This is a genomic window from Mesorhizobium sp. B2-5-3 (assembly GCF_006441005.1).
Lineage (GTDB): Bacteria > Pseudomonadota > Alphaproteobacteria > Rhizobiales > Rhizobiaceae > Mesorhizobium.
In genome coordinates this window covers 473,580-528,338 of sequence record NZ_VFUS01000002.1, presented here as the reverse complement: position 1 = coordinate 528,338, position 54,759 = coordinate 473,580, and the positions used below count along the sequence as shown (strand labels likewise).

Sequence of the window (54,759 nt, the reverse complement as noted above, 5' to 3'; positions counted from 1 at the left end):
GTCATTGTCGCGACCTCGATCGGCCAGGTTCTGCTCAACCGCTGGAACCAGCCTTTCTACGATGCGCTTGCACGCCGCGACATGCAGGCCTTCCTGCACCAGCTCGCCGTTTTTGCCGCGATTGCCGGTGGGCTTCTTGTGCTCAATGTCGGCCAGACCTGGCTCAATCAGATGATCCGGCTGAAGCTGCGCGAGGCGCTGACGCTCGATCTGATCGATGGATGGATGCGGCCGGCGCGCGCTTTTCGCCTGGCGCATGCAGGCGCCATCGGGGTCAATCCCGACCAGCGCATGCAGCAGGACGCGAGCCATCTTTCCGACCTGTCGACGGATCTTGGCGTTGGCCTGCTGCAATCCCTAATCCTGCTCGCCTCCTTCGTCGGCGTGTTGTGGGAGCTGTCCTCGGGCTTCGTCTTCCATGTCGGCGGGACATCGCTCGCCATACCGGGCTACATGGTGTGGGCGGCCATCCTCTATGCCGGAACGGCTTCCTGGCTGAGCTGGCTGGTCGGACGGCCACTGATCCACCTCAACAGCGACCGCTACACACGCGAGGCGGAGCTGCGTTCCTCGATGGTGCGCGTCAACGAGAACATCGATGCCATCGCGCTCGCCCGAAGCGAGCCCGATGCCAGGCGGCGGCTGGAAACCGACCTGGGCACCGTGCTCGGCGCCATGCGACGCATCTATAACGCCCAGATCAATCTCGCCTGGGTGACGGACACCTATGGCTGGATCACCGTGGTGGCTCCCATCCTGGTCGCTTCGCCGGTCTATTTCGCGGGCGATATCAGCTTCGGCGGACTGATGATGGCAGTCGGCGCCTTCAATCAGGTCCATTCTTCATTGCGTTGGTTCATCAACAATATCGGCAGCATCGCCGATTGGCGCGCGACGCTGATGCGCGTCGCCGATTTCCGCATTGCGCTGGATGAGACCGATGTGCTGCACGGCCAGGAAAGGCGCATCGAATTCGGCGAGAATGCAAACGGCAAGCTGACCTTCGAGAAACTCGAAGTGGCCTCGCCGGAGGGCTGCACGAGGCTCGCCGACCAGCATGTCGAGATCCACGCCGGCGAACGCGTCATGCTCACCGGCGAGCCTGGCGCGGGCAAGACGCTGTTCTTTCGCGCCATTGCCGGCCTATGGCCGTGGGGGAGCGGGCGCATCGGCATGCCGGCGGGAGAGACGCCCATCTTCGTGCCGCGCACGCCTTACTTCCCAACCGCCACGCTGCGCGAAGTGCTCGACCGCGTGGACGGGGTTGCGCCGGCAAGCGATGCCGATATCTCAGCCGTGCTGGCCGAGATCGGCCTGGAACACCTGTCGTCGTCGCTCGGCCGCAGCGCGCGTTGGGAGCATGAACTGGCCGACGACGAACTGCGCCTGCTGGCCTTTGCCCGCCTCGTGCTGCGGCAGCCGAAATGGGTGATCATCGATGAGGCTCTCGATGCCTTCGACGGACCGACACTGCGGCGGGTGTTGTCGATGCTGGAGAAGCGGCTGGCCGGGGCGACGATCCTCAATATAGGCCGCGGCCAGCACAACAATCAATTCTTCCCGCGCGCACTGACCATCGTGAAGGCGTCCGGCGTGCCGGCTCTGAAGCCCGCGCGCATAAGGGCAGGCGCAATCGAGCCGCCGCCGGCCGCTCCTCGCCGCAAGGCATAGCGCTTCCGGCATCTATTCGGACCAGCCCGCGCCACGCCACGCGGCAGCTTTATTTCGCCGTGATCGCGAGGGAAGATCGCACCGGAAACATAGCTTGAGCCGGCCATGCTTGATGCTCTCAGCCTGCTTGCCTGCCTGGCCTGCACCGAGGCCGCCGTGACTGCGCCTGCGCCGGATAGCCTGGCCGTTGACGTCGAATTGGTGCTGGCGGTCGATATCTCATTGTCGATGGACGAGAAGGAGTTCGCCCTGCAGCGCGCCGGCTATGTGGAGGCGCTGCGTCATCCCGACTTCATCAAGGCGGTCCGCGCCGGGAACGCCGGTCGCATCGCGCTCACCTATTTCGAATGGGCCGGCACCGTGCGCGACGACGCGCTCATCGGCTGGCAGATCATCGACGGCGCCGAGAGCGCCAACGCTTTTGCCGACAAGATTGCAGCCCGCCCGTTCCGCAGCTTCCGCGGCACGTCGATCTCCGGCGCGCTCGCCTTCGGCGCAGGGCTTTTCGACCGCACTACTTTCGAAAGCGAACGCAGCGTCATCGATATTTCCGGTGACGGACCAAACAATATCGGGCTGCCCGTCACCGCCACGCGGGATGCGGCAAACGCCAGAGGCATCGTCATCAACGGCCTGCCGATCCTGATCAATCCATCGCCCACCTTCAGCCATCTCGACCGGTATTACGCCCAGTGCGTAACCGGCGGGCCGGGCTCCTTCGTGCTGCCGATTTATACAGCCGCCGAATTCTCGACGGCGATCCGGCGCAAGTTGATCCTCGAAGTGAGCGGCGTTCAGAACGAGACCAGGATCATTCCCGCCGAAGCCGAGGCTCCGATCGACTGCCTGCAAGGCGAACGCGACAGACGGTTCTTGTCGGATCCGTATTTCCCGGAGCTCGATCGCTGAGCCTTCGCCGGGCTATGCGTCCCAACCTGCTGATGACCTTCGTCGCAGAGATCAGCCTGCAGCTCGACTTCGCCCGAAAAGGGGGTGTCATAGCCACCTCCGGGATGGCCCTTATCGCTTCAACAAGAACACCGCTTGCTGGCCGAAGAAGTTCCAGAACCACCATGGCATCGACAGGCCGATCTTCTGGCCGTTGGCGTCGAGCGCGGTCGCCCTTTCCACGGTCGCGCCAAGCTCCTCGCACAGATTGACGAAGTCGCGGATGGTGCAGAAGTGGATGTTCGGCGTGTCGTACCAGGAATAGGGCAGGTCCTTGGTCACCGGCATGCGGCCCTTGACGAACAGCGACAGGCGCACCCGCCAGTGGCCGAAATTGGGGAAGGAAACGATGGCGTGTTCGCCGATCCTGAGCAGTTCGTCGAGAACGAGCTTCGGGTTGCGGGTCGCCTGCAAGGTCTGCGACAGGACGACGAAATCAAAACCCTTGTCGGGATAGAATTCAAGATCCTTGTCGGCGTCGCCCTGGACGACAGAAAGGCCGCGCGCCACGCATTCGTTGACACCGCGCTGCGACAGCTCCAGTCCGCGGCCGTCGATCTGCTTGGTTTCCTGCAAAAGCTCGAGCAGCGAGCCGTCGCCGGAGCCGACGTCCAGCACCCGCGATTGCGGCGGGATCAGACCGGCGATCACCTCGAGATCGACGCGCTGGGCGCGGTTGACGCTCATGGCTTGCCCCTTGTCGTGGTGCGTGACCCTTGATGGACAGGTCTGCAATTTTGCGGGGTCATGCGCCGAGCCCTCTCGCTCGCGCGGCCGAGCCGATGAAGCCATTGATGGCGGCGAACAGTTCCGGCTCGTCGAGCAGGAAGGCGTCGTGCCCGCGATCGGTCTCGATCTCGACGAAGGACACCGACGCGCCGGCGGCATTCAGCGCATGGACGATCGAGCGGCTCTCCTCGGTCGGGAACAGCCAATCCGAGGTGAACGACACCAGGCAGAAGCGGGTCTTGGTGCCGGCAAAAGCATCGGCCAGCCTGCCGCCGTGGTCGGCGGCGAGGTCGAAATAGTCCATGGACCGCGTCATATAGAGATAGGAATTGGCGTCGAAGCGGTCGACGAAAGTCATGCCCTGGTGACGCAGATAGCTCTCGATCTGGAAATCGGCGTCGAAGCCGAAGGTCAGCGCTTCGCGGTCCTGCAGGTTGCGGCCGAACTTCCGGTGCAAGGCTGCTTCCGACAGGTAGGTGATGTGGGCGGCCATGCGCGCCACGGCGAGCCCCTTTTCCGGGCGTTTGCCGTGGTCGAAATACTTGCCGCCATGCCATTCGGGGTCGGCCATCACGGCCTGCCGGCCGACCTCGTGGAAAGCGATGTTCTGCGAGGAATGCCGCGCGCCGGTGGCGATCGGCAGCGCCGAGAAAACACGCTCCGGATAGCTCGACGCCCATTGCAGCACCTGCATGCCGCCCATCGACCCGCCGAGCACGCAAAACAGTTTTTCGATGCCGAAATGATCGATCAGCATCTGCTGGGCACGCACCATGTCGCGGATGGTGATGACCGGAAGGTCGAGCCCATAAGGCTTGCCGGTGGCGGGATTGGTGGATGCCGGGCCGGTGGAACCGAGGCAGCCGCCGATGACGTTTGAGCAGATGACGAAGAAACGGTTGGTGTCGATGATCTTGCCGGGGCCGATCAGCACTTCCCACCAACCCGGCTTGCCGGTCACTGGATTGGTGCTAGCCACATGCTGGTCGCCGGTCAAAGCGTGGCATACGAGAATGGCGTTTGAACGGGCGTCGTTCAGCGTGCCGTAGGTCTGGTAGGCGATCTGGAACGGCGACAGCAGCGTGCCGGCGTCGAGCTTGAGCGGCTTGTCGGCGCCGAAGCGCACGACCGGGCTCGACGGTTGGTCTGCCTCGTTGTTGGTTCTGCCAGCGCGCTGAGCGGCCATCTCGTCTCTCTTGCTGCACCTTGCCTTTGCGGAAATCGCTGCCGATCTCCGCGCGCCGGCGCGTTCGTCCGGCCGGCCGCGGACAATAAAAAACCGGCAATGCCTTCGCAAAGCCGGTTACGTCGCGCAAACGGCCCTTTAGCGAATTGTTTAACGTGGCTGCAAGCCGACCGGCCAAATCACCACGGAACTGTCGCTGCCCTTCTAGAACTCACCTGCTTCGCCGTCAATGCCGCCTGCTGGCACCACTGCCACCTCTCGACATTGCCGGCCATGGCTTGTATTTCCGCAGCGGCTTCCAGGACGGAAGCGTTCTCGACGGATTTTGCGATATGAGCCAGACCCCGGACAAGGCACGTCCAACCCCGCGCGCGGGCATCATGGACATCCAGGCCTATGTGCCGGGCAAGAGCTCGGCCCCCGCCGGGGTGGACAAGGTCCACAAGCTGTCGTCGAACGAGAACCCGCTCGGCCCCTCGCCGAAGGCAATCGAGGCCGCGCGCGAAGTCGCCGCCAAGCTCGACGTCTATCCCGACGGCACCGCCCGGCGCCTGCGCGAAGCAATCGCCGAGGTGCATGGTCTGAACGCACAGAACATCATCTGTTCCAACGGCTCCGACGAGATCCTCGGCCTGCTGGCGCAGACTTATCTGGCGCCCGGCGACGAGGCCATATTCACCGAACACGCCTTCATGGTCTACAAGATCTACGTCCAGTCGGCGGGTGCGACGCCTGTCGCGGTCAAGGAGACCCAGGAGCGCGCCGACATCGATGCGATCCTGGCGGCCGTCACGCCACGTACGAAGATCGTGTTCCTCGCCAATCCCAACAATCCAACCGGCACTTACGTGCCGTTCGAGGAGGTGCGCCGCCTGCATGCCGGCCTGCCGAAGAACGTGCTTCTGGTGCTCGATGCCGCCTATGCCGAATATGTCAGGCGCAACGACTATGAGGCCGGCATCGAGCTCGCGGGCAGCTCTCAGAACGTGGTCATGACCCGCACCTTCTCCAAGATCGGACTTGGCGGGGCGCGGATCGGATGGATGTATGGGCCGATGCACATCGTCGACGCGATCAACCGCATACGCGGTCCCTTCAACGTCAATGCGACGGCGATCGAGGCCGGCATCGCCGCCGTCCGCGACCGCGCCCATATCGAGCGCAGCGTCGCGCATAACGAGACCTGGCTGGCCTGGCTGAGCGAACAGATGACCGGGCTCGGGTTGCGGGTGACGCCGAGCGTCGGCAATTTCCTCCTCATTCATTTTCCCGACGACGGCAAGCATTCGGCCGCGGCGGCGGACGATTATCTCACCCAGCGCGGCTACATACTGCGGCGTGTTTCGAGCTATGGCTTTCCCAACGCACTGCGTATGACGGTCGGCACCGAAGAGGCCAATCGCGGCGTTGTCGCGGCACTCACGACATTCCTGAAAAGCTAAAACGCCATGGCATCACCGATGTTCGAAAAGATCGCGCTGGTCGGCATCGGCCTGATCGGCTCGTCGCTGGCCCGCGTCATCCGCCGCGAGGGCCTGGCCGGCCATGTCGCCATCTCGACGCGCAGCGCCGCGACGCTGGCGCGGGCGCAAGAGCTTGGGCTGGGCTCCTCCTACGCCATAGATGCCAAGGAAGCGGTCCGCGATGCCGACCTGGTTATCGTCTCGGTGCCGGTCGGCTCGTCCGGCGCGGTGGCGCAAGAGATCGCGCCGGCGCTGAAGAGGGGCGCCATCGTCACCGATGTCGGCTCGACCAAGGCTTCCGTGATCGCACAGATGCAGCCGCATATACCCGGTGGGGTGCATTTCATTCCCGGCCATCCGCTGGCCGGCACGGAGAAATCTGGGCCCGATGCCGGTTTCGCCGATCTGTTCGACAACCGCTGGTGCATTTTCACCCCGCTGCCGGACACGGATCCGGACGCGCTGGAAAGGCTTTCCGAATTCTGGCGCCGTTGTGGCGCCAACATCGACACGATGGATCCGCAGCATCACGACATGACGCTGGCCATCGTCTCGCATTTGCCGCACATCATCGCCTACAACATCGTCGGCACCGCCGATGATCTGGAATCGGTGACCAAGATGGAAGTCATCAAATATTCCGCTTCCGGTTTCCGCGACTTCACGCGCCTCGCCGCCTCCGATCCGACCATGTGGCGGGACGTGTGCCTGCACAACAAGGACGCGATCCTGGAAATGCTGGCGCGGTTCTCGGAGGATCTGGCTTTTCTGCAGCGGGCGATCCGCTGGGGCGACGGCGACAAGCTGTTCGACCTGTTCACCCGCACCCGCGCCGTGCGACGCTCGATCATCGAGGCCGGCCAGGACATCGACGTGCCGGATTTCGGTCGCCAGGCGGTCGAGCATCCGGCGAAAAACTAGGCTCCTTCAGGCCAGGTCGCCGCCATCATCGCCAGTGTCTCGGCACGATCGGGCGCGCCCAGCCTGCCGCCGAAGCGCTGGCATTTGAGCGCTGCGGCCGCGCTGGCAAAGCGTAGCGCCTGCTCGATCGGCATGGCTTGCGCCAATCCGGCTGCGAATGCGCCATGAAAGACGTCGCCGGCTGCCAGCGTATCCACCACCTTGACCTTTGGCGCAGCGACGTGGCGTACGCAACCGGCCTGCCTGTCATGCCACCAGGTTCCAGCCCCGCCGGCGGTTACCGCGACGAAAGCGTCGGTGCGCGACGCAAGGTCGGCGCATGCGGCCTGCGGGTCCAGCGCCTGGCCGCAGACGATGCGCGCCGCCGGTTCGGAGGCGACGATGTGCGAGGCGAGCGGCAACAGCCGCTCCAGCACTGCCAATGGCGCGGTGTCGGCATCGAGGATCCCAGGGCGGCGGGCAGCGCGCGCAGCGCTGAGCGCCAGCGCCGCCGCACCCGGCCAGCGCACATCGACCAGCACGGCATCGAAAGCCGTGAGATCGGCGACCGGCAAGCCGTCGGGATCGGCCTGAGCGCGCTGATCGTAGAAAGGCACGATGATGCGCTCGCCATGGCCGTCGACAAGGATCGCGGCCAGCGCCGAGGACGCTCCGGGGACGCGACGGACGAGGCTGCAATCGACGCCCTCCGCCTCGATGCCCGATATCAGCTGGTCGCCGACCTGATCATCGCCGGCGCTCGCCCAAAGCCACACTTCGGCGCCCAGCCGGCGTGCGGCGCAGGCGGCACTCGTGGCCATGCCGGAAGCGATCTGGACGCCATCGGCGGCCATGAACTTGCCCTGATGGATGGGAAGCGCTTCGACGCGAAGAATGGTGTCGAGCGTCAGCGCGCCGACGCTCAGGAGTTTTGCCGGTCTGTCCATTGGGGATGCTTAGTCGACCGGCTTGATCTTGCCCAGCGGGATAAAGCCGAGCGAGGCCTTGCCCTTGACCACCTTGAGCGGCATCGACGGTTCGTTGCCGAGCAGCGCCAGGGCGGCAAAGCCTTGTTCGATCTGGTTCTTCTGTTCGGGTATGGCGGCCCCGAGAATGGCGGCCACGGCTTTCGGGTCTTTCAGTCTGATCATCAGATCGGCATCGACCAGGCCCTCGGCGTCGACCGACAGCGGCCCGGAAACGGTGACGTGCGCCGTGCCCGACGACAAATCGAGCCTGCGGATCTCGACGGCCTGGCCGCGCAGGCTTTTCAGTTGCGTGCCGATCAGGGCCAGGCCGTTCTTCAGCGTCGCCTCGCCACTGGCGTCGAGCGGCGGCAGGACGCGGCCCCCGATCGCATCGGGGTCGATCTCCAGATCGCCGAAGCTGCCGATATAGTCGATATCCCTGCCGTTCAGCTGCAGCTGGCCCGCCGCCTTGCCGGCGCTGAACAGTTGCACCGGATCGGTGTCGTCGGCCGGATCGGTCTGGCCGGACAGGCCCTCGGCCGTGAGCGAAATGCGTCGCGGCAGCGGCCATGAGAGCTTGACGTTGGCCTTAAGATCATCCCAGTCGATCCACAGCGGCACCATGCCCGGAACCGAGGTCCTGAGCGGACCGCGCAGGTCCGCGACCGGCGACAGCGGCTGGATGATCTGGGCGACGGCGTTGAAGGAGCCGGCAGAGGCGGCAAGGTTCTTGGCGTCGTCCTCATAAGCAAGATTGTCGCAGGAGACGGCGAAGCTCAGGGGATAACCGCTGACCTGGAGATTGGCGCAGCCGGCCTCGATGCCACTCTTGTTGAGCGTGGCGATCGCCTTGTCGGCTTCGCTCCGGACCCTGTCGGCGAGATAGAACCAGCCGCCGCTGTAGATGGCGAACAGCGCGATGACAAACGCTGCAAGCCAGAACAGGCGGCGGCGATGCTTCGGCTGGCGTTCGTCAGTGGACGTCATGCTGCGGTTCTCGTTCACGCATGGGGGCTGTGGGCGGGCTGTCGATTCTGGCAACGACAATAGGTAGACAGAGATGGACGGAAAAAACACCGATTCCGGTGTGGTGTTGCCATTCTTACGCAATCAGGCACGGCGATATGGGCGATTTTTGGGTGTTTGGCTATGGTTCGTTGATATGGCGGCCGGGGTTCGCGCATGTCGAGACAAGGCGGGCGCGCCTGCATGGCTATCGTCGCGCGCTGTGCGTCTATTCCTTCGTGCATCGCGGCACGCGGGAACGTCCGGGGCTGGTGCTCGGCCTTGACCGCGGGGGTTCCTGCGTCGGGCTGGCTTTCCGGGTGCCGGGCGAGTTGCGGGACGAGGTCATCGCCTATCTGCGTGAGCGCGAGCTGGTCACCAATGTCTATCTCGAGCGCATGCTCAATGTCCGCCTTGACGGCGGCGGCACGGTCGAGGCCGTGGCCTATATCGTCGACCGCAATCATGAGCAGTATGCCGGTGCGCTCGATGCGGCCCACGCCGCTGATGTGGTGCGCGGCGCTGTCGGCCAATCCGGCAACAATGAGGACTATGTGTCGAGCACGCTGGACCATCTCCGGGCGCTCGGCATCCGCGATCACTGGTTGGAAGACGTGGCCAGGCGGATCGCGCCTTTGTGAAGCGCTGGCTTGCGGAAAAATCCGGCGAGGTCTTTGACCTCGATGCGGCGAGACCTAGGTTAGGCTCCGACTCTCGACGGGCGATAGCCGCCCAATCCCACCAACACGGAGATCAGCCTTGCAGAAACGCCGTCTCGGTCGCACCGACCTTTCCATCGCGCCGCTGGTTCTGGGCGGCAATGTCTTCGGCTGGACCGCCGACGAGAAGACGTCGTTCGACCTGCTCGACCGCTTCGTCGGCGCCGGCCTGAACGCGGTCGACACAGCGGACGCCTATTCGCGCTGGGTGCCCGGCCACGAGGGCGGTGAATCGGAAACCATCATCGGCAAATGGATGAAGGACCGCGGCAACCGCGATAAGGTCGTGGTGATCACCAAAGTGGGCTCAGACATGGGGCAGGGCCACAAGGACCTGTCCGCCGCTTACATCGAAAAGGCCGTCGATGCATCGCTGAAGCGGCTTCAGACCGAGTTCATCGATCTTTATCTGTCGCACTGGCCGGATCCAACCACGCCCTATGAGGAAACCCTCGGCGCCTATGAAAAGCTCCTCGCCAAGGGCAAGATCCGTTATGCCGGCTGCTCGAATCTCGACGCCGGCCAGTTGCGCGCCGCGCTCGACGTGGCAAGCCTGCGCAGCCTGCCGCGCTATGAAGTGCTGCAGCCGGAATACAATCTCTACGACCGCTCGTCGTTCGATGGCCCGCTGCGCGATCTCTGCATGGCGGAGGACATCGGCGTGATCACCTATTTCAGCCTGGCCAAGGGTTTCTTGAGCGGCAAATACCGCAGCGAGGCCGATCTCGGTCAAAGCCCGCGCGGCGGCGGCGTGAAAGATTACCTCAATGCGCGCGGTATGCGCATCCTCGCGGCACTCGACGCGGTGTCCGCCAGGCATTCGGCCAAACAGGCGGAAGTGGCGCTTGCCTGGGTCATTGCCCGGCCGGGCGTCACCGCGCCTATCGCCAGCGCCACCAAGCCTGAACAGATGGACAGCCTGATCAAGGCGGTGTCGCTGGAGCTGAGCGCCGACGACATGGCCGAGCTCGACAAGGCGAGCGGCTGAGCCGTCAGCAGCGCGCACGATCGTCCAAGACGGTCGCCCCGACCTTGCCATACCGTCATTGACGCTTGGCAAGACAGGAGGCGCGGATGGCAGGCCCGCTTTTTTCGCAGCCGGATATGTGGCGTCAGCTCGTTGCGCTGATGCTTGCCGCCACGGCCGCCATGGGCAGCCCGGGACCGGCGACGATAAGCGTCACCGCCGTCGGCGCGGCGTTCGGCCTGCGCCGTTCCCTGAGCTACGCCTTGGGGGTCATCCTGGGCACGATCGCCGTGCTTCTGCTCGTGGCAAGCGGGGTGAGCGCCATGCTTGCCGCGATGCCGCGGCTCGCGCCGCTGCTTGTCGCGGCGTCGGCTGCCTATATCCTCTATCTCGCGTTCAAGATTGCCAGCGCGCCGCCCCTGGCGGCGGATGCCGGCGAGGCCGCGCGACCGACATTCACCGGCGGGTTCCTGCTGGCGGTGGGCAACCCGAAGGCTTATGTGGCCATCGCCGCGGTGTTCGCCGGCGCGTCCGCGGATTCGGGCGCCGGCGCCATCGGCACCGGGCCGAAGCTGACCGCTCTCGCATTCATGATCGTCGCCATCCATGCCGTGTGGCTGCTTGCGGGCGCTGCTTTCGCGCGCTTTCTTCGCAGGCCGGTGGCTTCGCGCATCATCAATCTGGTCTTTGCCGCGACGCTGGTGCTGACGACCGCACTGGCTGTGTTCGCTTGAACGTTGCGCGAGCCGCCATCGGCGCGCCGAAGGCCGCACTTCAGGCTTTGGCGCCGAGTTCCCGCAGCCGCTTGACCGCCGTCGGCGGCAAGGCGGGCGGATTGGGTGCACGGGACGCGTCGATGAGGAACTGGTCGCAGGCGGTTTCGGTTTCGCCGATCAGCCGCCGCATGAATTCCTCCTTGTCCAGGCCCGGCGGGATCGGCGGCAGGAAGCGCGCCTTGATGGTGCCGGGATAGCGCAGGAACTTGCGGCGCGGCCAATAGAGGCCGGCAACATGGGCGACCGGCACCACGGGAATGCCGAGCTGCGCATAGATTTCGACGATGCCGTATTTGTAGGCGGGTTCGTCGCCGGGCGCGCGGCGGGTGCCTTCGGGATAGATGATGAGCTGCCGCGGGTTGCGCGCGATTTCTTCCTTGGTCGCCGCAACCACCGCCTTCAGCGCCTTGGAGCGGCTGCCGCGGTCGACCGGGATCATGCGCATTTTCAGGATGTACCAGCCGAAGAACGGAATCCAGGTCAGCTCGCGCTTCAGGATGTAGAGTGGATCCTGGAGATAGGGGAAGAAGGCGATCGCGTCCCAGAAGGACTGGTGCTTGGGCGCCAGGATGAAGGAACCTTCGGGCAGATTTTCCACCCCGATGATGTCGCTCTTGGTCCCGGCGATCTTGTCGTAGAGCCACATCGAGGTGCGCGACCAGAACTTCGGCACGAACCAGGCGCGATGGCGCGGCGACAGGAAATAATAGGGAGTCCAGAGGATCATCTGGACGATCAGATTGATGTAGAAGACGAAGTTGAACGCCAGCGATCGGACTTGGAGCATTGGGGGAGGCCCGGTAAGGAGGTGTGCGTTGGTTACACCAAGCGGGCGCAAAAAGGAAATGGCCGAAGATGCCCCCGAACGGCGCCGAAAGACATTTCGGCTTCGCCCACGGCCCAGCCGCGCTACATCAGCCGCGCCAGTCTTTCTTTCAGGCGCGGGGCGGCGAAGTCAAGAAATGCGCGCAGCTTGACCGGCAGCAAGCCGTGGCCTGCGTGCACCAGGCTTACCGGCCAGGGTTCCGGTTCGAACTCCCGCAGCAGCACGCGCAGCGCGCCTGACCGCACCGCCGCGTCGACCTGGTAGGACAGCACCCTCGTCAGCCCGACGCCGGCGAGCGCGGCATCGATCGCAGCTTCGGCGGTGTTGACCTGAAGCCGCGAGCGGACCCGAATCGGCATCTCGGCCTTCCCGACGGTGAAGCTCCATGTCGAGAGCGCGCCCGGCCCTTCGAAGGTAATGCAGCTGTGGGACTCGAGGTCCGCAAGCGCCGTCGGGGCGCCGCGTTCGGCCAGATAGCCGGGGCTCGCGCAAACGACACGGCGGATCGTACCGATCCGCATGGCGACAAAACTGGAGTCGGGAAGCCGGCCGATGCGGATGGCGAGGTCGAAATGGTCCTCGACCAACCGGGTTATGCGGTCGGCCAGCGTCAGGCGGATGTCTACGTCGGGATAGGCGGCGAGGAAGCCGGTCACGACCGGCAGCACATGCAGGCGGCCGAAGACGACCGGCGCGGTGATGGCCAGTTCGCCCGTCGGGGCGCTGTATTCGCCGGCCGCCATGCGCTCGGCCTCGCCGACCTCGCCCAGGATGCGGCGGCAGGCGGCAAGATACGCCTGGCCCGCATCGGTCAGCGTCAGCCGGCGTGTCGAGCGGTTCAGAAGGCGGGTCTTGAGATGTCGTTCCAGGTCGGAAACCTTGCGGCTGACCGTCGCCAGCGGAATGCGAAAACGGCGCGCGGCGGCAGACAGGCTGCCAGCCTCCGCCGCGGCGACAAAAAGCGACATGGCTTCGAGCCGGTCCATCGATTCTTCCGGAAATTGGAAGGATAGATTACAAATATGGCATCTACATCTGTCTGATGGAAGCCTCCATATTGGCCGTGACGCAGACGACCCGGGTCAAGAAAGGAATTGTCATGTCGCAAGAGCGTCCGCCGCTGCCGCCATTCACCGCGGAAACCGCCGCGCAGAAGGCGCGCATGGCCGAGGATGCCTGGAACTCGCGCGATCCAGCCCGTGTCGCGCTTGCCTATACGGTAGACAGCCGCTGGCGCAATCGCGCCGAGTTCCTGCAAGGCCGCGATGCCATCCAGGCTTTCCTGACGCGCAAATGGAGCCGGGAACTCGACTACCGGCTGATCAAGGAGGTCTGGGCTTTCCATGGCAACCGTATCGCGGTGCGTTTCGCCTATGAGTGGCATGACGACAGCGGCTCGTGGTTCCGCAGCTATGGCAATGAGAACTGGGAATTCGACGAATATGGGCTGATGCGGCTGCGCATCGCCAGCATCAACGACCTGCCGATCGGCGCTGCCGACCGTAAATATCACTGGCCGCTCGGCCGACGGCCGGACGACCATCCGTCGCTGTCTGAACTCGGGCTTTAACCTCTCCGGGTAAGAAAGGCTATCGATGGACGCGCATGCTTTTACCAGCGACGTCGCTTTCACGCCGACCGTCAAGGCGATCCAGGCCCGCAAGGGCTCTCGCCAGGCCTATTCCCGGGTCGAGGAGCGCGGTGGCTGGCAGTCGGTGATTACATCGGACCTTGCGGCCTTCATCGAGATGCAGACCAGCGTCTTCCTGTCGACGGCCAACGGTGTTGGCCAGCCCTATATCCAGCATCGCGGCGGGCCGGCCGGCTTCCTCAAGGTGCTCGATGAAAAGACGGTCGGCTTCGCCGATTTCGCCGGCAACAGACAGTTCATCACCCAGGGCAATCTCGCCGACAATCCGCAGGCCTTCCTGTTCCTCATCGACTATGCCCATCGCCGGCGTGTCAAGATCTGGGGCACGGCGCGTGTGGTGGAAGGCGACGCCGAGCTGATGGCGAGGCTGATGCCGCGGGATTATGCGGCACGGCCCGAACAGGTCATTCTGTTCACCGTGGCGACCTGGGATGCGAATTGTCCGCAGCACATTCCGCAGCGCTTCGAGGCCGCTGACGTGGCGGCGGCGCTGGCCGAACGCGACAGGCGGATCGAACGGCTCGAACAGGAAGTCGCTCGCCTGCGGCAGGCGCCGGGATCCGTCGTCACCAAATGACGAGCAGGTTCAGCTGCCGGCGGCGATCTCGGCCAACGCGATGCCGTCCGGCGTCGGCTTCACCGGAACGATGCCGCGCGCCAATGCCAGCAGATATTTATTGTATTCGGTGAACAGCACGCGCAATGCCCGCGGCTTGGTCAGCCAGCCGCCATTGTCGAGATTGCTGTTGACCACCGGATAGGGTTCGAGCTTGGCCTTGTGCAGCAGCCGGCCCATTTCCAGCAGGCTGCGCGGCATGTGGTAATTGTTGGTGACGAGGATCACCGTGCCATAGGCATGGCTCTCGACCCATTTGGCGCTTTCCTCGGCATTGCCGATCGTGTCGAGCGCGGCGCGGTCGATGTCGACGCAGCAGGAAAACAGCCTGATGTCACCGCCGGTCGCGGCCTGAAGCTGACGCCGGCTGGCGGAGGGATGCACACCGCTGATCAAAAGCCGCGCGCCCTTGCCGGACGCCAGCAGTTCCATCGCCGCATCGAGGCGCGATTGGCCGCCCGTCAACACGATGATTGCGTCGGCCCTGGCAGGGTTGGCAGGGGTGGTCAGATGGCTGACGGTGTTGGCGAACCAGCCGAAGCCGCCGGCAAACAGGGCGACCAGGGCAAGCAAGGCGAAAGAAGAAACGCGCAGCACGGCCGAAACCCGGCCGCGTCCATGCGGACGCGCCGCCAACGCCGGCATCGGTCCAACGGTACTGGTCGAGTCCCGCACCTCCATCATGGCATGGTTAATCCCGAAATGCGGCCTTTGGTAGGTAAAAATCGCAATTTGCGTTACGGCGGTTCTTCATGCGTGATCGATCCTGGTTATTCGACGTCGTCATGCTTCAGGCTGGCGCACGTCGATGTCGCTGAGATAGGCGACGACGGTGGCGTGCGAGGTTGCAGCCGTCAGCGCGCCGATGACCAGCACCATCAGCACGACACCGAGATAGCCGGCCGAGCCGATGGCGAAGTTGCCGAATAGCGCAGTCGCCTGGTCGGCCTGCGGGGTCGCCATGTTGCGCGAGGACCACCAGGAAAAGACGATGAAGACGGCGACCGCGGCGGCTCCGCCGGCGGCCGCGCCCTTCATGCCGGTGATCAGGAAATGGCGACGGAACTCGCGGGCGATGAAACGCGCTTCGGCGCCGACGAAATGCAGCACCTCGATGATGTGGCCGTTGCCGGCCATGGCGCCGCGCGTGGCGAACACCACGGTCAGCACCGTCGCCGAGAGCATCAGCGCCAGCACCGCGATACCGATGGTCACCGTGGTGCGGGCCATGGCCACCAGCCGGTCCACCCAGGTGCGGTGATCGTCAAGCGATGCGCTCGGCAGCTTCGGCGTGATCGCGGCGCGCATGGCGGCGAAATCGGGCGGGTTGCTCTCGTCGATGGTGACGATGATCAGCCGCGGCACCGGCAGTTCGTCGATGTTGAGGCCCGAACCCAGCCACGGCTCCAGCAATCTGGCGGTGGCGTCGCGGTCGATGATCCTGGTCGCCTTCACGCCGGGGAATTCGCCGGCGATCTGCGAGGCCTGGGCAAGGGCTGCCTCCATGTCGAGGCCGTCGACCGGCTTGATCTGGATCGTCGCCTCGCGCGAGATCTGGTTTTCCCAGACCGAGGCGGTGTCGCGCACCAGGGTAACCGCGCCGAAGGTCAGGCAGGACAGGAAGGTCATGATGGCGATGACCAGCACCAGGGCGCGGCCGGCGATGTTCTGCGCCGGCACGATGGGCGCCATCTTGCGCTGGACGCGCGGCCTTGGCGCGGCCGCTTCGTCGGCCTGTGCGTCGAGGTGTTCGGCGGAAAGCTCAGTCATAGACATCAAGCCTCCCGCCGGCCAGGATCATGCGGCGCGCATCGACCTGCTCCATCAGGCCGAGATCGTGGGTCGCGATCACCACGGCGGTGCCCAGGCGGTTGAGTTCGATGAAGAGCCTGAGCAGGCGTCGCGCCAGCGGCGGATCGACATTGCCGGTCGGCTCGTCGGCCAGCAGCATCTCCGGCTGCTCGATCAGGGCGCGGGCGATCGCGGCCCGCTGCTTCTCGCCGCCCGACAGGACCGGCGGCAGCACATGCATGCGTTCGCCGAGCCCGACCCATTTCAACAGCTCGGTGACGTCGGTGCGGTAGCTCGCTTCCTCGCGCCCGCGCACGCGCAAGGGCAACGCGACATTCTCATAGGTGGTCATGTGGTCGAGCAGGCGGAAATCCTGGAACACCACGCCGATGCGACGCCTGAGATGCGGCAGTTCGGCGCGCGAGATGCGCGAGCGGTCCTTGCCGAAGATGGTGATCAGCCCACGCGTCGGCTTCAGCGACATGAAGAGAAGCCGCAGCAACGTCGTCTTGCCGGCGCCCGAAGGCCCGCTCAGGAACTGGAACGAGCGCTCCGGTATGTGCAGGGAAATGTCGCGGAGGATTTCCGGACCCATGCCATAGCGGAGGCCGACATTTTCGAAGCGAATCACTTTCGGCGACCTGAAATTCTTAGAGCGTGATGCCGAAAAGTGTGAGGCGGTTTTCGGGCGACATCATTCTCTATCACTCTAGTTCGGAGGCGGATTCAGATTTCAGGTCGATTTGACCTGAAATCGGAATCCGTCGGCGGCAAGCCGGCCTGTTCTGGGAAAAGACCATCGGCCGGCATGGTTAACCGGCGGTTAATTAGCGGGTTGTTTCGGCTCGTCACAAGGGCTCCGGTGGGGAAGCGTTAACCATTTGCCTTTACGCAAAAGAAACGAAAAGCGAACGTGCTGCAATGCTGGGGCCATGATGGCTGAGGATCGAACCGCGCGCCCGGTTTCCGGCGAAATCATGACCGATCCGCCGGCAAATGCCGCGCCGGAGCGTATCCTGCGCGCTGGCGCGGCGGATATCGTCGATGCCGACTATGTGGTGGTGCCGCGGGCCGCGCCCCATGCCGAAGCCATTTCACCGCGGCGCGTGATGTCCATGCCATCCCTCGAAGGCATGGACATGCTGCGCAAGCCCGAGCCGCCGCCAGTGCGGCCGCCGGCGCCGCGCGGCGGTCCGATCTTCTGGATCGCCGGTGTCGGCGCCGCCTTTGCCGCCTTCTGGGTCTCCGGCGGGCATGCACTGGTGCGCCAGGCGCCGCCCGCCGCGGGCGGACCGGGCTCGGCGTTGAGCATTTCAGGGGTGACGTCCCGCGTGGACGCGTCTGGGGCGAACCCCGTGCTGTTCGTCGACGGCGAGGCCGCCAATGACGGTGCAAGTCCGGCGACGCTGCCGCCGCTCGAGATCCGCGTCACCGGCAATGACGGGCGCACAACGCGCTATACTTTGGGGACATCCAGCCGCTCATTGGCGCCAAGTGAAAGATTCGGCTTTGCCAGCCGGCTCGACGTGCCTAGAAACGGCGTAAGGACGGTGTCGGTCACCTTCGCGGAATAGCATGTGCGACAGGTGAGGCCGGCCCGCAAACGGCTGATGTCAGCGCTTCCGGTGCGCGAAGGCCTTTGAAAATCTTGAAGGGACGGAGAATGCCAGTTGTGCGCGGCAAGGACATCGAGGTCCTGTTTTCGGCGTCGGCCATCGCCCGACGCAATCTCGAACTCGCCAAGGAGATCGCCGGGCACGACTATCACGATCTTCTGGTGATCTCGGTGCTGAAGGGCTCGTTCATCTTCGCCGCAGACCTTATCCGCGCCATGCATGATGTCGGCCTGTCGCCGGAGGTCGAGTTCATCTTCATCTCCAGCTACGGCGCTGGCACCACAAGCGGCGAGGTGAGGGTGCTGCGCGACATCGACAACGAGGTTGCCGGCCGCGACGTGCTTCTGATCGACGACATTCTGGAGTCGGGCAAGACGCTGAGCTTCACCCGCGACCTGATGCTGTCACGCGGCGCCAGAAGCTGCGCCATCGCGGTGCTGCTCGACAAGCGCATGCGTCGCCAGACCACCCTCAATGCCGATTATGTCGGCTTCGACTGCCCCGACTATTTCGTCGTCGGCTACGGCATGGATGTCGCGCACGCCTTTCGCGAACTGCCGTTCGTCGGCGTCGTCAAAGGCGATGCGTGAGGCAGCGGCAAATACTGAAAAAGGCCTTAACGGCCTGAAGAAAATAACCCATGCCGAAGCGCCGGGCCTTTCAGAAAAAGTCAACGTTTGCTCGCCAAACATGCCGGCCATGGCAAAGCTTCTGATCGTTGAGGACGATGAGTCCGTCCGCACCCTCGCAGCCCGGGCGCTCGAACGCGCCGGACACGCAATCGACATCGCCGCCGACGGCGCGCAAGGACTGGCGCTGATACGCGCCGCGAAGGGCGCCTATGATCTCGTCGTCTCCGACATCCGCATGCCCGAGATGGACGGCATCGAGATGGCGATTGCAGCTTCGGCATTTTTCCCGTCGATGAAGATCCTGCTGATGACCGGCTATGCCGATCAGCGCGAGCGCGCCGAGGAACTGAACGGCATCATCCTCGACGTCGTGCAGAAGCCGTTCACGCTGGCCGAAATCCGTTCACGCGTCGAACGGGCGCTGAGCATTTTCGCCTGATCAGGCGGGATCGGCAGCGACGAGTACGGGGAGCTTGCGCCGTCCGGTGTTGAGCGCAAGCAGGCCGGCGCCGATGATAAGGGCGGCGCCGATCACGGTCGTCGACCGCGGCACTTCGGCGAAGAACAGAAAACCCCACAGCGGCGACCACAGGATGCCGGTGTATTCGAAGGTGGCGACGCGGTTTGCCGGCGCCATCCGGTAGGCCTGCGACAGCAAGATCATGCCGGCGGAGGCGACGAAGCCGCAGGCGGCCATCTTGAGGAAATCCGGCAGCGTCGGCCACAGCCAGGGCCGCACCAGGAATTCCAGGCTGGGATGGGCGGCATGATTGATGCCGGCAAGCCAGAACAGGCTTGCGACCAGTGCGGCGCCGGCGAGATAGGCACCGTTCTGGTAGAAAGCCATCACAGTCGAAGATTCGGTGTCGCCGATCTTACGCGCCATCAGTTGCGAGAAGCCGTAGAGCACCGCGGAGCCCAGCGACAGCAGCGCCGCCCAGTCGAACAGTCCCGCACCCGGGCGCAGCATCACGACGACGCCAAGCAGCCCGATCAACACGGTCGCCAGCGTCTGCCAGGAGACCCGTTCGCCAAGATAGGGCCCCGCCAGCACCATGATGCAGAGCGGGGCCATGAAATAGAGCGCCACGGCATCGGCCAGGGGCAAGGCGGCGATGGCGAGGTAGTACATGGTGTAGGAGGTGAACTGGATGAAGGCGCGCATGGTCAGCATGCCGAACCGTCGCGACAGGATCGCACGCAGCCCGACATCGGCATGGACGAGCACGATCAGGATCGGCAGGGCGACGACCGCGCGGATGGCCATCACCTCGGTCACGGGGTAGCCGCCCGACACCGCCTTGACCAGCGGGTCCTGCAACGAGAAGACCAACACGCCCAGGCACAGGCTCAGCATGCCGAGCACCATCCGATTGCGCATGAGGATCCCAAGCTCCCGTACCAGGACGCAAGCAAGCTTGCAGCAAGCTAAAAAGAACCCGCCACCGTTTCGGGCAGCGGGCATGAGTGAGGACTCTTGATTGGTCCGTGGCCGAATCCTCAGCCACATATCCAATGGGTGAAGCAACTATCATCCCGTGTTTGACATGTTGCAAACGAATTGGAATGATACCAGCAATCAAAATTCCTTATGGCGGACGGGATGCGGCCCACCCTCGACAGCGATCTCCTGCGCACCTTCGTGGCCATTGTCGAAGCGGGCAATTTCACCAAGGCGGCCGAGCAGGCCGGTCGCACCCAATCGGCGGTTTCGATGCAGATGAAGAAGCTCGAAAGCGTCATCGGCGACAGCCTGTTCGAGCGCGGGTCGCGCGGCGTGGCGCTGACGCGGCGCGGCGGCGAGCTGATTGTCAATGCCCGCCGCATCGTCTCGCTGCTCGACGAGACGGCAGCGTCGATGGCGGCGGCGCCGCTCGGCGGGCCGGTGCGGATCGGCATTCCGGAAGAATACGGCCATGCCATCCTGTCGCGCGCGCTCGGCGCGTTCTCGAAGCGGCACACCAAGGTCGAGGTCACCGTGCGCTATGCCCATTCGGGGGCGCAGATAGCGGCGCTTGCCGCCGGCGAACTCGATCTTTGCGTGGTGTTCGAATGGCAGGATCCTTCAGGCGGCGAAGTGCTGATGCATGATCCGACGGTGTGGGTGACATCGATCCTGCATAACATGCATGAGGAGCGTCCGGTGCCGATCGCTCTCTATAACCGGGCCGGCTGGTGCAAGGATTTCGCCATCAAATCGCTCGAGCAGCGCGGGCTCGGCTATCGTGTCGCCTACACCAGCGACACGACCGGCGGCCTGAAGCTTGCCGTCACCTCGGGACTGGCGATCGCACCGATTTCGCGCAGCAACATTCCGGACGGCTGCCGCGAGTTGACGTCCGCCGACGGTTTCGGCGACATCGATTCCTCGAATGTGGTGATGCATCGCAACCCGAATGCGTCGGGCGAGGCGATCGACGGCATGCAAGAGGCGATCCGCGAGGCGTTCGTCAACAGGCAGACTCAGCCGGCCGCATCCTCGTAGAAATGCAGCCGGTTGCCGAACGGATCGGCAACCGACACCTCGCGGGTCTTCCACGGCGTCTTTTCCAGGCCCGGCCTGGCGAAACGGTATGCTCTGCCGATCAGTTCGCGATGCAGGGCGGCGATGTCCTCGACCTTGATGCGCATGGCGATGCCGGGCGCGCCGTCGCCATGGTGTTCGCTCAGATGCAGGATGCAGCCGTCACGGCCGACCGCCATGTAAAGCGGCGCGTTGTCGTCAAAGCGGTGCTCCCACAGCACCTGGAAGCCGAGGAAGCCGACGTAAAACTCGTGGGCCTTGGCAATGTCGAAGATGCGCAGGATGGGCGTCACTGTGCCGAGTTTGGGCATGATGTTGCAGCCGCTCCCAGCGGATGCCGCGGCGGCGATCCCTATTTCAGTTCCAGCAGCCGTTCCAGATAGCTGCGCTCGATATCGGGGCTGAGCGCATTGCCGAGCCGCTTGCGGATCGCTTCCAGGATCTGGCGGGCGCGCTGCACGTCGATCTCGTCCGGCACCTTCACCGAATCGCCGAAATCGGGACCCTGGCTGGCACGCGGCCGGCCGAGCGGATCGCGATCGGCGTTCTGCTGGCGACCGCCTTCCTGGCTGCCGCCTTCGTCGCCCTGCATCGCCTGCATCTGCTTCATCATGTCCTTGGCGCCCTTGCGCAGCGCCTCCAGCGCGCGCCCCTGGTGGCCAACGGCCTGATCACCTTCACCATCGCCCAGGGCCTGCTCGGCATTGCCCATTGATTTGCCGGCCTCGCCAAAGCCTTCATTGGGCTCCATGCCCATGCCCTCGAGCCCCTTCTTCAACTGCTCAAGGTCGTTCTTCAGCTGGCCTTGGCCTTCCTGCAACTGCTTCAGCGCATCGGCGAATTCCTGCGGCGTCATCGGCTTTTGCCCGGCGAGCGGATCGCGGTTCTCGCCTGCGCCCGGTCTGTCCTGATCCTCGCCGCCGCCTTCGCCGAGCTGTTCATCGCGGTTCTGGCCGCGCTGGCGCTCGCCGCGTTGCATCTGGTCCATGCGGAAGGTGTCGTTCATCATCTCCTGCTGGCGCCGCAGGATGTCGCCGAGCTTGTCCATCTGCTGGCGCATCTGGCTGTCCTGCTGGCCACCCTGCTGCTGGCGGCCGGCCTGGAGGTTGTTCATCATGTCCTGCAGCTGCGACAGCAATTGCTGCGCCTTGTCGCGATCGCCGGACTTCGCCAGGTTCTCGATCTGGTCCATCATGCGGTCGATGTCGCTCTGGCGTAGTTCCTGGCCGTTCTGCTGCATCTGCGGGGCGTTGGGATTCTGCTTGGCGCGCTCGGCGAATTCCTGCAGGAACTGGTTCATCGCCTCGCGCAGTTCCTTCATCGCCTTTTCGATCTCCGCGTCGCTGGCGCCGTTCTTGATAGCATCCTGCAACGCCTGCTGCGCCTGGCGCAGCCGCTTCTCGGCAGCCGAGAGATTGCCCTCCTCGATGCCGAGCGCGATTTCCCAGAGATAGGAGACCTCGTTGCGCAACTGGTCGTCGCTGTCGGCCATCTTCAACCGGCTGCGCGCGCTCATGATGGCGAGGTAGTGGGACATGTTGTCGAACGTGTCCTCGGGCCGCAGCGTGATCGCATCCATCAGGTCGAGCACGCGCGGCTTGGCGTTGGCGTCGAGCGCCAGCAGGCGGCGCTGCTCGATAACGGCCCGCGCCAGCGGATTGGAGAACGGCCGCTCCGGCATCACCAACGTCTTGGTTTCGCTGCTCGCCGTATGCCCGGCATCGTCGGTGGCGACCAGCGTCAGCTTGATCTCGGCGCCAGCCCAGACGTGTTCGGTCAGGTCCTTCGAGGTCCTGGCGGCATTCGCCTTGCCGCCGCGGCGCGGTAGCGTCAGCGGCATGTCAGGCGGACCGTAGAGCGGACGCGCATCGGGAGCCTGCGGATCGGCGAGCGCGAACACGGCCTTGGCGTTGGCGGCGCCATAATCGTCGTCGATCTGGTAGTTGAGCTCGAAAGCGCCGTTGACAGCGCGCTTCGGCTCGCCGACGAAACGGATCTGCGGCGGCTTGTCCGGGATCACCGCGAAGGCCCAACGGCCGAGTTGGTCCTCGCCCGACTTCAGCGTCAGCGTGCCATCGCTCGTCAGCTTGCCGATGAACTGGCGTACTTTGGACTGCGCTGCCGGGCTTGCCGCCGGCTTGGCCGCGGCCGTCTGCGGGTCGGCGGGATCGATGGCGCGGGCATTGCCATTCTTGTCGGCATAGGCAAGCGTCTCCTCGCCCGAGCCGCCGGTGACGCGCAGCGAAACATCACTGCCTTCGGGAACGTGGAAAGCCGGCGCCGCCTGGTTGGCATCTGCGGTCAGGAAGATCGGCGGCTTGCCGGTATAGGCGGGCGGCGTCACCCATGCATCGATGCGCGGCGGCACGGCGTCATGCGCGTCCTGGGCGCGGAACGCGTCGGCTATCCGGCCACCGGTCGGTCCGAAGGAAAAAGCGAAGGCGGTGACGAGCAGAAGCGCCGCCACGGCACGCAACCCCCAGGGATCGCGTTCCGGCACGCGCGTGCGCGGCACGTCGGCGCCGAGGCTGTCGAGCCTGTCGGCCATGCGCTTCTGGTGCTCGCGCCACAGAGCCTGCGAGAAGCTGCTTTCGCGACCACTCGGCCGGTCCGTCTGGGTCTGGACGGGGTGGTGCAGCAAATGGTTGGCCGCCTCGATGCGGCGGTCGATCTCGGCGCCGCCCGGCATGCGGAAAAAGCGTAGCGGGTAGAGCGCGGCCAGTGTCGCGACGCCGAAGGCGGCGACCAGCCCGATGCGCGCGGCATCGGGCAGGCGCGGGAAAAGCCCTAGCCAGGAAATGCTGAGAAACAGGCTGGCGACGACGAGAAGCGGCAGCAGGAGCGGCCAGCCCCGTTCGACCATCATCGACACCCGCGTCGCCAGCCGGCTGAGCGCCAGGCGCCCGGCGAGACCGCGATCGCTGCTGAAGATCGGTCGTTCCGTCATCGGCCCTTCCACGGGAGCGGGCGGGATGGCCCGAACCTCACGACTCGAAGAATACCCAGCAAACGCGGCGAAGGCGAGGCAGTTCCTGAAAAACGTGAAGGAGAGAAAGGCGCAGCGATCAGAATTTCGCCGGGTTTGCGTTCGCGCCGCAGACCAGGACGGCGAGCCGTTCGCCGGGTGCCGGCGCATAGCGGCCGGACAGGATGGCGCCGAACGCCGCGGCGCCACCGGGTTCCGAGATGATCCGCACCCGGTCCCACAGCGCCTTCTGGGCGACGACGATCTCGTCGTCGCTGACCAGGATGGAGCGTTCCACGAAGGCCTCGGCGATCGGGAACATCATCTCGCCGACGCGTTTGGGCGCCAGGGAATCGGCGGCGATGCCCTCGGCCGGCGCATCGACCGGATGGCCGGCCTCGAGGGCGCGATAGAGTGTCGGCGCGCCCTCGGGTTCTACGGCGACGATGCGGATACGGCCGGCGAACCAGGCGGCGATGCCGCCGATCAGGCCGCCGCCGCCCACGGCGACCAGCAAAGTGTCGATCTGAGGCAGGTCGTTCTCGATTTCCAGCCCGAGCGTGCCTTGCCCGATAAGCGTTTCCTCCTGGTTGAAAGCGTGGATCTGCAAGGCGCCGGTTTGCTCGGCGAAACGTTCGCTGGCGGCCAGCGCCTCGGCATAGCGGGCGCCGCCGACGACCAGCTCGGCGCCGTAGCTGCGAATGCGCTCCAGCTTGGCCGGCGGGCTCACCTCCGGAACGAAGATGGTCGCCCTGTGGCCGAGACGCATGGCGGCATACGCCACCGCCGCTCCATGATTGCCGCCCGAGGCGGCGACGACACCGGCCCCGGGGACCTGCCGCTCGAGAAGATTGGTGAACGCGCCGCGCGCCTTGAACGAACCGGAATGCTGCAGGCATTCGAGTTTGAGATCGACCGCCAGCGGCGGCCGGTTGAAGTCGGCCATGTCGACGCGTAGCACCGGCGTGTGGCGCACATAGCGACGGATGCGCGGTTCCATCATCGCGATGCGTTCGCGCGTTATGGTGTTGCCGTTGGTCATGGCCATCTCCTTGGGATTGACAGCAATTAGTAACTTGGCAAAATGCCTAAATGCAAGAGGTTGACGTGTTCAAGGCGATTGCCAACGAACGAAGGCTGCGGATCCTCGACTGGCTGAAGGATCCGCGCGCGCATTTCCCGGCCCAGGCGGATGGCGATCTGGTCGAGGACGGCGTCTGTGCGCTGCTGATCGCCGAAAAGCTCGGCATTACCCAGGCGACGCTCAGCGAGCACATGCGTGTGCTCACGCAGGCAGGGCTGTTACGGGCCAAGCGCATCAAGCAATGGACATTCTATCGCCGCGACGAGGACAGGATCGCCGAGACAAGAGCGCTCATCCAGAACCGGCTATAGCTAGTATGCAAGCCAGTCGGGGATCGAATCCAGGCCGATCAGTTCGTCATAGGTCTGGCGCGGGCGCACGACGTGGAAACGATCGCCGTCGACCAGCACTTCCGGCACCAGCAGGCGGGTGTTGTAGGTGCCCGCCTGCACCGCGCCATAGGCGCCGGCGGTGGCGATGGCGATCAGGTCGCCGGACTTGAGCTTTGGCAGGTCGCGGTCGAGGCCGAGATAGTCGCCGGTCTCGCAGACCGGGCCGACGATATCGACCGTCATGCGCGGCGCGTCGGCGGGGGGCAGCACCACCGGTCTTATGTCGTGGAAAGCGTCGTAGAGCGTCGGCCGGATCAGGTCGTTCATGGCGGCGTCGACGACGAGGAAATTCTTGGCATCGCCTTCTTTGGCGAAGATCACTTGCGAGACGAGGATACCGGCATTGCCAACGATCAGCCGGCCCGGCTCGAACATCACCTTCAAGCCAAGCTTGGTGACGTGCTTGCGGACGATCTGCGCGTAGGCGTCGGGGAGCGGTGGCGGGTTGTTGTCGACGCGGTAGGGAATGCCGAGACCGCCGCCGAGATCGACATGCTCGATGGCATGGCCGTCGGCGCGCAGCGCGCCGACCAGTTCCACCAAAAGCGCGAAGGCATCGTCGAAGGGTTGCAGCTCGGTGATCTGGCTGCCGATATGGGTGTCGATGCCGGTGACCTTGATGCCCGGCAATTCAGCCGCGCGCGCATAGACCTGACGCGCCTTCTGCCATGGGATGCCGAACTTGTTCTCGGCTTTGCCTGTCGAGATCTTCTTGTGCGTCCTGGCGTCGACATCCGGATTGATGCGCAGCGAGACCGGCGCCACCTTGCCCAGGGCAACGGCGCGCGACGAGAGCAGTTCGAGTTCGGGCTCGGATTCGACGTTGAAGCACAGGATGCCGGCTGCCAGCGCAAAGTCCATCTCACGCGCGGTCTTGCCGACGCCGGAGAACAGGATCTTGCTGGCCGGGATGCCGGCTGCCAGCGCGCGCCGCAACTCGCCTTCCGACACCACGTCGGCTCCGGCGCCGAGCCTGGCCAGGGTTTTGAGCACCGCCTGATTGGAATTCGCCTTCATGGCGTAGCAGACCAGTGCATCGAGCCCGGCAAATGCCTGGACGAAGACGTGGTAGTGCCTGGTCAGCGTGGCCGTCGAATAGCAGTAGAATGGCGTGCCGACGGTTGCGGCGATGTCCGATATCGCCACGTCCTCGGCATGAAGCACGCCGTCGCGGTAGTCGAAATGGTTCACGAGAGTGGTTCCGAAAAATTGGAGCAGGGTAGGAGCGGGTTTAGCACTCTAAACCGCTCTGACCGGCTCTAGAGCAGCGGGTCGAGAATGAACTTCTTGTCCGCGACCGGTTTTTCCGGTTCCGGCGGCACGGGTTGGTGTGCCTTCTCGGCGTCCTTGCGCGCCTGCACGGCCGCCTCGTAAGGCGTGTCGAGACCGGACCTTCTGCCGCAAGCCGTAACGGCGGCAACCGCCGCAAGCAGCGTCAGTGTCACCAAAATCCTGCTTCCGGTCATCGATCCATCCGTCCGAAACTTTTTTCCGCCGCTGCTTTTAGCCGAGTTCTCGGCGCATTGCACCCTGGATATTGCCGTTGCAATATCCTGGATATTGGCGGTTGCAATATCCGGGATATGGCTGGCCGCAATGTCCGGCATCACGCCTTGGCCAGCCGCTTTTTCCAGTAGCGGATCTGCTTCCTGACTTCCGACGGTGCGGTGCCGCCGAAGGAGGTGCGGCTCTTCACAGAGTTCTGCACGGCCAGCACCGAAAAAATGTCCTTCGTGATGCCGGGGTGGATCGACTGCAAGTCTTCCAGCGCAAGCTTCTCCAGGCTCAGCTTCTTCTCTTCGGCCAGCGCCACCGCCCGTCCCGTGACATGATGCGCTTCCCGGAACGGCAGGCCGAGCGTGCGCACCAGCCAGTCGGCAAGGTCGGTCGCGGTTGCGTGGCCGGAGCCGGCAGCCTTCTTCATCGCCGCCGCGTTCACCGTCATATCGGAGACCATGCCGGTCATCGCCGCCAGCATCAGGTCGAGCGTCTCGGCGGCATCGAACACCGATTCCTTGTCTTCCTGCATGTCCTTGCCATAGGTCAAAGGCATGCCCTTCATCACCGTCAGCAGGCCGACCAGATGGCCGGTGACGCGCCCGGTCTTGCCGCGCACCAGTTCGGCGGCGTCGGGGTTCTTCTTCTGCGGCATGATCGAGGAGCCGGTGGAGAAGCTGTCCGACAGCCTGATGAAGCCGAATTGCGGCGTCGACCAGATGATGATTTCTTCCGCCAGCCGCGACAGATGCGTGGCGCATATGGCCGCCAGTCCCAGGAATTCCAGCGCGAAATCGCGGTCCGAGACGCTGTCCAGCGAATTGCGCATGGGCTCGCGGAAGCCGAGCGCACTGGCGGTCTGGTGGCGGTCGATCGGAAAGCTGGTGCCGGCAAGGGCGGCCGCACCAAGCGGGCTCTCGTCCATGCGTTCGACGGCGTCGCGCACCCGCGACAGGTCGCGCGAAAACATCTCGACATAGGCCATGCAATGGTGGCCGAATGTCACCGGCTGCGCCGCCTGCATATGAGTGAAGCCCGGCATCACCGTCGCGGCATGCTGCTCGGCCCGCTCCAGCAACGCACCGACCAGGCCCTTCAAGGCCTCGGCGACGCGAAAGCACTCGTCCTTGACCCAGAGCCGGAGGTCCACTGCAACCTGGTCGTTGCGAGAGCGGGCCGTGTGCAGCCGGCCGGCGGCCGGACCGATCAGCTCGGCGAGGCGGGCCTCGACGTTCATGTGGATGTCTTCCAGCCTGGTCGAGAATTCAAATGTGCCCGCCTCGATCTCTTTCAGGATCGTGTTCAGGCCGTGAGCGATTTTCTCTTGATCGGCCGCCGAAATAATGCCCGTTTGCGCCAGCATCGCGCTATGGGCGATCGAACCTCTGATGTCCTGCGCATAGAGTTTGCGGTCGAACGAGATCGACGCGTTGATTGCTTCCATGATCGCGGCCGGACCCGAGGCAAATCGTCCGCCCCACATCTGGTTGCTGGTCTTCTTGTCGCTCATGGCTATAAAACCCGTGCTCGGAGCAGTTTTGAGAAAATGGCAGACGGAAACAGATTTTTCCCGGCCCCGCGCCTGATCCTCGCCGCCCTGGTGGCGGGAGCGCTGGCCGGCGCGGTCGCGGTATATGTCAGCGAGAGCCGGTCTGGCAACAACGCCGCGTCGCAAGTCGCCGTCGGCGACAGCAAGGACGATGTCGCCTGCGCCGCCAAGAGCGAACGCGCCAAGAAGATCGCCGCAGCCGCCACCGGCGAGGTCGCGGCGCTCTTGCCAGCCGATCCGCCGCAATCGATGAAGAGCCTCGCCTTCAACGGCCCGGACGGCAAGCCGATGACCATCGCCGACCGTGCCGGCAAGACGGTGCTGCTCAATCTGTGGGCGACATGGTGCGCGCCATGCCGCGCCGAAATGCCGGCGCTGGACGCCTTGCAGAAGGAGAAAGGCAGCGATGCGTTCCAGGTCGTCGCCGTCAACGTCGATGCCGGCGACGACGTGAAGCCGAAGAAGTTCCTCAAGGACACCGGCGTCGAGGCACTCGGCTATTACAGGGATTCGACGATGGCGCTGTTCAACGAGCTCAAGACGCGCGGCCTGGCGCTCGGCCTGCCCGTCACCATGCTGATCGACGGCGAAGGCTGCCTGATCGCTCATATGAACGGCCCGGCCGAGTGGTCGGGGCCGGACGCCAAGCGGCTTGTCGAGGCCGCGCTCGGGTCTTGAAGAGGCTGGGACAAGGCTGGGCGCAAGCGCGGCTTGACCACGCAACGGTTCCGCCCAGCCCATCCGCGGCGGCCTGAGCCGACCCGGTCAATTCGTCGAATGCCTGGATCGGCGCCGGCTTGCCGAGATAGTAGTCCAAGCCTCGGCGTCCAGGGACTCACCTTAAGGACATATATGGCGAGCCGTTTGTGCTATCGGCCAGACGAGCCGTTGGTCGGCAGGGGATAGACGCCCTTCAATACTTCGTCGAAGTGATGACTGACCGCCGCATTGCACTCGCAAGCAAGCCACCGCAGGCCGTCGACCTTGCGAACGACGATCCGGGCACGATGGGTCTCAATGAGACCGTGTTCTTTCAGATCGCGTATGACGCGGCTCAAATAGCTCCGGCCGACTCCGAGCATTACGGCGAGCTGTTCTTGTGTCAGCGCCAGATCGGGAGTGCCCGTCCGATCAATGGCGGCCAGCAGCCATTTCGCTGTCCGTTGCTCGATCGAATGCGCGGCATTGCAGGCCACGGACTGGAACATCTGCGCCATCAGGCAGTCCGCGTACCGCGCGAACAGATTCCGTAGCGTCGACGACCTGGACTTCGCCTCTTCAAGGTTAAGCAGGTCGATGCGGAAGAACGAACCTCCCAATTGTACTTCAGCGCGAGCGTAAGCTGGGAGCCTGCCTTGGCTGACAACTCCGCCAATTGCCCCTTCTCGTCCGACCAGAGCCGTCTCGATCGCACGCCCGTCGCTCAGCACGACGAGATAGGAAATCAGGCTGGGACCTCTCGGGAAGTATGCATGGCGAACCGTGTCACCAGGTTCATAAAGCAGTGTTCCGGTGGAGGCCGACCACTCATCCAGCCAAGGCTCGAGGATTGCCCAATCTGCCGCGGTGAGTGCCCGCAGAAGATTGTTGCCGATCATGCCGGAGTCTATGTGGGCGCGGGCTTCCATTTACACTCCTCCGAACGATCGCTTGCGGCCCATATCCCAATAACCGGAGAAATGTCCACTAGTGCGCAGACGCGCAAAGCGCGAATGTCTAAGAAGTGACAGGGGTGCTGATCCAGGCCCCATCGAGCGCGAGCTGTGGCGCGTCGGCTCCAGGCGAAATGCTAGAAGATCGCCCAAGGCGGACAACAAAGCCCTGCGGTTGAATTGCTGGCGTGTCGCGTAGAGCACGTCGATACTGAACCCGTGCAACCAGCGTGAGATATGAACCCGGAACAACCGCCCGCTTCAGGGGCCCATCCCCTTCTCCGGCTCTACATCGCCGGAGACACGCCCGGTGCTCGTCGGGCACTGGAAAGCCGCCTGAATATAATCGAGGAGATGAGCGCATCCATTGAAATCCAGATCTTCGATATCCTGGAACATCCTCATGAGGCGGAGCGAGCAGGGATACTAGCAACGCCGACGCTCTCCGACGAATCCGCCGATCCCCCGCGCCGTCTGGTGGGCGACATCAGCAATATCGCTCAGGTTCTGGACTATTTCGGTTTTCGCAAGAAGGATGATATTCATGACCGCGACGGATGAGATCTCTATCGACCCGGTTCTTGAACGCGTCAATACAGGGATCGAGGCTTTTGACGACTTGGTGATGGGTGGCTTGCCGCGCGGACGCACCACCATCGTGGGCGGCACGCCCGGTAGCGGCAAGACCGTATTCGCCACGCAGTTCCTGGCGCATGGCATCACCGGTCTCAATGAGGCCGGTGTCTTCGTCACTTTCGAGGAGTCGCCAACCGAGATCGAGGTAAACATGGCGAGCTTCGGCTGGGACATCCGCGGCTGGCGAGCGGCGGACAAGCTTGTTTTCGTCGATGCGAGCCCGCGCGATCAGGACCAGGTGGTTGTGGGCGATTTCGACCTCGCCGGTCTTCTGACCCGCATTCTGCACGCGAGCCGAAGCGCCGGGGCAAAGCGCATCGTGCTCGATTCGGTTACCCAACTTTTCGATCATTTCGTAGCCGAGCAGACGGCAGTGCGCCGCGAACTTCTACGTATTGCGACCGCGCTGAAGAAAGAAGGGCTGACGGTCCTTATGACCGCGGAACGCAACAGTGAATATGGTGAAATCTCCCGTCACCGAATAGAGGAGTTCGTCGCAGACAATGTCGTGATCCTTCGCAATGCCCTTGATCGCGAGCGCCGTCGGCGGACCATAGAAGTCCTGAAAATGCGCGGCAGCCGTCACGTTGAGGGCGAAGTGCCCATAACGCTGGTCGCCGAACAGGGCATCGTAGCTGTGCCTCTGTCATCGTTGCGCCTGGAGCAGCAATCAAGCACGAAACGGGTCACCAGTGGTAATTCCGAACTCGACAAAATGTGCAGCGGCGGGTTCTTTCGCGACAGCGTAACCCTTGTCAGTGGAGCCACAGGCACCGGAAAGACTCTACTTGTCACCAACTTTCTAGCAGGCGGAGTGGCTGCGGGCGAACGCGCCTTGCTCGTCGGCTATGAGGAGAGCCGCGGCCAGCTTTTCCGCAACGCGCGTAGCTGGGGCGTCGATTTCGAAGCGATGGAGGCGGATGGTCGCCTGAAGGTAGTCTGCCTTTATCCGGAAGCGCAGAGTTTGCCGGATCACCTTCTGATGATCCGCGAACTGGTGGCGGAGTTCAAACCCGATCGCATGGCAATCGACAGCTTGTCGGCATTGGAACGCATCGCGCCAGAAACCGGGTTTCGTGAGTTCTTGATCAGCGTCACCTCCTTCATAAAGAAGCGCGAAATTGCCGGCCTTTGCACCGCTACCAACAAATCGCTTGTCGGAGGCCAGAGCGCTAGCGAGCAGCATATTTCCACACTCACCGATTCGATCATTCTGTTGCGCTACATTCAGCAGGAAGAATTCATGCATCGCGGCATGATGGTGCTGAAAATGCGCGGCAGCGAACACGACAAACAGATACGGCGCTTCACCATCGACAGTGGCGGTATGCATCTTGGAAAGCCCTTTGACAGCGCGCCTGATGTGTTCGGCGACTCCGCCGTGGACAACACGTCGACATGAAGAGCGCCTTGAATACGGCGCAAAACGCCGCCGAAATGCTGGAATCGCCCGGAGATACATCTCCGGCTGGCATCAGCCAGCTCAGCTTTCGCCAGTTGATCGAAAATACCGCCGACGGGATGCTGGTGGTCGATTTGGACGGAACAGTGCTCTATGCCAATCCTGCGGCAGCCGTAATTTTTGGACAGCCGCTTGACGAACTCCTCCACGTTCCGCTCGGCCGTCCGGTCGTCTCCGGAGAGATCGCCGAGATCACCGTTCACCGTTCCGGCCGCAAGCCGGCAGAAGTGGAAATGCGTACGGTCGAGGTTACCTGGGACAGCAGGCCCGCATTGCTTGCCAGCCTGCGCGATGTCTCGGCCCAGCGATCAAGAGAAGAAAACGCACGCCAGTCACAAAAGCTCGAAGCCATTGGACGCCTCGCAGCTGGCATTGTCCATGACTTCAACAACCTACTCGCCGTTTTCGGGTCTGGCCTTCGGCTTCTGGAGAAACAGATCGCTAAAGATCCTGCGGACGAGAAAGTCACTCTGCTGGTCGAGGAGATGTTCAGGCGGATCGAAAATGGAGGAGCGCTAACACAGCAACTGCTTGCCTTTTCGCGACGCCAATCCCTGGCCCCGGAACAGATTGATCTCAATGAACGTATCAAGGGGCTGACGACGCTGCTGGAACGGACGTTGGGGAGCGGTATCCGGGTGCAATGCAATCTGGATCCAGCCTTGGACCCTATCCTTATCGATGCCAACCAGCTCGACATCGCCGTTCTTAACCTTGCGGTGAACGCCAGAGATGCAATGAAAGGCAGTGGCACCCTCACGATTGAGACCAGCAATTTTCCAAATGATCTGGAGGATTTGCGTTCAGCGGCGGCTTCATTTGTTCGCGTGACTGTACGCGATACCGGCTGTGGAATGAGCAAGGACACCCTGGCGCGCGTTTTCGAACCATTCTTCACAACAAAATCGGAAGGGCAGGGTACGGGACTCGGGCTAAGCCAAGTTTACGGCTTCATCAAGCAATCCGGTGGGCATGTCCGAATCGATAGCGAAATCGGTCAGGGAACAAGCCTGCATCTCTACTTGCCGCGCGCTTCTGGAACCGAGCGGCAGCAGAACTGAGCGGCGGCAGACCCATTCCCGGCCAGCAGACTGATTGGCCGATGTCAAATCCGTCAGGCTGAGCGCGGGACGGGAATTTCCACGCATCGACCGAGCATTAAACCGACGCCTTTTTCAGCGTTGTCATGTCAGTGTTGTCATGTGCTGTTAGACGCCGTCCGTCGGTGAGGTCGCTGACCGTCTCGAGACAGGTCCCTGGTACATCAATTCAAGCAGCAAGCCGCTATGCAATCCTTTTCCGGGTCACTTTCATCCGGAAGTGAACGCTACTTTAGCCGGACATGAAGTGCGCCTGCCCGCAACAAAACCGTTGTCCGCTGCGCGCGAACGACACATAGTGCCATTGCGGGAGTGCCCCTTTCGCCAATGACAAGCAATGAGAACGGGAGACGAAACATGAAGTTCTTTGGCTTCGCGGCCGGTGTCGCCGTGACCCTGCTTTCCACAACCTCCGCCTTCGCCGTCACGCAGATCAGCTGGTGGCACGCCATGACCGGCGCCAACGCAGAGGTCGTCGACAAGATTTCCAAGGATTTCAACGCCAGCCAGGGCGACTATCAGATTGTTCCGGTTTTCAAGGGCACCTATCCCGAAACGCTGAATGCCGGCATCGCCGCCTATCGCGCCGGCCAGTCGCCTGACATCATCCAGGTGTTCGATGTCGGCACCGGCGTGATGATGGCGGCCCGGGACGCGATCAAGCCAGTGGCCGAGGTGCTGACCGGCGCCGGGATGGACTTTGACAAGAGCCAGTATCTGCCAGGCATCGTCGGTTATTATTCGACGCCGGACGGCACCATGCTGTCCTTCCCCTACAACTCCTCCTCGCCGATCCTCTACTACAACAAGGACATCTTCCAGAAGGCGGGGCTCGATGTGAACAACCCACCCAAGACCTGGAACGAGGTGTGGGAGGATGCCAAAAAGATCAAGGCGAGCGGCGCCGCCGCTTGCGGCTACACCTCGACCTGGCTGACCTGGATACACCTGGAAAACTTCGCGGCGTGGAACGATGTGCCGTGGGCCACGCAGCAGAATGGCCTGGCCGGCGGTGATGTCGAACTCAAGATCAACTCGCCGATCTTCGTCAAACATTTCCAGGCGCTCGCCGATCTGGCCAAGGACGGCACCTTCAAATATGGCGGGCGCACCTCCGAAGCCAAGCAGATATTCCTCGCCGGCGAATGCGGCATCTTCACCGAATCCTCGGGCGGCCTAGGCGACATCGTCAAGTCGGGCATGAACTACGGCATTGGCCAGTTGCCCTATGACAGCGACGCCAAGGGCGCGCCGCAGAACACGACGCCGGGCGGTGCCAGCCTTTGGGTCTTCGGCGGCAAGTCCGACGAGGAGTACAAAGGCGTCGCGGCTTTCTTCGCCTATCTGTCCAAGACCGATGTGCAGGAATATCTGCACCAGAAATCGGGATACCTGCCGGTGACGCTCGCCGCCTATGAGGCGACGAAAAAGTCCGGCTTCTACGACAAGAATCCCGGTCGCGAGACGCCGATCCTGCAGATGACGGGCAAGGCGCCGACCGACAATTCGAAGGGCGTGCGGTTGCCGAACTTGCCGCAGGTGCGCGACATCCAGAACGAGGAGTTCGAAAAGATGCTTGCCGGCCAGGAAACCGCCCAGCAGGCGCTCGACAATGCGGTCACGCGTGGCAACGCGGCGATCAAGGAAGCGCTGGGGAATTAGGGCGCGTCCGAACCTATCGAGTTATAGTCCTTGCTCTACGAGGCCCCCCTCTGCCCTGCCGGGCATCTCCCCCTGAAGGGGGGAGACTGGCTGTCGCGACCGTTTTCGGCGATTGTCAAAGCTGGAGAATGGCAGCTGCCGCAGGAACTGCCAATCTTCCTCCAAGAGGGGGAGATGCCCGGCAGGGCAGCGGTGAGCGCCGTAGAGTGCCGCTCGGCTTTCCACGCCGGAGCGGCGCATTGACCCCGCGCGTCGTCTTTCCCAACAAAGTCTTGCCATACCTCCTGGTGGCGCCGCAACTTGCCATCACGCTGGTGTTCTTCTACTGGCCGGCCGGGCAGGCGCTCTACCAGTCGATGCTGAGGCAGGACCCGTTCGGGCTGAGGAGCAGGTTCGTCTGGTTTGCCAATTTCCGCAAGGTGCTTGCCGACCCGGCCTATCTCAACTCGATCAAGGTCACAGTGGTGTTTTCGCTCGCGACCGTGATCGTTGCCATGGGCGTGGCGCTGCTCCTTGCCGTGATGGCGGAAAAGGTGGTGCGCGGCAAAGGCCTCTACCGCACGCTGATGATCTGGCCCTACGCGGTGGCGCCGGCGATTGCAGGCATGCTGTGGCTGTTCCTGTTCAATCCATCGATCGGCTCGCTGTCTTATCTGCTGAGACGTTTGGGCGTCGCCTGGGATCCGCTGCTCAACGGCACCGACGCCATGATCCTTCTGGTGGCGGCGGCCGCCTGGAAGCAGATCAGCTATAATTTCCTGTTCTTCGTCGCCGGGCTGCAGGCGGTGCCGAAAACGCTGATCGAGGCGGCGGCGATCGACGGCGCCGGCGAAACCAAGCGCTTCTGGACCATCGTCTTCCCGCTTTTGGCGCCGACGACGTTTTTCCTTTTGGTCGTCAATACCGTCTATGCGCTGTTCGACACGTTCGGCATCGTCCACGCCGTCACCGGCGGCGGGCCGGGCAAGGCCACCGAGACACTGGTCTACAAGGTCTACAATGACGGCTTCGTCAATCTGATCCTCGGCGATTCGGCGGCGCAGTCGGTCATCCTGATGGTCATCGTCATCGCGCTCACCGCCATCCAGTTCCGCTACGTGGAACGGAAGGTTCATTACGGCTGAGGAGCGCGATGATCGGTCAATCCCCGTTTCGCATTTTCCTTGCACATGCCGTGCTCATCCTCGGCATACTGATCGTGGCCTTTCCGATCTACTACACTTTCGTTGCCTCGACGCAGACGCTGCAAACCATCCTTAGGCCGCCACTGCCTTTCCGGCCGGGCAGCGAGTTCTGGAACAATTACGGCGAGGCGCTGTTCGGCGGCGTCGGCCGCATCGGCGGGCTCGCCGTCGGCAGGCTGCTCCTCAACTCCACGATCATGGCGCTCGGCGTCGCGGTCGGAAAGATATTCATCTCGATCCTGTCGGCCTATGCGATCGTCTTCTTCCGTTTTCCGCTGCGCATGACGTTCTTCTGGCTGATCTTCATCACCCTGATGCTTCCCGTCGAGGTGCGCATCCTGCCGACCTACAAGATAATGGTCGATCTCGGTATGATCGACACTTATGCCGGACTGATCATCCCGCTGATCGCCTCGGCCACCGCAACGCTGTTGTTCCGCCAGTTCTTCATGACCATCCCGGGCGAACTGGTCGAGGCGGCGCGCGTCGACGGCGCCGGCCCATGGCGGTTCTTTTTCGATATCCTGTTGCCATTGTCGCGCACAAATATCGCGGCGCTGTTCGTCATTCTTTTCATCTACGGCTGGACCCAGTATCTGTGGCCGCTGCTGGTCACCAACAGCAACGATATGAACACCATCGTCATCGCACTGAAGAAGATGGTCTCCTTCGCCGATGCCGACACCCAATGGCATTTGATCATGGTCACGGCGATCCTGGCAATCTTGCCGCCAATCCTGGTCGTGGTGCTGATGCAGCGCTGGTTCGTGCGCGGACTGGTCGACACCGAAAAGTGAGAAGCCGATGGCGACGGTCGATCTGAGGGACGTGAAGAAAGTCTATGCCGGCGGCGTGGAAGCCGTGAAGGGCGTCTCCATTGCCATTCCCGACAAGGAACTCTGTGTGCTGGTCGGGCCGTCCGGCTGCGGCAAGTCCACGCTTTTGAGGATGATCGCCGGGCTGGAGACCATTTCTTCCGGCACGGTCGCTATCGACGGCAAGATCGTCAACACGATCGGCCCGACCGAGCGCGACATCGCCATGGTGTTCCAAAACTATGCGCTCTATCCGCATATGAAAGTCTACGACAACATGGCTTACGGGCTACGCAATCGCGGTACGCCCAAGGATGAGATCGACAGCAGGGTTCGTTCGACCGCCAAGGTGCTGGAGCTTTCAGCGCTGCTTGACCGGCGCCCGCGCGAGCTTTCAGGCGGTCAACGCCAGCGCGTCGCCATGGGCCGCGCCATCGTGCGCAATCCGAAAGTCTTCCTGTTCGACGAGCCACTCTCCAATCTCGATGCCAAGCTGCGCGGCCAGATGCGGGTCGAAATCAAGAACTTGCAGCGCTCGCTCGGTGTCACCTCGGTCTACGTCACCCATGACCAGTTGGAAGCGATGACGTTGGCCGACATCCTTGTCGTCATGAATGGCGGATTGGTCGAGCAGGCGGGCGCGCCACTCGACATTTACGAAAAGCCGGCCTCGACGTTCGTCGCCTCTTTCATCGGCGCACCGCCGATGAATCTTCTGTCCCTTTCGGGTCCGGCGCTGACCGGCAGCAAGACGAGCGACTTTGCGCCTGCGAATGCCGTCACGCTTGGCTTCCGCCCCGAGGATGCCGATGTCACTTTCGCGGCCGAGGCACCGTCCGGCGCGCTCGTGCTGCCGACAATGGTGGAGGCGGTCGAGCCGGTGGGAGCGGACAGCTTTCTTCACTGTGCGGCAGGAGGCGACCGCATCGTCGTGCGTGTGGCCGCGCGCGCAACAGCCAAGCCCGGCGACCAGTTGCGCGTCGTGGCCAAGGCCGAGAAACTTCACTGGTTCGATCAGGCTGCAAAGAGGGTCGACTGACGCCAATCTTGCATGCTGATCAGCGAACCGTCGGCCGGTTAGGCGAATACATGCGCCTGTCCCGACACGGTGAGCCGGACGATCTCACCGACCGCCGGCGCGTCCATGCCGGACTTGCGCAGGATCAGCGGCGTACTGCCGATGGCGGCGGCGTCCGGCGGGTCGGGGCTGTTGAGCAACCGCACCGCGACCGTGCAGGTCGAGCCGGCGAATTCGGATTCCGTTACCTCGCCAAACAGCATGTCCGGCGTGCCCGACATGCCCTCGCGCGATGTCCGCTTCAGTCCGATCTGCTCCGGCCGCAACATGATGCGGGCGACATCGCGGCTGTCCGATGTATCCACGGCGATGCGGCCAAGCGGCGACGTGGCGAAACCACCCGCTATCTTCGCCGGCAGGATGATGGCGTCGCCAAGGAACTCGGCAATCATCCTGTCCTTCGGCTTGAGATAAAGTTCGCGCGGCGTGCCGACCTGCGAGAATCGGCCCTCGCGCATCACAGCGACCTGGCTGGCGAAGGACAGCGCCTCGGCCTGATCGTGCGTCACCAGGATGGTGGTGATGCCGGCGGCTTCGAGCAGTTCCGCCACGGCTTTGCGCATGGAGGCGCGCAGGCCGGTGTCGAGCGCCGAGAACGGTTCGTCGAGCAGCATCAGCCGCGGCTTCATCGCCATGGCGCGGGCGAGCGCCACGCGTTGCTGCTGACCGCCGGAGAGTTCGTGCGGGCGGCGCTTCAGGATCGCCTTGTCCAGCCCCACTATATAGGCGAGCTCGACAATGCGCTCGGATCGCTTGTCCAGCCGGCGGTCCATCCCGAAACCGATATTGTCGCGAATCGTCAGGTGCGGAAACAGGGCGCCGTCCTGTGCAACCAGGCCGATACCGCGGCGGTGCGCCGGAACGGCGCCGCCGCTGTCGGCCAGCATCTTTCCGTCAAGCACAATGCTGCCCTGGTCGGGCGCCTCGAAACCGGCGATCAGCCGCAGCAAGGTGGTCTTGCCGCAGCCGGACGGCCCGACGATGGCCGTGCGGCTGCCGCCGGCGACGTCGAGATCGATGCCGGCAAGCGCCGCGACCGGGCCGTAATGCTTGTGCAAGCCCCTGAGTTCGAGAAAGCTCATCGTCCTGCCATCCGTTTTGACTGGACATAGAGCAGCCAGGTCAGGGGCAGCGACATCGCCACCATGATGAAGGCGTAAGGTGCTGCCGAAGCGTAGTCGATCTCGCCGCTGTAGGACCAGAATGCCATCGCCAGCGTGCGGGTGCCGTTCGGCGCCAGCATCTGGGTCGCGGTCAGCTCGTTCATGATGCCGAGCGCCACCAGCGCCATGCCGGCGGCGGCACCCGGCGCCGACAGGCGGATCGTCGTCGACCACAATGCATGGAGCGGCGACCGCCCGAGGCTGGACGCGGCGCGCTCGAGCTCGACCGGCGCCTGCGCGATCGACGCCCGCAGGCTGATCAGGGCGCGGGGCAGGAACATCAAGGCATAGGCAACCAGGATGGTGAACAGGGTCTGATAGAGCGGCAGGGCGATGCGCACGGTGATGGTGACCAGCGCCAGTGCGATCACGACCCCGGGCAGCGATCCGACGATGTAGTTGCAGCCCTCCAGCAAGCGCTGCAGAGGCCCCGGCGCGCGGATCGAGATCCAGGCCATCGGCATGGCGGCGACTGTGGCGAGCAGCGCGCCGGCGAGCGCCAGGAACAACGTCTGGCCGAGCGCCAGGCCGATCTCGTCGAGCCGCCAGACCTCGGCGCCGCCGGCGGCAAGCCAGCGTCCGATGGTGACGAACGGTACGCCGAGCGCCAGAAGCGTGGTGGCGGCAAGCAGCAGCAGGCAAGGCACGGTCGCCCGGCCGAGCGGCGCGCGCTGTTGGTGGCGCGCGGCGCCCGAACCGACGCGGGCATAGCGCTCTTCCCCGCGCACCAGCACCTCCAGCCCGAGCAGCACGAAGCAGCAGCTCACCAGCACGCCGGCCAGCATATTCGCGGCCGGCCCGTTGAAGGTCGATTGGAACTGGTCGACGATCGCCGTGGTGAAGGTGTCGAAGCGGATGAAGACGTAAAGGCCGTATTCGGCCAACAGGTGCAGGCCGACCAGCAATGCGCCGCCACAGATGGCAAGCCTGAGCTGCGGCAGCACGACGCGCCAGAACACACGCCAGGGACCAAGGCCGAGTGCGGCCGCGGCGTCTTCGAGCGCCGGATCGAGCCGGCGCAGGGCCGCCGATACCGGCAGATAAAGGAACGGGAAATACGCTATGACAGAGACGAGCACGCCGGCCCACAAGCCATGCAGCCCGGGCACCATGGTGATCCAGGCATAGCTGTGCACGAAGGCGGGAATGGCGAGCGGCGCCACGCATAGCCAGGCCCACAGCCGGGCGCCGGGCAGGTCGCTGCGTTCGGTCAGCCAGGCCAGCGCCACCGACAGGATGATGGCGATCGGCACGGCGAGCGCGACAAGCAGGACGGTGTTGGCCAGAAGCTCGCCGACACGCGGCCGGAAAACCAGCGCCGAGACGGTTTCCCAACCGGTCTGCACGGCGACCCAGACGATGAAGGCAAGCGGCAGCAGGGCCAGCAGCGAAACGAAGATAGCGGCGGCAACGATCCATGACGCAGCGCGCCGGCGCGCCCTGCGGCGCGTCCTCGGCGGCAGGCCCGGGCTTGCAATGTCGGCCGCGAACTGCATCGGCTCAGACTTCGCGCCCTTGCCGCCCGGCGGCGGCAATCGAAAGACCACGATCATGGTCGGGAATACAGCGTGTCGTCATCGACGAATGCCATCTCGAAAAAACAAAACGCTCCCGCGGAATTCCCGCGGGAGCACGGCCGGTGTCCTTATTAGGACGAACGGCAACTAAAGCAAGCCGGCCGCCGTCATCAGGTCGGTGGCCTTCTTGGAGTTCAGCGTCGCGGCATCGATCTTCGGCGCCTGCAGGTCGGCCAGCGGCACCAGCTTCGGATTGGACTCTGCGCCCTTGCCGACCGCGTATTCGAAGGACGTTCCGTTCTTCAGCACGTCCTGGCCGCCCTTGCCGGTCACCCACTTCAGGAAAGCCTGGGCTTCCTTGGGATGCTTGCTCGAAGCCAGCACGCCACCGCCGGAGGTCGAGACGAAGGCGCCCGGATCCTGGTTCTTGAAATAATGCAGCGCAACGTTCTTGCTGTTCTCGCCGGTCTTGGCCTGATCGCCGAAGTAGTAGTAGTGATAGATCACGCCGCCTTCGATCTCGCCGGCGTTGACCGCCTTCATCACGGTGCTGTTGCCCTTATAGGCGGTGAAATTCTGCTTCATCGCCTTCAGCCAGTCCGCCGTCGCGGCTTCGCCCTTGAGCTGCAGCAGCGCGCTGACGATAGCCTGGAAATCGGCGCCCGACGGCGAGGCGGCCCAGCGGCCTTTCCAGCTCGGATCGGCAAGGTCGAGCAGCGACTTGGGCAACTGGTCGGCCTTGAGCTTGGTGGTATTGTAGGCAAAGACGGTGCTGCGGGCGGCAACGCCGACCCATTTGCCGCTCGCTGCCTGATAATCCTGCGGAACCTGCGCCAGTGTGTCGGCGTCGACCGGCGCGAACAGGCCGGCATTCTCGACCAGCACCATGGCCGGCGAATTCTCGGTCAGGAACACGTCGGCGGGCGAGGCGGTGCCCTCCGCGACGATCTGGTTGGAGAAATCGCTGTCGCCGCCATTGCGCAGCGTGACCTTGATGCCGGTTTCCTTGGTGAAGCCGTCGGCCCATTCCTTGGCGAGGCTCTCGTGCTGGGCATTGTAGACGATGATGCCTGTATCCTCAGCCATCGCCTGGCCAGCCATCAGGCTGACCGCCACCACCGCGGCGCCGGCAAGGGTGGAAAGAGCGTATTTCATGGGCGTCGTCCTCGATCTCGTTGAACTGGCACGCAGCACCTATCGATACATGACAGGTGTAGTCAACATTTTTGGCCTGCTTCAATCGGCCGCTGGCGGCATAGGCCCATGCCAGGCGGACAATTCCGCGTGATGGCCGCGCGCGACCGACGGTCCAGGACACAGTCGCCGTCGACGAGCCCAAGTTCGCGTTCGCCCGCAATCTTTCGTGACTTGCCGGTAGTTTGCCTTGGACATTATTTCGCCGGCCACGTAACAAATCAGCGCCGAGGCGCGAAGATCGGGGAGTGAACTCTTGTGAGCGGCAAGGACGAGGCCGAGCTTTCCCGGCTGATGCGAGCCGCGATCGCGGGAGATGAAAGGGCCTATGCCGACTTTCTGCACCGGACGGCCGCTCTGGTTCGCGGTTTTGCCAGGCGCAAGATCGTCAAAGGCGGGGTCGATCCCGAGGATGTCGTGCAGGAAACCTTGCTGGCCATTCATGTGAAACGGCACACCTGGCGCCAGGACGCACCTGTGCTGCCCTGGGTCTATGCCATCGCGCGCTTCAAGTTGATCGACGCGTTCCGGCGGCGCGGACGGCGCATCGAGATCGATGTCGACGATATTGCCGAAACCTTCGCCGAGCCGGAAACGGAAACCGTCAGCGAACGCGACATCAGCCGGGCGCTCGACGGCCTGCCGCCGGCACAGCGCTCCGTGGTGTCGTCCGTGTCGGTGGAGGGGCGCTCGATCGGCGACACGGCAGCCAAGTTCGGCATCAGCGAAACAGCGGTGCGGGTTTCCTTGCATCGCGGACTTGCAGCCATTGCCAAGCGGTTCGGGCAGGGGCGGTTTGGGCGGGAATGACATGAGGACCGAGGATCTCATCAAGGCGCTTGATGCCGACGCCCGCAGCAAGGCGATGCCGCTGCGCTCGGCCTGGTGGCTGGCTGCCGGCGTGGCCGCCGTGATCGCGGGCGCGGTTTTCATGATGACGATCGGTCCGCGCCCCGACTTCATGGCTGCCGCACATACGATGCGCTTTCTTTCGAAGTTCCTGTTCACCATCGTGCTCGCCGCCAGCGCCTTCGCCTTCGTCAGGGCATTGTCGACACCGGGAGCATCGACAGGCAAGGCGGCGGCCTGGATGGCGGCTGCGCCCGTGCTCGTGGCAGTGGCCGTGGTGCTGGAGCTTTACGCCGTGCCCGAGGCCGACTGGGGCAGGCGCCTCGTCGGTTCCAACATGATGGTCTGCATGGGGCTCATCCCGCTGATCGGCATCGGCCCACTGGCCATCTTCCTGTGGATGCTGCGCTATGGCGCGCCGACACGGCCGGTGCTGGCCGGCACGGCCGCGGGCCTGCTCGCCGGCGGGCTGGCGGCAACCTTCTATGCCGCGCATTGCTTTGATGATTCGCCGCTTTTCGTCGCCACCTGGTATACGATCGCGATCGCCGCGCTGGCGCTGCTCGGCGCGCTCGGCGGCCGGTTTTTCGTGCGCTGGTAGCGCGACGCCCGCTGCTGCATCCCGCGCGCATACCGATCCTTAATCATGCCGGCAAATGTTTGCCGGCCGGCGGCATCGCCGATACCCGACGCAACCTTTCCTTAAAATCGATCCGTCAGGATTTTCACGGGAAATGCGATTGCCCACGGGGTGGTACAAATCGTGGCAATGCGAAGGATCATCGGGCCGGCGCCGCACAGACGTGCGGGGTTGGCTCTGCTCGTGGGCGGGACAGCGGCGATGACGGCATCGATCCTGCTGTCGCGGCTGGATCCCGGCGCCGAGACGCTCGAATTATGTGTGCAGGCGTCGGTCGGTGTGGCAGCCGGCGCACTTCTCCTGGCCTGCATGTTCGCGCGCGTCATCCGCAAGGACCGCCGCCAGATCGCCGAGAGCGAGCAGCGCTTCCGCCGTGCCATGGAGGATTCCTCCATCGGCGTCGCCATCGTCGGCCTCGACGGGCGCATTCTTGAGGCCAACCCGGCTTTCGCTGCCATGCTCGACTACCGCCGCGACGAGATCGAGGCGTTGACCTTCTTCCAGCTCACGCATGCCGACGATCTGGAGATCGGGCGGGAGACGATGGAAGACCTGAAGGCCGGCAAGATCGATTCCTTTCATTTCGAGAAGCGCTATCTCAAGAAGGACGGCACGCCCGTCTGGGCCCGGCTGGCCGGCTCCGTCATTCGCGACGGGAATAGCGGCCGGCCGCTGTATCTCGTCTCGCAGATAGAGGACATCGATGCGCGCAAACAGGCCGAGGCGCGGATCGCCGAGGCCGAAACGCGCTGGAACTTTGCGTTGGCCGGCGCCGGCCAGGGCGTCTGGGACTTCGACAAGCGCAGGGGCGGCACCAACTATTCCTCGACCTGGGTCAAGATGCTGGGTTATGCCGACGGGGAACTCGACGGTGACCCCGATCACTGGCTGGCGATGATACATCCCGACGATCGCGAAGCCGTGGCCGAGGCGGACCGCGCCCATCTCGAAGGCCGCACGCCGTTCTTCGAGGCCGAATTCAGGATGCGCCACAAGGATGGCCGCTGGCTCTGGTTCCTCGACCGCGGCAAGGCGATCGAGCGCGACGAAGAGGGGCGGCTGATCAGGGCGATAGGCAGCCTGACCGACATCACCCGGCGCAAGCAGGCGGAGGAGCGCCTCGCCGTGTCGGCGGCCATGCTGGCCGACGAAAAGGAGCGCCTCAAAGTGACGCTCCAGTCGATCGGCGATGCCGTCATCTGCACCGATGCCGCCAACCGCGTCACCTTCATGAATCCTGTCGCCGAAAAGCTGACCGGTGTCTCTTGCAATGATGCCCTCGGCAAGACGCTCGGCCATGTCTATTGGGCGGTCGACGAGGAGACCGGCCACAGGATCGGCGTGGCGCGGCCTGCGATCGGCGGCCAGGGAGCCGATGACCAGAACAGCCGCGCCGTCCTCATCCGGCGCGACGAGACGCGCTGCAGCATCCGGCAGGTCGTGTCGCCGATCATGAACGAACGCAACGAATTCTGCGGACTGGTCATCGTCTTTCAGGACTTCACCGATGCGCGGGCGCTGCAGCGCCAGCTTGCCCACGCCGCCGCGCATGATGCGCTGACCGGCCTTGCCAACCGCGCGAGTTTCATCCGCGCCATGGAAGAACTGGTCGATCAGGCCCGCAAGGAGGGGATCGGACATCAGTTCATGTTCATCGACCTCGATCATTTCAAACTGGTCAACGACACAGGCGGCCACGCGGCGGGAGACGCATTGCTCAAGCGCGTTGCCGAGGCCGTGCGTGGCGTGCTTGGTCCGCAGGACATGGTCGCGCGTCTGGGCGGCGACGAATTCGCGGTCATTCTGAAGTCGGGCTCGGCTGCCGGGGCCAGAATCGCGGCGCGATCCATCATCGATGCGATACAGGGCCTCGACTTCACCTGGGAAGGCCGTCCTCATTCGATCGGCGCCAGCATCGGACTGGCTCCTATCAACGCAGATTGCGGCGCGGTCGACGAGATCATCGCCAGGGCAGACGCCGCCTGCTACGTGGCCAAGGCTGCCGGTCGCGGATGCGTGTCCATGGCGCCGGAGACCGATGCGAAGGACGACAGGGTCGAAATCGAGACGCCCACGCCCCTGGCCGCCGCGTCGTAAACCCGCGCGGCCAGGCCGTGATCAGTCTGGCGGGTCAGCGTGTCGGAACCGGATGCTCGCCGCGATAATCGTAGAAGCCGCGGCCGGTCTTGCGGCCGAGCCAGCCGGCCTCGACATATTTGACCAGCAACGGGCAGGGGCGGTACTTCGAATCCGACAGGCCGTCATGCAGCACCTGCATGATTGACAGGCAGGTGTCCAGGCCGATGAAATCGGCCAGCTGCAGCGGCCCCATCGGATGGTTGGCGCCGAGCCGCATGGCGGTGTCGATCGCATCGACCGTGCCGACGCCTTCATAAAGCGTGTAAATCGCTTCGTTGATCATCGGCAAAAGGATGCGGTTCACGATGAAGGCCGGAAAATCCTCCGAGACCGTGATCGTCTTGTCGAGCTGCTTCACATAGGTCTTCGCCGCCTCGAAGGTCTGGTCCTCGGTGGCGATGCCGCGCACCAGTTCGACCAGCTTCATCAGGGGAACCGGATTCATGAAGTGGATGCCGATGAAGCGCTCGGGGCGGTCAGTCTGCGCGGCTAGCCGCGTGATCGAGATCGACGAGGTATTGGTCGCCAGTATGGCCTCGGGATTGAGCTGCGGACAAAGCTGGGCGTAGATCTTGCGCTTGACCGTCTCGTCCTCGGTCGCCGCCTCGATGACCAGGTCGGCACCGGCGAGATCGGCCATGGATGGCGCCGCCGCGATGCGCGCCATCGCCTGATTGCGGAGCTTCTCGTCGAGCTTGCCGGACCCCACCTGGCGGGCCATGTTGCCGCTGACAGTGGCGATGCCCTTCTCGATACGGTCGGGCGATATATCGTAGATCAGCACCTTGTAGCCCGAAAGCGCGGAGACATGGGCGATGCCGCCGCCCATCTGGCCCGCGCCGATGATGCCGATCGTTTCGATCTTGCTCATTACACCGATCCCGTCGAAAAAGGCCTTTGCGGCCTGCTTTTTGTGCGGTGCAAACTAAAAGGGTGGGGCGACTTCGTCTACCCCACCCCTCACAATTTAATACGCTTTGCGGCAGGGCGTCAAAGCGCCTTCTGCAACTCCGGCAGGACAACGAACAGATCGCCGACGAGGCCATAGTCGGCAACCTGGAAGATCGGCGCTTCCTCGTCCTTGTTGATGGCGACGATGACCTTCGAATCCTTCATGCCGGCGAGGTGCTGGATGGCGCCGGAGATGCCGACGGCGATGTAGAGGTCGGGGGCGACGACCTTGCCGGTCTGGCCGACCTGCCAGTCATTCGGCGCATAACCGGCATCGACGGCGGCGCGGGATGCGCCGACGGCAGCGCCGAGTTTGTCGGCGACCGGCAGGATGACCTCCTGGAACTTCTCCGAGGAGCCGAGCGCGCGGCCGCCCGAGATGATGATCTTGGCCGAGGTCAGTTCCGGACGGTCGGTCTCCGACAGCTTGTTCTCGACAAAGGAGGAGAGGCCCGGATTGGCCGCAGCGCTGACGGTTTCGACAGCGGCCGAACCGCCCTCGGGCGCCGCCTGGAAGGAGGCGGTGCGCACGGTAATGACCTTCTTGGCATCGGTCGACTGTACCGTCTGGATGGCGTTGCCGGCATAGATCGGCCGCTTGAAGGTGTCCGGCGAGACCACTTCGATGATCTCGGAGACCTGCGCCACGTCGAGCAAAGCGGCCACGCGCGGCGCGACGTTCTTGCCCGACGAGGTTGCCGGCGCGACGATGGTGTCATAGGAGCCGGCCAGCGACACGACGAGCGCCGCGGTCGGCTCGGCGAGACGCTCGGCAAGCTCGTCGGCTTCGGCGAGCAGCACCTTGCTCACGCCCTTCAGCTTGGCGGCGGCGTCGGCTGCGCCCTTGGCGCCCTTGCCGGCCACCAGCACATGCACGTCCGAGCCGATCTGCAGCGCGGCCGACAGCGCCTTGGCGGTCTGGTCGGAAAGGGTAGCGTTGTCGTGTTCGGCGATGAGGAGAATGGTCATTTTATCTGTTCCTTCCGATCTCAGAGCACGCCGGCTTCGTTCTTCAGCTTGTCGATGAGCTCGGCGACGCTCTTGACCTTGACGCCCGCCTTGCGGCCGCCCGGCTCTTCGGTCTTGATGACCTTCAGCCGCGGCTTGACGTCGGCGCCGTAGTCGGCCGGGCTCTTCTCGTCGAGCGGCTTCTTCTTGGCCTTCATGATGTTGGGCAGCGATGCATAGCGCGGCTGGTTGAGGCGAAGGTCGGCAGTGACGATCGCGGGCATCTTCAGCTCAACCGTCTGCAAGCCGCCGTCGACCTCGCGCGTCACCCTGGCCTTGTCGCCCTCCAGCACCACCTTGGAAGCAAACGTGCCCTGCGCCCAGCCGAGAAGGGCTGCGAGCATCTGGCCGGTCTGGTTGGAATCATCGTCGATCGCCTGCTTGCCGAGGATGACAAGGCCGGGCTGCTCGGCCTCGACCACGCCCTTCAGCACCTTGGCGACGCCCAGTGGCTCTGTCTGCTCGTCGGTCTTGACCAGGATGGCGCGGTCGGCGCCCATCGCGAGCGCGGTGCGAAGCGTCTCCTGCGCCTGCTGCGGGCCGATCGACACGACGATGATCTCTTCGGCCTTGCCGGCTTCCTTGAGCCGGATCGCCTCTTCCACCGCGATCTCGTCGAATGGGTTCATCGCCATCTTGACGTTGGCCAATTCCACCGCCGAACCGTCAGCCTTGACGCGAACCTTCACGTTCGCATCCACAACCCGCTTCACGGGCACAAGGATCTTCATTTTCCTGTCACCTCTCTTGAGATAGTTGGGGCGCGCTATACCAGCGTGAACCCTGTCAGAGTTGTCGAAAGCCGACATTCCGGATGGAAATTCTGCTCTTCAACCGCCAAAGGCGGGCGGAAACGCTTCCGTAGTTGCGGCGAACCCGCACGTCAATATGCCACGGCGTCGGACAATTCACTCAATCGGTTCAGTCGGGGCCGGGGGCACTTCCCCGACCCCAGCGTGGCACGGGCTGCGCGGCAATCGGCTCGTTTACGGCCGGATCTACGGCGATGGCGGGCTGGTCGGCGGGTGCGGCCTCTTCGTCCGCGCCCGCAAAAAGCGGCACGCCGCGGCTGCGCAGCACGAGCACCAGCACGGCGCCGGCGATGATGCCGCCTATGTGGCAGGCCCAGGAAATCTGGTCCTCGCCACCGGCGGCGAACATGACGATCTGGAACAGCACCCACAGGAGGAGCGGGATGAAGGCCGGGATGCGCAGCGGAATGCGGGCAAAGGCCAGCACCCAGACCTTCACCCTGGGATAGAGGATCAGGTAGGCGACGACCACGCCGGCGATGGCGCCGGAGGCGCCGATCAGCGGCACCTGCGAGTCCCACGCGATGAGGCCCTGGAAGGCGGCTCCGGCGATGGCGCACAGGAGGTAGAAGATGAGATAGCGGATATGGCCGAGCGCGTCCTCGACATTGTCGCCGAACACCCACAGGAACAGCATGTTGCCGCCAAGGTGGAAAATGTCGGCATGCAGGAATGAGTAAGTGAGATAGCTCAGGCTTTCGGGAATGACGATAAAGCGCGGGTCGAGCTCTGCCGTGTCATGCACCACGGAGGGGATGAAGCCGAGGCCGAGCACGGCGGCATTGGTGAAATTCTCGCCCCCGAGCGCGGTGGCGCAATAGACCAGCGCGTTGGCCAGGATCAGGGCGATCGTCACATATTGCAGCCTGATGTGCCGCAGCCTGTTGGTGTCGTAGAGCGGGATGAACATAGGTGCCTGGCCTCTCCCGCCTTGGCATAGTTCAGCGGTTCTTGCCAGGAACCCATAACACGTCGGCATTTCCATTGTCATTGACCGCCCTGGCGGCGACGAACAGGAAATCGGAGACGCGGTTGATGTATTTCAGCCCGTCGCGGTTGACGTGCTCACCAGGATGCTGTGCGAGCGCCACCATCAGCCGCTCGGCCCGCCGCGCCACCGTGCGGGCGAGATGGAGCGCAGCGGCGGCCGGCGCGCCGCCGTTCAGCACGAAGGATTTGAGCGGCTGGAGGTCGTTGTTGAGGAGATCGATGTCGTGTTCGACGCGCTCGGTCTGCGCGGCAATGATGCGCAGCGGCTCGTAGCCGAGCGGCTTGCCGTCGTCGGGCACGGCCAGATCGGCGCCGAGGTCGAAGAGATCGTTCTGGATGCGGGCAAGCATGGCGTCAATCGCCGGGTGGCTTGGGGCGGTGTGAACACGAGCTATGCCAATGCAGGCGTTGGCTTCGTCGACGGTGCCGTAGGCGTCCACCCTGAGATCGGACTTCAGCCGCCGCTCACCCGTGCCGAGCCCGGTGGTGCCGTTGTCGCCGGTGCGGGTGTAGATCTTGTTGAGCTTGACCACGTCGCCTCCCGAACGGCCGGTGTCCTCATTTGCGGGTGAAATACACTGCCAGCAGGATCAGCGCCAGCGCCACGGCCTGCAGCACGACGCGCGTCTGCATCAGCTTGTTGGAGGTCATGCCGGAACCGCCGCGCATCATGTTGATCAGACCCCGGACCAGCACGATCACCACGGCGACCATGACCAGGATGGCAAGGATGTTGAAGACGGATGCCATTTGCGTTTCCAGTCCTTTTCTTGTTCAGGCGCGTTTGGCGAGCAGGCGGTGAAGCATCGATGCCGGAAGGATGCGTTTGAGCGTGGCGCCGACCTTGGCGGGCACTGTTACCACATAGTGCGGGCGCGGGCGCCGCGACAGAAGTGCATGGCGAAGCGCCTTGTGGACCACTTCCGGCCCGGGCTTCAGCGCCGATTGGCTGCCGCCGGTGCGCATCCGTTCCAACTGCGCCTCATAGTCCGCGCGATGCACGGAATTCTCATGGTCGATATTCCTGAGAAACCAGGCGAGTCCGTTGCTGGCGATCTTCGATTTCACCGGCCCCGGCTCGATCAGCGAGACATGCACGCCGCTGCCGGCCAGTTCCTGGCGCTGACAGAGCATCAGCGCCTCCAAAGCGTGTTTGGATGCCGAATAGGCGCCGCGAAAACGTACCGGCACCAGGCCAAGGATCGACGAGCAATGAACGATCCGGCCACCGCCCTGGCGGCGCATCACAGGCACCACCCGGCCGGTCAGGTCGTGCCAGCCGAAGAAATTGGCCTCGAACTGCTCCCGCAAGGCGGCCACCGGCAGATCCTCGACCGCGCCCGCTTGCGCATAGGCGCCGTTGTTGAACAGAGCATCGATCCTGCCGCCGGTCCGCTCCAGCACTGAAGCCGCAAGCGCTTCGATGGAGGCAGGTTCGCGATAGTCGAGATAGAACGCCTCGATTCCCTCTTTTTCCAGGGCCGCGATGTCTTCGGGCTTGCGCGCCGTGGCGAACACCCGCCAGCCTTCCGCCTTGAGCGCCCGCGCGCAATAAGCGCCTATGCCGGACGACGCGCCGGTGACGATGATGACGCGCAACGCGCGTGCCGACGGATTCGTCTTATGACCAAGGGTTGCCATTTGCCGCATTCCCTTCCCATATTCGCGGCGTCGAGACAATCGAAGGGGAGCGCGGTTCTTGTTGCGGAATATCGTCGCCCTGCGCCGCGTGCTCTACGACGCGATCGGTCATTTCAACACCGATGACGGCTGGGCGATGGCCAGCCATCTGGCAATCACCTCGCTGATGGCGCTGTTTCCGTTCCTGATCTTCGCCACCACGCTGGCGAGCTTCCTCGGCGCGCAAGCCTTCGCCGACACGGCCGTGCACCTGGTCTTCGACACCTGGCCGGAGCAAATCGCCAAACCGATCGCGCGAGAGGTGCTGAACGTGCTCACCGTGCGACGATCGGACCTGCTCACCTACGGTGTGCTGCTGGCCGCCTATTTCGCCTCGAACGGCATCGAGGCGCTGCGCACCTCGCTCAACCGAGCCTATCGCGTCACCGAGACGCGCGGCATCATCTATCGCCGCGTGCAGAGCATCTTCTTCGTGCTGATCGCCACGGCAGGCTTCCTGGCGATCAGCGTGCTCCTGGTCTTCGCGCCATTGCTGGCGCGGCTGGCCGAGGCGCATTTCGAGTGGATAAAACCCTATACGGGCACCATCACGCTGTGGCGCTACGTCATCGCCTCGACCGTCATAGTCGGCGGTCTGTTTTCAGTGCATTACTGGCTGCCGGCCGGCAAGCGCCGTTTCGTCTCGCTGATCCCCGGCATCGTCTTCACGCTCGCCGCATGGCTGATCGGCTCGACCATTTTCGCCACCTATCTCGACCATTTCTCGTCCTATGTGACGACCTATGCCGGGCTTGCCTCGATCATGATCGCGGTGGTCTTTCTCTACATCGTGTCCGCGATCTTCATTCTCGGCGGCGAACTCAACGCAGCAATCAGCCGCTATCTCGAGGCACGCGCGCGGGTGGGATGACCGGCTGAATTGAAGAACTGGAGAATTGGAGAATTGGAGAATTGAAGAAGAAGCCCCCAGCGCCAGATGGCACCATTTTCCTCAATTCCTCAATTCCTCAATTCCTCAATTCCTCATTTCTACAATTCTTCCCTTGGTCTGCCGCGCCGTTGCCAGACCGACACCGAAGGTCGTGATCGCCATGCCGGCAATCTGAAGCGCGTTGAGCTGCTCGTCGAACAAGGCCCAGGCGATGACGGCCGTCACCGCCGGCACCAGATAGAACAGCGAAGCGACCTTCGACATCTCGCCGTCGCGGATCATCACCATCAGAAGGAAGATGGCGCCGATCGACAGCACCAGCACCAGCCAGGCCATGGCGAAGATCAATTCGCCGTTGATGACGACCGTGTGGGTCTCGAAGGCCAGTGAAGCCAGGATCATCACCGAAGCGCCGCCGACATATTGCCACATGGTCGCGGCGACGAGGTCGCCGCCGGAAGCAAAACGCTTCTGCCATATCGTGCCGGCGCTCATGCCGAGCACCGAGACGAGCGAAGCCGTCAACGTGGCTGACGTCACGCCGCCGCCGAGCGCGCCGAGCTTTGGCCAGAGCACGATGACGACGCCGGCCAGGCCGACCGCGAGGCCGGCCCAATGGCGCGGCAGGATCGCCTCGCCGAGAAACTTGCCGGCGAGCACCGCCGTGATCAGCGGCTGCAGGCCGACAATCAGCGCCGACAGCCCGGCGGGCATGCCCCTGTGGATAGCCCAGAAGACCGCGCCGAGATAGACGCCATGCATCAGAATGCCGGCCCCGGTGGCGTGCAATGCCTCTTCGCGGGAGGCTCTCTTGGAGCCAAGCACGACCACCAGGCCGGCGAACAACGCCGCCGCCAGGACGAAGCGCGCAGCCAGGAACGTAAACGGTTCGGCCCACGGCATGGCATAGCGGGCGCCGATGAAGCCGGTCGCCCACAGGACGACGAAAGTGGCGGGGATGAGCCGCTTGACGCTGTGCATTTTCCGGGGACCGCGCTTGATGAGAATTGAGCCGTGGCGAAGCTCTAGTCCGGTTCAAGCCGGCGCGCAAAACGAAACGATTGATCCATGCATCACCGGAATTCAACCAGCCGCCTTTTCTGCAAGCTGTCTCTTCGGCCTTCGCCTGCGTCAGAGACCGACCATCCGCCTGACATCGTGAGCCGACACGCCCGCTTCGCGCAAGACGGCAAGGCCGGTGTCCTTCAGGCTTTTCGACAGCTTGCGCCCGTCGGGTCCCAGGATCAGCCGGTGATGGAAATAGGCTGGCTGCGGCAGGCCAAGCAGTTCCTGAAGCAGCCGCTGTACCCCGGTGGCGGAATAAAGATCCTGGCCGCGCACGACATGGCTGACGCCCTGCAGCGCATCGTCGACGACGACGGCGAGATGATAGCTGGTCGGGATTTCGCGGCGCGCCACGATCACGTCGCCCCAATCGCGCGGGCGGGCCTCGACGACGCGCGTCGCGGAAAGCGATTCGTCTGAAAATTCGTTCCATGACAAATCCTTGCCGACGCGTGCCATCGCCGCATCGACATCCAGCCGCCAGGCGAAGGGAGCGCCCTCGGCAATGCGGCGCCGGCGTTCCTTCGCCGGCAGAGCCTTGTCGACGGCGGGATAGACCGGCACGCCGTCGGGATCGCGCGGCCAGTCGCGCTTTTCGCTCTCGGTGATGAAAGCCCGGATCTCGCTTCTGCTCATGAAGGCGGGATAGACAAGGTCCTCCCGGATCAGCCGGTCAAGCACCGTCTCATAACAGGCGAAGTGCTCGGATTGCCGTCGTACAGGCTGTTCCCAGGCAAGACCGAGCCATTTCAGGTCGGCAAAGATGCCCGCCTCGAATTCCGGCGAGCAGCGCGTGGTGTCGATATCCTCGATGCGCAGCAGCAGGCGGCCGCCGACCGCTCGCGCCAGTTTCTGGTTGAGCAGCGCCGAAAAGGCATGGCCGAGATGCAGTTCGCCATTGGGACTGGGCGCGAAACGGAATGTCAGGAGTGTCATCTCTTGAGCGGCAATCGGGTTGTGCGGCGGTTTTGCCAATTGCTACCGTGCGGCCGGTTCAGGAACAAGAAAGCATGCAACGTATCGCCACATTGGACGACATCGCCCGGGGGCTCGACGCGCTTTGCGCGATCGACCCAAGGCTGGAAAAGATCCGCGGCATGGCGGGCGAGGTGCCGCTACGGCTTTCCCAACCGGGATTCTTGAGCCTTGCCTCGATCATCGTCTCGCAGCAGGTGTCGCGCGCCAGCGCCGATGCGATCTTCGGCCGGCTGACGAAACTGGTCGACCCGCTGACGCCGCTGGCGATCCTTGCCGCCGGCGAGGATATGTTTCGCGAGGCGGGCCTGTCGCGACCCAAGCAACGCGGCCTCCTCGCCGCCGCCCAGGCGGTGGCGGACGGCCTCGATCTTCATCATTTGTGTTCGCTTGACGCCGGCGAGGCAATCACGACCATGACGGCGGTGCCCGGTATCGGTCCGTGGACGGCGCAGGTGTATCTGCTGTTCGCCGCAGGCCATCCCGACATCTTCCCGGCGCGCGATGTCGCGCTCCAGACCGCCGTCGGCCATGCGCTCGGCATCGACCCGCGTCCGCAGGAGAAAACACTGATCCAACTCGCCGAATCATGGAGCCCATGGAGAGGTGTCGCATCGCGGCTTTTCTGGTCCTATTATCGCGAATTGAAGGGCAGGGATGCCGCACCCCCGGCCTGAAAACGCGAAAAAGCATCAAAATCTCGTTTTTTTGTGCCTTCGGACGCGTGACAATCCGCTTCACATCCCTGTCATGTCGGGCTTACAGTATCCGCGCCATTCAGGTTAGAGAACCAAGGAGGCCAACGACGTGACGGTTGCCG

General features: G+C 63.8%; 57 protein-coding genes and 1 riboswitch (2 of these 58 running past the window's edge). Of the genes, 28 read left to right on the top strand and 29 right to left on the bottom strand.

Translation table 11 applies throughout. From position 1 onward, the window contains the following. Positions 1–1,671, top strand: partial view of an ABC transporter ATP-binding protein/permease gene (locus FJ867_RS07210; RefSeq protein WP_140816890.1) — the 3' portion only. It extends 153 nt beyond the left edge of the window; 1,671 of the gene's 1,824 nt are visible here — the last part of the coding sequence; its start codon lies off the left edge, out of view; the stop codon is at positions 1,669–1,671. Between the two features lie 105 nt (positions 1,672–1,776). Beyond that, positions 1,777–2,580, top strand: coding sequence for a DUF1194 domain-containing protein (locus tag FJ867_RS07205; protein WP_140816888.1), 804 nt, complete (start codon positions 1,777–1,779; stop codon positions 2,578–2,580). A 111-nt stretch (positions 2,581–2,691) separates the two neighbouring features. Here FJ867_RS07205 and metW read toward each other — a convergent pair whose 3' ends face one another. Continuing rightward, positions 2,692–3,306 carry a methionine biosynthesis protein MetW gene (metW, locus tag FJ867_RS07200; protein WP_140500775.1) on the bottom strand — a complete coding sequence of 205 codons (615 nt, stop codon included), beginning with the start codon at positions 3,304–3,306 and terminating at the stop codon, positions 2,692–2,694. 58 nt (positions 3,307–3,364) lie between these two features. Then, positions 3,365–4,534, bottom strand: coding sequence for a homoserine O-acetyltransferase (locus FJ867_RS07195; RefSeq protein ID WP_140513895.1), 1,170 nt, complete (start codon positions 4,532–4,534; stop codon positions 3,365–3,367). Between the two features lie 118 nt (positions 4,535–4,652). Beyond that, a riboswitch (SAM riboswitch) is annotated at positions 4,653–4,730 on the bottom strand. 136 nt (positions 4,731–4,866) lie between these two features. Here FJ867_RS07195 and hisC point away from each other — a divergent pair. Both hisC and FJ867_RS07185 read left to right on the top strand, forming a co-directional pair. Next, on the top strand, positions 4,867–5,976 hold the full coding sequence (hisC, locus tag FJ867_RS07190; protein ID WP_140816886.1) for a histidinol-phosphate transaminase: 1,110 nt from the start codon (positions 4,867–4,869) through the stop codon (positions 5,974–5,976). A 6-nt stretch (positions 5,977–5,982) separates the two neighbouring features. Next, positions 5,983–6,918, top strand: a complete 936-nt coding sequence (locus FJ867_RS07185) for a prephenate/arogenate dehydrogenase family protein (RefSeq protein ID WP_181168326.1) — start codon at positions 5,983–5,985, stop codon at positions 6,916–6,918. Here FJ867_RS07185 and FJ867_RS07180 read toward each other — a convergent pair. After that, the gene (locus FJ867_RS07180; protein ID WP_140664832.1) at positions 6,915–7,844 is read right to left on the bottom strand and encodes a sugar kinase; all 930 of its coding nucleotides are present in this window, start codon (positions 7,842–7,844) and stop codon (positions 6,915–6,917) included. The genes FJ867_RS07185 and FJ867_RS07180 overlap by 4 nt on opposite strands. Before the next feature lie 9 nt (positions 7,845–7,853). Further along, positions 7,854–8,852 carry a DUF2125 domain-containing protein gene (locus FJ867_RS07175; RefSeq protein WP_140816882.1) on the bottom strand — a complete coding sequence of 333 codons (999 nt, stop codon included), beginning with the start codon at positions 8,850–8,852 and terminating at the stop codon, positions 7,854–7,856. Between the two features lie 137 nt (positions 8,853–8,989). Between FJ867_RS07175 and FJ867_RS07170 the strand changes: the two genes are divergently transcribed. The 3 genes from FJ867_RS07170 (at position 8,990) to FJ867_RS07160 (ending at position 11,290) form a co-directional block, all read left to right on the top strand. Then, complete coding sequence (locus FJ867_RS07170) at positions 8,990–9,511, top strand: gamma-glutamylcyclotransferase (RefSeq protein ID WP_140500781.1); 522 nt, start codon at positions 8,990–8,992, stop codon at positions 9,509–9,511. 118 nt (positions 9,512–9,629) lie between these two features. Next, positions 9,630–10,577: an aldo/keto reductase gene (locus FJ867_RS07165; RefSeq protein WP_140558105.1), complete on the top strand. Its 948-nt coding sequence runs from the start codon at positions 9,630–9,632 to the stop codon at positions 10,575–10,577. 86 nt (positions 10,578–10,663) lie between these two features. After that, positions 10,664–11,290: a LysE family translocator gene (locus FJ867_RS07160; protein ID WP_140816880.1), complete on the top strand. Its 627-nt coding sequence runs from the start codon at positions 10,664–10,666 to the stop codon at positions 11,288–11,290. Positions 11,291–11,330: 40 nt separating this feature from the next. Here the strand turns inward: FJ867_RS07160 and FJ867_RS07155 are convergent, their stop codons facing one another. Both FJ867_RS07155 and FJ867_RS07150 read right to left on the bottom strand, forming a co-directional pair. Then, entirely contained in the window at positions 11,331–12,119 is a 789-nt protein-coding gene (locus tag FJ867_RS07155; protein ID WP_140560173.1) for a 1-acyl-sn-glycerol-3-phosphate acyltransferase, read from the bottom strand. Positions 12,120–12,241: 122 nt separating this feature from the next. Then, on the bottom strand, positions 12,242–13,144 hold the full coding sequence (locus tag FJ867_RS07150; protein ID WP_140513887.1) for a LysR family transcriptional regulator: 903 nt from the start codon (positions 13,142–13,144) through the stop codon (positions 12,242–12,244). A 113-nt stretch (positions 13,145–13,257) separates the two neighbouring features. Between FJ867_RS07150 and FJ867_RS07145 the strand changes: the two genes are divergently transcribed. Together FJ867_RS07145 and FJ867_RS07140 are read left to right on the top strand one after the other, a co-directional pair. After that, positions 13,258–13,728, top strand: coding sequence for a DUF1348 family protein (locus FJ867_RS07145; RefSeq protein ID WP_140565877.1), 471 nt, complete (start codon positions 13,258–13,260; stop codon positions 13,726–13,728). A 25-nt stretch (positions 13,729–13,753) separates the two neighbouring features. After that, positions 13,754–14,386: a pyridoxamine 5'-phosphate oxidase family protein gene (locus FJ867_RS07140; RefSeq protein ID WP_140513885.1), complete on the top strand. Its 633-nt coding sequence runs from the start codon at positions 13,754–13,756 to the stop codon at positions 14,384–14,386. A gap of 9 nt (positions 14,387–14,395) precedes the next feature. Here the strand turns inward: FJ867_RS07140 and FJ867_RS07135 are convergent, their stop codons facing one another. The 3 genes from FJ867_RS07135 to ftsE all read right to left on the bottom strand — a co-directional run bounded on the left by FJ867_RS07135 (position 14,396) and on the right by ftsE (position 16,847). After that, positions 14,396–15,109, bottom strand: coding sequence for a YdcF family protein (locus FJ867_RS07135; protein WP_140513884.1), 714 nt, complete (start codon positions 15,107–15,109; stop codon positions 14,396–14,398). 99 nt (positions 15,110–15,208) lie between these two features. Further along, positions 15,209–16,195, bottom strand: a complete 987-nt coding sequence (locus FJ867_RS07130; protein WP_140500789.1) for an ABC transporter permease — start codon at positions 16,193–16,195, stop codon at positions 15,209–15,211. Beyond that, positions 16,188–16,847 (bottom strand): cell division ATP-binding protein FtsE, encoded by a 660-nt coding sequence (gene ftsE, locus FJ867_RS07125; RefSeq protein ID WP_140816878.1) that lies wholly within the window; start codon positions 16,845–16,847, stop codon positions 16,188–16,190. The genes FJ867_RS07130 and ftsE overlap by 8 nt, the downstream gene beginning before the upstream one ends. A gap of 301 nt (positions 16,848–17,148) precedes the next feature. On the opposite strand from ftsE, the gene FJ867_RS07120 reads away from it, so the two are divergent. From FJ867_RS07120 to FJ867_RS07110, 3 genes are all read left to right on the top strand, one after another. Beyond that, complete coding sequence (locus tag FJ867_RS07120) at positions 17,149–17,790, top strand: hypothetical protein (protein ID WP_140525425.1); 642 nt, start codon at positions 17,149–17,151, stop codon at positions 17,788–17,790. An 89-nt stretch (positions 17,791–17,879) separates the two neighbouring features. After that, complete coding sequence (gene hpt, locus FJ867_RS07115) at positions 17,880–18,422, top strand: hypoxanthine phosphoribosyltransferase (protein ID WP_023677924.1); 543 nt, start codon at positions 17,880–17,882, stop codon at positions 18,420–18,422. A 109-nt stretch (positions 18,423–18,531) separates the two neighbouring features. Continuing rightward, positions 18,532–18,903, top strand: a complete 372-nt coding sequence (locus tag FJ867_RS07110) for a response regulator (protein ID WP_181165388.1) — start codon at positions 18,532–18,534, stop codon at positions 18,901–18,903. Here the strand turns inward: FJ867_RS07110 and FJ867_RS07105 are convergent, their stop codons facing one another. Next, entirely contained in the window at positions 18,904–19,845 is a 942-nt protein-coding gene (locus FJ867_RS07105) for a DMT family transporter (RefSeq protein WP_181165387.1), read from the bottom strand. 222 nt (positions 19,846–20,067) lie between these two features. Here FJ867_RS07105 and FJ867_RS07100 point away from each other — a divergent pair, with 222 nt between their 5' ends. Then, positions 20,068–20,949: a LysR family transcriptional regulator gene (locus FJ867_RS07100; protein WP_140525428.1), complete on the top strand. Its 882-nt coding sequence runs from the start codon at positions 20,068–20,070 to the stop codon at positions 20,947–20,949. Here the strand turns inward: FJ867_RS07100 and FJ867_RS07095 are convergent. From FJ867_RS07095 to FJ867_RS07085, 3 genes are all read right to left on the bottom strand, one after another. Further along, a complete protein-coding gene (locus FJ867_RS07095) occupies positions 20,928–21,299 on the bottom strand; it encodes a glyoxalase superfamily protein (RefSeq protein ID WP_140625569.1) in 372 nt (123 codons plus the stop codon). The two genes, FJ867_RS07100 and FJ867_RS07095, sit on opposite strands and share 22 nt — an antisense overlap. A 41-nt stretch (positions 21,300–21,340) precedes the next feature. Next, complete coding sequence (locus FJ867_RS07090) at positions 21,341–23,935, bottom strand: TIGR02302 family protein (RefSeq protein ID WP_140816876.1); 2,595 nt, start codon at positions 23,933–23,935, stop codon at positions 21,341–21,343. A gap of 118 nt (positions 23,936–24,053) precedes the next feature. Further along, complete coding sequence (locus FJ867_RS07085) at positions 24,054–24,995, bottom strand: threonine/serine dehydratase (RefSeq protein ID WP_140816874.1); 942 nt, start codon at positions 24,993–24,995, stop codon at positions 24,054–24,056. A gap of 50 nt (positions 24,996–25,045) precedes the next feature. Between FJ867_RS07085 and FJ867_RS07080 the strand changes: the two genes are divergently transcribed. Continuing rightward, positions 25,046–25,348, top strand: a complete 303-nt coding sequence (locus tag FJ867_RS07080; RefSeq protein ID WP_140513877.1) for a metalloregulator ArsR/SmtB family transcription factor — start codon at positions 25,046–25,048, stop codon at positions 25,346–25,348. Here the strand turns inward: FJ867_RS07080 and lysA are convergent, their stop codons facing one another. From lysA to argH, 3 genes are all read right to left on the bottom strand, one after another. Then, positions 25,349–26,620: a diaminopimelate decarboxylase gene (gene lysA / locus FJ867_RS07075; protein ID WP_140565890.1), complete on the bottom strand. Its 1,272-nt coding sequence runs from the start codon at positions 26,618–26,620 to the stop codon at positions 25,349–25,351. It lies immediately after the preceding gene. 68 nt (positions 26,621–26,688) lie between these two features. Beyond that, complete coding sequence (locus FJ867_RS07070; protein WP_140500798.1) at positions 26,689–26,895, bottom strand: lipoprotein; 207 nt, start codon at positions 26,893–26,895, stop codon at positions 26,689–26,691. Positions 26,896–27,035: 140 nt separating this feature from the next. After that, a complete protein-coding gene (gene argH, locus FJ867_RS07065) occupies positions 27,036–28,436 on the bottom strand; it encodes an argininosuccinate lyase (protein ID WP_140560180.1) in 1,401 nt (466 codons plus the stop codon). A 36-nt stretch (positions 28,437–28,472) separates the two neighbouring features. Here argH and FJ867_RS07060 point away from each other — a divergent pair, with 36 nt between their 5' ends. After that, a complete protein-coding gene (locus tag FJ867_RS07060) occupies positions 28,473–29,153 on the top strand; it encodes a TlpA disulfide reductase family protein (protein WP_140525434.1) in 681 nt (226 codons plus the stop codon). A gap of 191 nt (positions 29,154–29,344) precedes the next feature. Here the strand turns inward: FJ867_RS07060 and FJ867_RS07055 are convergent, their stop codons facing one another. Next, positions 29,345–30,103 carry a Crp/Fnr family transcriptional regulator gene (locus FJ867_RS07055; RefSeq protein ID WP_140816872.1) on the bottom strand — a complete coding sequence of 253 codons (759 nt, stop codon included), beginning with the start codon at positions 30,101–30,103 and terminating at the stop codon, positions 29,345–29,347. Positions 30,104–30,364: 261 nt separating this feature from the next. Here FJ867_RS07055 and FJ867_RS07050 point away from each other — a divergent pair, with 261 nt between their 5' ends. The 7 genes from FJ867_RS07050 (at position 30,365) to FJ867_RS07015 (ending at position 38,025) form a co-directional block, all read left to right on the top strand. Next, positions 30,365–30,688, top strand: a complete 324-nt coding sequence (locus FJ867_RS07050; RefSeq protein WP_140816870.1) for a circadian clock KaiB family protein — start codon at positions 30,365–30,367, stop codon at positions 30,686–30,688. Then, positions 30,672–32,165: a circadian clock protein KaiC gene (kaiC, locus tag FJ867_RS07045; protein ID WP_140500803.1), complete on the top strand. Its 1,494-nt coding sequence runs from the start codon at positions 30,672–30,674 to the stop codon at positions 32,163–32,165. The genes FJ867_RS07050 and kaiC overlap by 17 nt, the downstream gene beginning before the upstream one ends. Next, positions 32,162–33,286 (top strand): ATP-binding protein, encoded by a 1,125-nt coding sequence (locus tag FJ867_RS07040; protein ID WP_140816868.1) that lies wholly within the window; start codon positions 32,162–32,164, stop codon positions 33,284–33,286. Before kaiC ends, FJ867_RS07040 begins: the two co-directional genes overlap by 4 nt. Positions 33,287–33,682: 396 nt before the next feature. After that, complete coding sequence (gene ugpB, locus FJ867_RS07035; protein ID WP_140633277.1) at positions 33,683–34,987, top strand: sn-glycerol-3-phosphate ABC transporter substrate-binding protein UgpB; 1,305 nt, start codon at positions 33,683–33,685, stop codon at positions 34,985–34,987. A gap of 239 nt (positions 34,988–35,226) precedes the next feature. Beyond that, complete coding sequence (gene ugpA / locus FJ867_RS07025) at positions 35,227–36,111, top strand: sn-glycerol-3-phosphate ABC transporter permease UgpA (protein WP_140513871.1); 885 nt, start codon at positions 35,227–35,229, stop codon at positions 36,109–36,111. A gap of 8 nt (positions 36,112–36,119) precedes the next feature. Next, positions 36,120–36,968 carry a sn-glycerol-3-phosphate ABC transporter permease UgpE gene (gene ugpE / locus FJ867_RS07020; protein ID WP_140816866.1) on the top strand — a complete coding sequence of 283 codons (849 nt, stop codon included), beginning with the start codon at positions 36,120–36,122 and terminating at the stop codon, positions 36,966–36,968. A 7-nt stretch (positions 36,969–36,975) separates the two neighbouring features. Next, positions 36,976–38,025, top strand: a complete 1,050-nt coding sequence (locus FJ867_RS07015) for a sn-glycerol-3-phosphate import ATP-binding protein UgpC (RefSeq protein ID WP_140500808.1) — start codon at positions 36,976–36,978, stop codon at positions 38,023–38,025. Between the two features lie 38 nt (positions 38,026–38,063). On the opposite strand, the gene FJ867_RS07010 is transcribed toward FJ867_RS07015, so the two are convergent. The 3 genes from FJ867_RS07010 to FJ867_RS07000 all read right to left on the bottom strand — a co-directional run bounded on the left by FJ867_RS07010 (position 38,064) and on the right by FJ867_RS07000 (position 41,899). Then, positions 38,064–39,146: an ABC transporter ATP-binding protein gene (locus FJ867_RS07010; protein ID WP_140816864.1), complete on the bottom strand. Its 1,083-nt coding sequence runs from the start codon at positions 39,144–39,146 to the stop codon at positions 38,064–38,066. Further along, complete coding sequence (locus FJ867_RS07005) at positions 39,143–40,723, bottom strand: iron ABC transporter permease (protein ID WP_181165391.1); 1,581 nt, start codon at positions 40,721–40,723, stop codon at positions 39,143–39,145. The genes FJ867_RS07010 and FJ867_RS07005 overlap by 4 nt, the downstream gene beginning before the upstream one ends. Positions 40,724–40,891: 168 nt before the next feature. Next, positions 40,892–41,899, bottom strand: coding sequence for an iron ABC transporter substrate-binding protein (locus FJ867_RS07000; RefSeq protein WP_140513868.1), 1,008 nt, complete (start codon positions 41,897–41,899; stop codon positions 40,892–40,894). A gap of 297 nt (positions 41,900–42,196) precedes the next feature. Here FJ867_RS07000 and FJ867_RS06995 point away from each other — a divergent pair, with 297 nt between their 5' ends. From FJ867_RS06995 to FJ867_RS06985, 3 genes are all read left to right on the top strand, one after another. Beyond that, positions 42,197–42,748: a sigma-70 family RNA polymerase sigma factor gene (locus tag FJ867_RS06995; protein WP_140500812.1), complete on the top strand. Its 552-nt coding sequence runs from the start codon at positions 42,197–42,199 to the stop codon at positions 42,746–42,748. A gap of 1 nt (position 42,749) precedes the next feature. Beyond that, positions 42,750–43,388, top strand: coding sequence for an NrsF family protein (locus tag FJ867_RS06990; protein ID WP_140500813.1), 639 nt, complete (start codon positions 42,750–42,752; stop codon positions 43,386–43,388). A gap of 240 nt (positions 43,389–43,628) precedes the next feature. Then, complete coding sequence (locus FJ867_RS06985; RefSeq protein ID WP_224655978.1) at positions 43,629–45,524, top strand: PAS domain S-box protein; 1,896 nt, start codon at positions 43,629–43,631, stop codon at positions 45,522–45,524. Between the two features lie 34 nt (positions 45,525–45,558). On the opposite strand, the gene FJ867_RS06980 is transcribed toward FJ867_RS06985, so the two are convergent. From FJ867_RS06980 to FJ867_RS06950, 7 genes are all read right to left on the bottom strand, one after another. After that, a complete protein-coding gene (locus FJ867_RS06980) occupies positions 45,559–46,437 on the bottom strand; it encodes a 3-hydroxybutyryl-CoA dehydrogenase (RefSeq protein ID WP_140500869.1) in 879 nt (292 codons plus the stop codon). A 119-nt stretch (positions 46,438–46,556) separates the two neighbouring features. Next, positions 46,557–47,486, bottom strand: a complete 930-nt coding sequence (locus tag FJ867_RS06975) for an electron transfer flavoprotein subunit alpha/FixB family protein (RefSeq protein WP_140558136.1) — start codon at positions 47,484–47,486, stop codon at positions 46,557–46,559. Between the two features lie 20 nt (positions 47,487–47,506). Then, positions 47,507–48,256 carry an electron transfer flavoprotein subunit beta/FixA family protein gene (locus tag FJ867_RS06970; RefSeq protein WP_140525441.1) on the bottom strand — a complete coding sequence of 250 codons (750 nt, stop codon included), beginning with the start codon at positions 48,254–48,256 and terminating at the stop codon, positions 47,507–47,509. 190 nt (positions 48,257–48,446) lie between these two features. After that, entirely contained in the window at positions 48,447–49,247 is an 801-nt protein-coding gene (locus tag FJ867_RS06965; protein ID WP_140500872.1) for a rhomboid family intramembrane serine protease, read from the bottom strand. 31 nt (positions 49,248–49,278) lie between these two features. Beyond that, positions 49,279–49,860, bottom strand: coding sequence for a cob(I)yrinic acid a,c-diamide adenosyltransferase (locus FJ867_RS06960; protein ID WP_140816862.1), 582 nt, complete (start codon positions 49,858–49,860; stop codon positions 49,279–49,281). Positions 49,861–49,885: 25 nt separating this feature from the next. Continuing rightward, a complete protein-coding gene (locus FJ867_RS06955) occupies positions 49,886–50,077 on the bottom strand; it encodes a twin transmembrane helix small protein (protein ID WP_140500874.1) in 192 nt (63 codons plus the stop codon). Between the two features lie 24 nt (positions 50,078–50,101). Beyond that, on the bottom strand, positions 50,102–50,968 hold the full coding sequence (locus tag FJ867_RS06950; RefSeq protein ID WP_140816860.1) for an SDR family oxidoreductase: 867 nt from the start codon (positions 50,966–50,968) through the stop codon (positions 50,102–50,104). A gap of 58 nt (positions 50,969–51,026) precedes the next feature. Between FJ867_RS06950 and FJ867_RS06945 the strand changes: the two genes are divergently transcribed. After that, positions 51,027–51,878: a YihY/virulence factor BrkB family protein gene (locus tag FJ867_RS06945; RefSeq protein ID WP_140500876.1), complete on the top strand. Its 852-nt coding sequence runs from the start codon at positions 51,027–51,029 to the stop codon at positions 51,876–51,878. Positions 51,879–51,983: 105 nt separating this feature from the next. Here the strand turns inward: FJ867_RS06945 and FJ867_RS06940 are convergent, their stop codons facing one another. Together FJ867_RS06940 and gluQRS are read right to left on the bottom strand one after the other, a co-directional pair. Beyond that, complete coding sequence (locus FJ867_RS06940) at positions 51,984–52,880, bottom strand: DMT family transporter (RefSeq protein ID WP_140685848.1); 897 nt, start codon at positions 52,878–52,880, stop codon at positions 51,984–51,986. A gap of 150 nt (positions 52,881–53,030) precedes the next feature. Next, a complete protein-coding gene (gene gluQRS, locus FJ867_RS06935; RefSeq protein ID WP_140500878.1) occupies positions 53,031–53,900 on the bottom strand; it encodes a tRNA glutamyl-Q(34) synthetase GluQRS in 870 nt (289 codons plus the stop codon). A gap of 74 nt (positions 53,901–53,974) precedes the next feature. On the opposite strand from gluQRS, the gene FJ867_RS06930 reads away from it, so the two are divergent. Both FJ867_RS06930 and FJ867_RS06925 read left to right on the top strand, forming a co-directional pair. Beyond that, entirely contained in the window at positions 53,975–54,616 is a 642-nt protein-coding gene (locus FJ867_RS06930; protein WP_140500879.1) for a DNA-3-methyladenine glycosylase, read from the top strand. Between the two features lie 130 nt (positions 54,617–54,746). Further along, positions 54,747–54,759, top strand: partial view of an HNH endonuclease gene (locus tag FJ867_RS06925; protein ID WP_023677956.1) — the beginning only. 545 nt of this gene lie beyond the right edge of the window; the window shows 13 of its 558 coding nt (coding positions 1–13); the start codon lies at positions 54,747–54,749; the stop codon falls past the right edge of the window.

Coding starts and splice junctions, on each gene's coding strand:
- FJ867_RS07150 (WP_140513887.1), bottom strand. CDS start 13,144: ATGGACCGGCTCGAAGCCATGTCGCTTTTTGTCGCCGCGGCGGAGGCT.
- FJ867_RS07145 (WP_140565877.1), top strand. CDS start 13,258: ATGTCGCAAGAGCGTCCGCCGCTGCCGCCATTCACCGCGGAAACCGCC.
- FJ867_RS07130 (WP_140500789.1), bottom strand. CDS start 16,195: ATGACTGAGCTTTCCGCCGAACACCTCGACGCACAGGCCGACGAAGCG.
- hisC (WP_140816886.1), top strand. CDS start 4,867: ATGAGCCAGACCCCGGACAAGGCACGTCCAACCCCGCGCGCGGGCATC.
- FJ867_RS07085 (WP_140816874.1), bottom strand. CDS start 24,995: ATGACCAACGGCAACACCATAACGCGCGAACGCATCGCGATGATGGAA.
- FJ867_RS07015 (WP_140500808.1), top strand. CDS start 36,976: ATGGCGACGGTCGATCTGAGGGACGTGAAGAAAGTCTATGCCGGCGGC.
- FJ867_RS06980 (WP_140500869.1), bottom strand. CDS start 46,437: ATGAGCAAGATCGAAACGATCGGCATCATCGGCGCGGGCCAGATGGGC.
- FJ867_RS07175 (WP_140816882.1), bottom strand. CDS start 8,852: ATGACGTCCACTGACGAACGCCAGCCGAAGCATCGCCGCCGCCTGTTC.
- FJ867_RS07160 (WP_140816880.1), top strand. CDS start 10,664: ATGGCAGGCCCGCTTTTTTCGCAGCCGGATATGTGGCGTCAGCTCGTT.
- FJ867_RS07105 (WP_181165387.1), bottom strand. CDS start 19,845: ATGCGCAATCGGATGGTGCTCGGCATGCTGAGCCTGTGCCTGGGCGTG.
- FJ867_RS06955 (WP_140500874.1), bottom strand. CDS start 50,077: ATGGCATCCGTCTTCAACATCCTTGCCATCCTGGTCATGGTCGCCGTG.
- FJ867_RS07110 (WP_181165388.1), top strand. CDS start 18,532: ATGGCAAAGCTTCTGATCGTTGAGGACGATGAGTCCGTCCGCACCCTC.
- FJ867_RS07080 (WP_140513877.1), top strand. CDS start 25,046: ATGCAAGAGGTTGACGTGTTCAAGGCGATTGCCAACGAACGAAGGCTG.
- FJ867_RS07090 (WP_140816876.1), bottom strand. CDS start 23,935: ATGACGGAACGACCGATCTTCAGCAGCGATCGCGGTCTCGCCGGGCGC.
- metW (WP_140500775.1), bottom strand. CDS start 3,306: ATGAGCGTCAACCGCGCCCAGCGCGTCGATCTCGAGGTGATCGCCGGT.
- FJ867_RS07170 (WP_140500781.1), top strand. CDS start 8,990: ATGGGCGATTTTTGGGTGTTTGGCTATGGTTCGTTGATATGGCGGCCG.
- FJ867_RS07040 (WP_140816868.1), top strand. CDS start 32,162: ATGAAGAGCGCCTTGAATACGGCGCAAAACGCCGCCGAAATGCTGGAA.
- FJ867_RS07140 (WP_140513885.1), top strand. CDS start 13,754: ATGGACGCGCATGCTTTTACCAGCGACGTCGCTTTCACGCCGACCGTC.
- FJ867_RS07120 (WP_140525425.1), top strand. CDS start 17,149: ATGATGGCTGAGGATCGAACCGCGCGCCCGGTTTCCGGCGAAATCATG.
- FJ867_RS07155 (WP_140560173.1), bottom strand. CDS start 12,119: ATGCTCCAAGTCCGATCGCTGGCGTTCAACTTCGTCTTCTACATCAAT.
- FJ867_RS07180 (WP_140664832.1), bottom strand. CDS start 7,844: ATGGACAGACCGGCAAAACTCCTGAGCGTCGGCGCGCTGACGCTCGAC.
- hpt (WP_023677924.1), top strand. CDS start 17,880: ATGCCAGTTGTGCGCGGCAAGGACATCGAGGTCCTGTTTTCGGCGTCG.
- FJ867_RS06965 (WP_140500872.1), bottom strand. CDS start 49,247: ATGTTCATCCCGCTCTACGACACCAACAGGCTGCGGCACATCAGGCTG.
- FJ867_RS06950 (WP_140816860.1), bottom strand. CDS start 50,968: ATGGCAACCCTTGGTCATAAGACGAATCCGTCGGCACGCGCGTTGCGC.
- FJ867_RS06990 (WP_140500813.1), top strand. CDS start 42,750: ATGAGGACCGAGGATCTCATCAAGGCGCTTGATGCCGACGCCCGCAGC.
- FJ867_RS06975 (WP_140558136.1), bottom strand. CDS start 47,486: ATGACCATTCTCCTCATCGCCGAACACGACAACGCTACCCTTTCCGAC.
- FJ867_RS07055 (WP_140816872.1), bottom strand. CDS start 30,103: ATGGAAGCCCGCGCCCACATAGACTCCGGCATGATCGGCAACAATCTT.
- FJ867_RS07135 (WP_140513884.1), bottom strand. CDS start 15,109: ATGATGGAGGTGCGGGACTCGACCAGTACCGTTGGACCGATGCCGGCG.
- gluQRS (WP_140500878.1), bottom strand. CDS start 53,900: ATGACACTCCTGACATTCCGTTTCGCGCCCAGTCCCAATGGCGAACTG.
- FJ867_RS06930 (WP_140500879.1), top strand. CDS start 53,975: ATGCAACGTATCGCCACATTGGACGACATCGCCCGGGGGCTCGACGCG.
- FJ867_RS07010 (WP_140816864.1), bottom strand. CDS start 39,146: ATGAGCTTTCTCGAACTCAGGGGCTTGCACAAGCATTACGGCCCGGTC.
- FJ867_RS07050 (WP_140816870.1), top strand. CDS start 30,365: ATGAACCCGGAACAACCGCCCGCTTCAGGGGCCCATCCCCTTCTCCGG.
- FJ867_RS07185 (WP_181168326.1), top strand. CDS start 5,983: ATGGCATCACCGATGTTCGAAAAGATCGCGCTGGTCGGCATCGGCCTG.
- ugpE (WP_140816866.1), top strand. CDS start 36,120: ATGATCGGTCAATCCCCGTTTCGCATTTTCCTTGCACATGCCGTGCTC.
- FJ867_RS06940 (WP_140685848.1), bottom strand. CDS start 52,880: ATGCACAGCGTCAAGCGGCTCATCCCCGCCACTTTCGTCGTCCTGTGG.
- FJ867_RS07005 (WP_181165391.1), bottom strand. CDS start 40,723: ATGCAGTTCGCGGCCGACATTGCAAGCCCGGGCCTGCCGCCGAGGACG.
- ugpB (WP_140633277.1), top strand. CDS start 33,683: ATGAAGTTCTTTGGCTTCGCGGCCGGTGTCGCCGTGACCCTGCTTTCC.
- FJ867_RS07095 (WP_140625569.1), bottom strand. CDS start 21,299: ATGCCCAAACTCGGCACAGTGACGCCCATCCTGCGCATCTTCGACATT.
- FJ867_RS07195 (WP_140513895.1), bottom strand. CDS start 4,534: ATGGCCGCTCAGCGCGCTGGCAGAACCAACAACGAGGCAGACCAACCG.
- FJ867_RS07100 (WP_140525428.1), top strand. CDS start 20,068: ATGCGGCCCACCCTCGACAGCGATCTCCTGCGCACCTTCGTGGCCATT.
- FJ867_RS07070 (WP_140500798.1), bottom strand. CDS start 26,895: ATGACCGGAAGCAGGATTTTGGTGACACTGACGCTGCTTGCGGCGGTT.
- argH (WP_140560180.1), bottom strand. CDS start 28,436: ATGAGCGACAAGAAGACCAGCAACCAGATGTGGGGCGGACGATTTGCC.
- FJ867_RS06985 (WP_224655978.1), top strand. CDS start 43,629: ATGACGGCATCGATCCTGCTGTCGCGGCTGGATCCCGGCGCCGAGACG.
- FJ867_RS07000 (WP_140513868.1), bottom strand. CDS start 41,899: ATGAAATACGCTCTTTCCACCCTTGCCGGCGCCGCGGTGGTGGCGGTC.
- FJ867_RS06970 (WP_140525441.1), bottom strand. CDS start 48,256: ATGAAGATCCTTGTGCCCGTGAAGCGGGTTGTGGATGCGAACGTGAAG.
- FJ867_RS07060 (WP_140525434.1), top strand. CDS start 28,473: ATGGCAGACGGAAACAGATTTTTCCCGGCCCCGCGCCTGATCCTCGCC.
- FJ867_RS07205 (WP_140816888.1), top strand. CDS start 1,777: ATGCTTGATGCTCTCAGCCTGCTTGCCTGCCTGGCCTGCACCGAGGCC.
- kaiC (WP_140500803.1), top strand. CDS start 30,672: ATGACCGCGACGGATGAGATCTCTATCGACCCGGTTCTTGAACGCGTC.